At 32.2% G+C, this 49,997-nt stretch carries 37 protein-coding genes; 15 read left to right on the top strand and 22 right to left on the bottom strand.

Annotated features, from left to right (window positions below; translation table 11 throughout):
* Window positions 1-294 (top strand): hypothetical protein (locus AC3ATN_RS06240; RefSeq protein WP_487532400.1); only part of this gene is annotated, 294 nt, incomplete at its 5' end.
* A gap of 289 nt (window positions 295-583) precedes the next feature.
* On the opposite strand, the gene AC3ATN_RS06235 is transcribed toward AC3ATN_RS06240, so the two are convergent.
* The 9 genes from AC3ATN_RS06235 to AC3ATN_RS06195 form a co-directional block, all read right to left on the bottom strand.
* Window positions 584-871 carry a hypothetical protein gene (locus AC3ATN_RS06235; RefSeq protein WP_487532399.1) on the bottom strand — a complete coding sequence of 96 codons (288 nt, stop codon included), beginning with the start codon at window positions 869-871 and terminating at the stop codon, window positions 584-586.
* A 2-nt stretch (window positions 872-873) separates the two neighbouring features.
* Window positions 874-1,932, bottom strand: coding sequence for a hypothetical protein (locus AC3ATN_RS06230; protein ID WP_487532397.1), 1,059 nt, complete (start codon window positions 1,930-1,932; stop codon window positions 874-876).
* A 124-nt stretch (window positions 1,933-2,056) separates the two neighbouring features.
* Window positions 2,057-2,743, bottom strand: a complete 687-nt coding sequence (locus AC3ATN_RS06225) for an ABC transporter ATP-binding protein (RefSeq protein ID WP_487532396.1) — start codon at window positions 2,741-2,743, stop codon at window positions 2,057-2,059.
* Window positions 2,744-2,752: 9 nt separating this feature from the next.
* Window positions 2,753-3,973 carry an ABC transporter permease gene (locus tag AC3ATN_RS06220; protein ID WP_487532395.1) on the bottom strand — a complete coding sequence of 407 codons (1,221 nt, stop codon included), beginning with the start codon at window positions 3,971-3,973 and terminating at the stop codon, window positions 2,753-2,755.
* 3 nt (window positions 3,974-3,976) lie between these two features.
* The gene (locus AC3ATN_RS06215; RefSeq protein WP_487532393.1) at window positions 3,977-5,194 is read right to left on the bottom strand and encodes an ABC transporter permease; all 1,218 of its coding nucleotides are present in this window, start codon (window positions 5,192-5,194) and stop codon (window positions 3,977-3,979) included.
* Between the two features lie 3 nt (window positions 5,195-5,197).
* Entirely contained in the window at window positions 5,198-5,938 is a 741-nt protein-coding gene (locus AC3ATN_RS06210; RefSeq protein ID WP_487532391.1) for an outer membrane lipoprotein-sorting protein, read from the bottom strand.
* Window positions 5,939-6,005: 67 nt separating this feature from the next.
* Entirely contained in the window at window positions 6,006-7,118 is a 1,113-nt protein-coding gene (locus AC3ATN_RS06205) for a DNA recombination protein RmuC (protein ID WP_487532390.1), read from the bottom strand.
* 73 nt (window positions 7,119-7,191) lie between these two features.
* Entirely contained in the window at window positions 7,192-8,067 is an 876-nt protein-coding gene (locus AC3ATN_RS06200) for a diacylglycerol/lipid kinase family protein (RefSeq protein ID WP_487532389.1), read from the bottom strand.
* Window positions 8,060-9,997 carry an LTA synthase family protein gene (locus AC3ATN_RS06195; protein WP_487532388.1) on the bottom strand — a complete coding sequence of 646 codons (1,938 nt, stop codon included), beginning with the start codon at window positions 9,995-9,997 and terminating at the stop codon, window positions 8,060-8,062. Before AC3ATN_RS06195 ends, AC3ATN_RS06200 begins: the two co-directional genes overlap by 8 nt.
* Before the next feature lie 145 nt (window positions 9,998-10,142).
* On the opposite strand from AC3ATN_RS06195, the gene AC3ATN_RS06190 reads away from it, so the two are divergent.
* Both AC3ATN_RS06190 and AC3ATN_RS06185 read left to right on the top strand, forming a co-directional pair.
* Complete coding sequence (locus AC3ATN_RS06190; RefSeq protein ID WP_487532387.1) at window positions 10,143-10,940, top strand: glycoside hydrolase family 16 protein; 798 nt, start codon at window positions 10,143-10,145, stop codon at window positions 10,938-10,940.
* 9 nt (window positions 10,941-10,949) lie between these two features.
* Window positions 10,950-13,265: a glycoside hydrolase family 3 N-terminal domain-containing protein gene (locus tag AC3ATN_RS06185; protein ID WP_487532386.1), complete on the top strand. Its 2,316-nt coding sequence runs from the start codon at window positions 10,950-10,952 to the stop codon at window positions 13,263-13,265.
* Window positions 13,266-13,339: 74 nt separating this feature from the next.
* Here AC3ATN_RS06185 and AC3ATN_RS06180 read toward each other — a convergent pair whose 3' ends face one another.
* The 3 genes from AC3ATN_RS06180 to AC3ATN_RS06170 all read right to left on the bottom strand — a co-directional run bounded on the left by AC3ATN_RS06180 (window position 13,340) and on the right by AC3ATN_RS06170 (window position 17,081).
* Entirely contained in the window at window positions 13,340-15,136 is a 1,797-nt protein-coding gene (locus AC3ATN_RS06180) for a hypothetical protein (protein WP_487532385.1), read from the bottom strand.
* A gap of 300 nt (window positions 15,137-15,436) precedes the next feature.
* Window positions 15,437-16,117 carry a Tat (twin-arginine translocation) pathway signal sequence containing protein gene (locus AC3ATN_RS06175; RefSeq protein ID WP_487532384.1) on the bottom strand — a complete coding sequence of 227 codons (681 nt, stop codon included), beginning with the start codon at window positions 16,115-16,117 and terminating at the stop codon, window positions 15,437-15,439.
* A gap of 16 nt (window positions 16,118-16,133) precedes the next feature.
* Window positions 16,134-17,081, bottom strand: a complete 948-nt coding sequence (locus tag AC3ATN_RS06170) for a c-type cytochrome (RefSeq protein ID WP_487532382.1) — start codon at window positions 17,079-17,081, stop codon at window positions 16,134-16,136.
* A gap of 229 nt (window positions 17,082-17,310) precedes the next feature.
* Between AC3ATN_RS06170 and AC3ATN_RS06165 the strand changes: the two genes are divergently transcribed.
* On the top strand, window positions 17,311-18,927 hold the full coding sequence (locus AC3ATN_RS06165; protein WP_487532381.1) for an N-acyl-D-amino-acid deacylase family protein: 1,617 nt from the start codon (window positions 17,311-17,313) through the stop codon (window positions 18,925-18,927).
* 18 nt (window positions 18,928-18,945) lie between these two features.
* Here the strand turns inward: AC3ATN_RS06165 and nagB (AC3ATN_RS06160) are convergent, their stop codons facing one another.
* On the bottom strand, window positions 18,946-20,850 hold the full coding sequence (gene nagB, locus AC3ATN_RS06160; protein ID WP_487532380.1) for a glucosamine-6-phosphate deaminase: 1,905 nt from the start codon (window positions 20,848-20,850) through the stop codon (window positions 18,946-18,948).
* Between the two features lie 363 nt (window positions 20,851-21,213).
* Here nagB (AC3ATN_RS06160) and AC3ATN_RS06155 point away from each other — a divergent pair, with 363 nt between their 5' ends.
* Genes AC3ATN_RS06155 through AC3ATN_RS06145 form a run of 3 tightly spaced genes read left to right on the top strand, consistent with a single transcriptional unit; the run spans window position 21,214 to window position 24,475 of the window.
* The gene (locus AC3ATN_RS06155; RefSeq protein ID WP_487532379.1) at window positions 21,214-23,412 is read left to right on the top strand and encodes a carbohydrate binding family 9 domain-containing protein; all 2,199 of its coding nucleotides are present in this window, start codon (window positions 21,214-21,216) and stop codon (window positions 23,410-23,412) included.
* Window positions 23,413-23,862: a phosphoribosyltransferase gene (locus tag AC3ATN_RS06150; protein ID WP_487532378.1), complete on the top strand. Its 450-nt coding sequence runs from the start codon at window positions 23,413-23,415 to the stop codon at window positions 23,860-23,862.
* A gap of 16 nt (window positions 23,863-23,878) precedes the next feature.
* On the top strand, window positions 23,879-24,475 hold the full coding sequence (locus tag AC3ATN_RS06145) for a queuosine precursor transporter (protein ID WP_487532377.1): 597 nt from the start codon (window positions 23,879-23,881) through the stop codon (window positions 24,473-24,475).
* Here the strand turns inward: AC3ATN_RS06145 and AC3ATN_RS06140 are convergent.
* Window positions 24,465-25,898, bottom strand: a complete 1,434-nt coding sequence (locus tag AC3ATN_RS06140; RefSeq protein WP_487532376.1) for a Gfo/Idh/MocA family protein — start codon at window positions 25,896-25,898, stop codon at window positions 24,465-24,467. The genes AC3ATN_RS06145 and AC3ATN_RS06140 overlap by 11 nt on opposite strands.
* Before the next feature lie 15 nt (window positions 25,899-25,913).
* On the bottom strand, window positions 25,914-28,154 hold the full coding sequence (gene katG / locus AC3ATN_RS06135) for a catalase/peroxidase HPI (RefSeq protein WP_487532375.1): 2,241 nt from the start codon (window positions 28,152-28,154) through the stop codon (window positions 25,914-25,916).
* A 145-nt stretch (window positions 28,155-28,299) separates the two neighbouring features.
* Here katG and AC3ATN_RS06130 point away from each other — a divergent pair, with 145 nt between their 5' ends.
* The 7 genes from AC3ATN_RS06130 (at window position 28,300) to AC3ATN_RS06100 (ending at window position 41,901) form a co-directional block, all read left to right on the top strand.
* The gene (locus tag AC3ATN_RS06130; RefSeq protein WP_487532374.1) at window positions 28,300-31,698 is read left to right on the top strand and encodes an amidohydrolase family protein; all 3,399 of its coding nucleotides are present in this window, start codon (window positions 28,300-28,302) and stop codon (window positions 31,696-31,698) included.
* A gap of 12 nt (window positions 31,699-31,710) precedes the next feature.
* Complete coding sequence (locus tag AC3ATN_RS06125; protein ID WP_487532373.1) at window positions 31,711-33,723, top strand: S9 family peptidase; 2,013 nt, start codon at window positions 31,711-31,713, stop codon at window positions 33,721-33,723.
* Window positions 33,724-33,844: 121 nt separating this feature from the next.
* The gene (locus AC3ATN_RS06120) at window positions 33,845-37,072 is read left to right on the top strand and encodes a SusC/RagA family TonB-linked outer membrane protein (protein ID WP_487532372.1); all 3,228 of its coding nucleotides are present in this window, start codon (window positions 33,845-33,847) and stop codon (window positions 37,070-37,072) included.
* A 10-nt stretch (window positions 37,073-37,082) separates the two neighbouring features.
* Window positions 37,083-38,507 carry a SusD/RagB family nutrient-binding outer membrane lipoprotein gene (locus tag AC3ATN_RS06115; RefSeq protein WP_487532370.1) on the top strand — a complete coding sequence of 475 codons (1,425 nt, stop codon included), beginning with the start codon at window positions 37,083-37,085 and terminating at the stop codon, window positions 38,505-38,507.
* A gap of 76 nt (window positions 38,508-38,583) precedes the next feature.
* On the top strand, window positions 38,584-40,179 hold the full coding sequence (locus AC3ATN_RS06110) for a gamma-glutamyltransferase family protein (RefSeq protein ID WP_487532369.1): 1,596 nt from the start codon (window positions 38,584-38,586) through the stop codon (window positions 40,177-40,179).
* A 2-nt stretch (window positions 40,180-40,181) separates the two neighbouring features.
* Window positions 40,182-40,934 (top strand): hypothetical protein, encoded by a 753-nt coding sequence (locus AC3ATN_RS06105; RefSeq protein ID WP_487532368.1) that lies wholly within the window; start codon window positions 40,182-40,184, stop codon window positions 40,932-40,934.
* A 1-nt stretch (window position 40,935) separates the two neighbouring features.
* A complete protein-coding gene (locus tag AC3ATN_RS06100; RefSeq protein WP_487532367.1) occupies window positions 40,936-41,901 on the top strand; it encodes a hypothetical protein in 966 nt (321 codons plus the stop codon).
* 12 nt (window positions 41,902-41,913) lie between these two features.
* Here the strand turns inward: AC3ATN_RS06100 and AC3ATN_RS06095 are convergent, their stop codons facing one another.
* Window positions 41,914-42,828 carry a hypothetical protein gene (locus AC3ATN_RS06095; RefSeq protein WP_487532366.1) on the bottom strand — a complete coding sequence of 305 codons (915 nt, stop codon included), beginning with the start codon at window positions 42,826-42,828 and terminating at the stop codon, window positions 41,914-41,916.
* A 131-nt stretch (window positions 42,829-42,959) separates the two neighbouring features.
* Between AC3ATN_RS06095 and AC3ATN_RS06090 the strand changes: the two genes are divergently transcribed.
* Window positions 42,960-44,243 (top strand): M20/M25/M40 family metallo-hydrolase, encoded by a 1,284-nt coding sequence (locus tag AC3ATN_RS06090; protein WP_487532365.1) that lies wholly within the window; start codon window positions 42,960-42,962, stop codon window positions 44,241-44,243.
* A 6-nt stretch (window positions 44,244-44,249) separates the two neighbouring features.
* Here the strand turns inward: AC3ATN_RS06090 and AC3ATN_RS06085 are convergent, their stop codons facing one another.
* The 6 genes from AC3ATN_RS06085 to AC3ATN_RS06060 all read right to left on the bottom strand — a co-directional run.
* The gene (locus AC3ATN_RS06085; RefSeq protein ID WP_487532364.1) at window positions 44,250-44,777 is read right to left on the bottom strand and encodes a SixA phosphatase family protein; all 528 of its coding nucleotides are present in this window, start codon (window positions 44,775-44,777) and stop codon (window positions 44,250-44,252) included.
* A gap of 55 nt (window positions 44,778-44,832) precedes the next feature.
* On the bottom strand, window positions 44,833-45,366 hold the full coding sequence (locus tag AC3ATN_RS06080) for a Cif family virulence factor (RefSeq protein WP_487532363.1): 534 nt from the start codon (window positions 45,364-45,366) through the stop codon (window positions 44,833-44,835).
* Window positions 45,367-45,592: 226 nt separating this feature from the next.
* The gene (locus AC3ATN_RS06075) at window positions 45,593-47,089 is read right to left on the bottom strand and encodes a family 20 glycosylhydrolase (protein WP_487532362.1); all 1,497 of its coding nucleotides are present in this window, start codon (window positions 47,087-47,089) and stop codon (window positions 45,593-45,595) included.
* Window positions 47,090-47,092: 3 nt separating this feature from the next.
* Window positions 47,093-47,446: a hypothetical protein gene (locus AC3ATN_RS06070; protein ID WP_487532361.1), complete on the bottom strand. Its 354-nt coding sequence runs from the start codon at window positions 47,444-47,446 to the stop codon at window positions 47,093-47,095.
* A gap of 67 nt (window positions 47,447-47,513) precedes the next feature.
* Window positions 47,514-49,415 (bottom strand): glucosamine-6-phosphate deaminase, encoded by a 1,902-nt coding sequence (nagB, locus tag AC3ATN_RS06065; RefSeq protein WP_487532360.1) that lies wholly within the window; start codon window positions 49,413-49,415, stop codon window positions 47,514-47,516.
* A gap of 342 nt (window positions 49,416-49,757) precedes the next feature.
* A partial coding sequence (locus AC3ATN_RS06060; RefSeq protein WP_487532359.1) for a hypothetical protein occupies window positions 49,758-49,997 on the bottom strand: 240 nt, incomplete at its 5' end.

The raw sequence follows: 49,997 nt of genomic DNA, 5'->3' as shown, positions 1-49,997 counted from the left end.
ATTAATACATCCGGGGAAAACGATGACAAAAATAGCTTAGAAAAATTTGGAATGAAATGGTCTGTCTCAAGTAAATATGAGTCAGAGGTGGTGAATTATGAGGGTTTTGAAAGAAGAAGAGGAATAAAAATAGATTACGGAGAATCAGATTATTTTAATAGTACTTCTTATAAAGGAAAATTTTTTATTGAATGTGATCAAACGTATATATCTACTTTTTTAATTAAATCACTTTATGAAAGTGCGGTTAGAATAGACCCTGAAATGTTTTTATTTAAGCTCGAAGAAATTTAAGTTTAATTAAAGTATGAATGGGAAAAACAAGAAAGATGGTGTAACTTAATTTTACTTTAGAAATGGCAACTTAAAAAAAAAGGTCTATAGAATAACAACAAAACTTCCAAAAAGGACTCCAGGGGAAATGAGAACAACCAGTTATAGTTCCTTTTTCTCCTCTCTTACTCTTAAATTAATAGAATTTTTTAGATATCTGACACTGCGAAAAGTTATAAATAAGTGCCCAAAAAAAAGGGGGTAGTTCTGGAGTTAAAAAGTTTTAAAAAAAGCCTTCAATAAAATTTAATCAAGGCTTTTTAATTATTTCATCCAACGATGAATCTATTTTTCCTTTATAATTCAAGTATAATATAAATATCGCTAAGAGAACAAATCCAATTCCTATTACATCAATTTTTTTTTCAATATTCAGATAGACACCGTATATAAAAAAGTATAAACCATAAAAATAAAAGAATTTTTTTCTGTAGTTATTTTTGGCAGACAATGATAAGTTATAAATTTTCAATGTTAAAAAATGGATAATTGCAATTGTTACAAATACTACTAACATTATTATAAATCCTTTTTCCATGTCTAAAAATTGTATGAAACCCTAATAAATATACCAATTCCCACAGAATTAAAATTACTGTTTACATTATCAAACACAAACTGCCCTAACAACATTGAATCAAAATTTTCTTTGACTTCGTAAGTCAAAGAAGGCATCAACAAAAGCATCTCTTCACCTTTCATATAAAAATTAGAAAAAGAACCACTTATTGCAGGGGTGAAATTTCCACTAATTTGTAAAAAGTATGTAACCCTTGCAGGCATTAGATTTTTAGCTGAAATATCATTTAAAAAAGATCCAAATAAATTTTCTGAACTTGTATTTCGACTCTTTCCATCACTATTATATAGAACCGAGCTGTTTAAATAAATTCCTTTTTTGGTAGAATAATCAAATGAAATTGATGAGCTAAAAACATTTGAAGAGTTCATACTATTTTTTTTTGGACTAAAATATGTGCTTTCAAGTTTAACACCTGTATTTTTATAATTTCCAGCCCATCCTATTCCCAAAGCATAATCAAAATAATAATTACCTAACAAAATTTGAAAATCATTTCCAGACAGGTTAAACCTCCACAAACCTGCAAAAATTGATTTATTAATATTTTCTCCAGGTTGAGCAGCAAATTCAATACTTGACATTTCACCCGTATAATACTGAAATCTTAAAGCATCCACCCCAGAACGCTCCTGATAATCAAAGTCTATTAAACTATATGAATTAAAAAGATCGTTTGGGTTCCAAGCTAAATTAACTCCCCAATTTATTCTTTGTCTTCCTATTCTAAACTCCCATTTTTCGGTTGAGTATTTAAGATATGCCCTATCAAAAATTGAATGAATTACTAAAGTTCTTGAGTCGTGAGGTATTACAGAAAAATCTAGATTACCGATATCTTGATCTAGTATATTACCTAATTTGGGGTTTAAATTAGTTTTTTCTCCAAAAAATGCTCTATTTCTCATTTCAACTACCGCTGATAGTTTAGAGCTAAAATCTGCTTTTAATCTCAAACGATTATGAATTAAGTTATCCGAAATAATTGAATCTGAATTTATTACTGATGAAGAATTCATATACCTAATATATCCTGAAAAACTAATTTTATCTTTTAAGCTCCGTGGATTTTCTTTTTGAGCTTTGAGTAATGAATTATTCAAGATGAAAAGCGTAATAAACAGTATATATCTCACTTATAAATCATTTGACAATTATATCTGAAAGTATTTTGCCATCTTCCAGAGTAATAATTCGATTAGCCCTGTCAATAACTCTTTGATCATGTGTGGAAAAAATAAAAGTCATATTTTCTTCTTTATTCAATTCTCTCATTGTGTCTAATAAATTAGCAGTTGATGCGGAATCTAGATTTGCTGTTGGTTCATCTGCTAAAATAAATTTTGGTTTGGAAGCAAGAGCTCTTGCAACAGCAACTCTTTGTTGTTGACCTCCTGATAATTGGTTTGGCCTTCTGTTTAGTTGTTCTTTTAAACCAACTGCTTCCAGTAATTCTTGAGAACGTTTATCCCTTGTCAATTTTGAGTATCCTTGCATCAACATAATAAATTCAACATTTTCTTTAGCGGTCAATACAGGAATTAAATTATAGGATTGGAAAACAAAACCAATATTTGTTAATCTAAAATCAATAAGTTGATTTGAATTTAATTTAGTAATATCCTTATTATCAATAATAACTTGACCTTGAGTTGGAGAATCTAACCCTCCAATTGTGTTTAAAAAAGTTGTTTTTCCCGATCCAGATGGACCAACAATTGCTGTAAACTCTCCTTGTTTAAAATTAATAGTCACATTATCCAAAGCCCTGATTTCCTGATCTGCCTGTTTGTATAGTTTAGAAATATTTTTAGCCTCAATTACATTCATAATAATAAGTTATAGTGATCTAACAGCTTCAGCTGGATCTAGTTTAAGTGCTCTCCTTGCCGGAAAAAGAGAAGAAATAAGTGTTACAAACAAAGTGAGAATCGTTATTTTAAAATAATAATCATTTGGGAGATGCGTATAAACCATTGACTTCATTCCAAAAGCTTCTAAACCTTCAGAAACAATTGACAAATCAATTCCAACCTGACCATAATATGATATCATCAGATAAGACAAAGTTATTCCCACAGGTAAGGATATTAGAGAAATAAAAATAGTTTCAAAAAGAATCATCATAAAAATTTTTGTTTTGTTAAGTCCCACTGACATAAGCATTCCTAATTCTCTTTTTCTTTCTAATACAGCCATAAGCATAATATTGGCTATCCCAAATGAAAGAGCCAGTAGAATAATACTCATGAAGATTATAAAAAACCAGACCAATAACCCCTGAATTGAACCCAATTCAGGTGAAATATCTTTCCAAGTCTCTACTTTGTTTTCCGGGAAAAGGCTCTGAAGCTGCTGCTTTAAAATATCTGAATCCTCAATATTATTAGATAATATGGCCACTTCGTGAATAACCGAGCTATCGATTAATAGTTGATTTAAATCTTCTTTTTTAACATAAATATTTCCATTGTCATGGATAGAATTTGCAGTTTTAAAAATTCCTTCGACTTTAAATTTAATTCTTTGGAGATCTCCCTTATCATCGACAAATGTGAATGACAGTTTTTTCTTTATATCTAACTTAAGATTATCTGCGAGTTTTTGTCCAATTAAGGCTGGCTTGCTTTTGATTTTAGAAAAATAATTTCCTTTTATTATATTTTTACTTATATCAGAAAATTGATTTTCATTTTTAGAATCAACACCAATAACTCTAACACCTTCTGATCCATGTGCAGTTGAAGCCATTGCTGAAATAATTAATCTACTGCTATATCCTTTGACTAAATTATTATTCTCCAATTCTTTAACAACTTTGAGCGGATTTTTAATAGAACTGTTTATATCAAAATTATATTCAAAATTAGGATTATGAATTTGAACATGATGTAAATAAGTGTCAATTGCACTTTTTACTCTTTGCTCATTTATACCTTTACTCATTGCTACTGTGAACAGTCCGGACCATAACCCTAAAACCATTGATATTATAACTACCAAACTTCTTAGTTTATTTCTCCAAACATTACGCCAAGAAATTTTTATAATTGTTCCCATTTATTATCTATTCATCGCTTTTATGGGCTTTAATTTAGAAATAATAATAATTGGATAAATGCACGTAAGTAAAGAGATTAATATAATTATTGATCCGTGGGTTAAAGGAATACTATAGGTTGTCATAAAAGGAATCTCAGGCTCGAAACCAGCACTCTCCAACTGAGCTGCAGCTGATCCAAATAATTTTAGAGGATTATAATGAAAATAGTTTACGATTGGTCTAGAAATTATAAATCCGGAAACAACACCCACAAATGTTAAAAATATAGTTTCATAAATTAGTGTAACCATCAATTTAGATTTTTTCATACCTATTGAAATTAAAACTCCAAACTCATATAATCTTTCTTGAGTCATCATTAAAACAGTACCGAATATTCCAAAACTAACTATCATATACAATATAACTATTATTATAAGTCCACCGGCATTATCAGCCTTAATGAGCTGATCCAATTCCGGAGTCATTTCTTTCCATGTCATTACATCATTAGATAGAATATCAATTTTATTTTTAATTTTAGAAGCTATATAAACTTCGTCATAATATTGTTCTTTATCAATCACTAAATTGGTTATCCTATTATTAGCTGATACAAAATCTTGAGCTACCTCAAGAGTCATAAAAACACTCATGTTATTAAGATTGGGATTTTTCATATCTATAATTCCCTGAATAGGATAAATACCTACAGCTTGCATTCCGTGAAACCCTTGACCCATCAGAATAATTGAATCTCCAACTTTAGCATCATAATATTTTGCAACACCTTTGGCTATTATTATAGATTTACTGTTGTCATCTAAAAGTTTCCCATCTATTAATTTTTTCTTCCAATCTGTAAGTTTTTCCTCCCCCTTTTGCTCTATACCTGTTACATATAAAAATTTTGATAAATTGTTATTTGAGGAAAGCACTCCGGTTTGTAGTCTTTTTACGACATTAGAAACTCCTTCAATATTTTTGACATTATCAATAAATGTTGGACTTACCTCGTAAGAATTATCAATATTTTTATCTTCCCAATAACCTTTTTCATGTATCTGAATATATCCAGTAAACGATCCCACAACATTTTTAATCATATTGTCGTACATACCTAGTTGCAATGATCGCATTATAATTGCTAAAAAAATAGCAATAAAAATTGAAGCAATAGTAATCAAGCTTCTCCGCTTATTTCTCCAGACATTTCTCCAGGCAATTTTTACTAACATATTCTATTTTAGTCTTGAAACATATTGTGTGGAAAAATAATTTTCAGGTATTGAAACACCAAAATTCCAAACATTATATTTAATAACAGTTTTATTTCCATCATCCTCTAATGGATAGAATTCTAGTTTGGAAGGAAGTTTTTTTCCGTTATATTCATTTATTTCAGAACCTACCATTCTATTTACAATCTCTAAATCCTCATCATAAAATTCTGTTTTTAGTTGCATATAATCTTTTTTATCGATCCAAACAATCAATTTTCCCCAAACAACAGAAGCATTTTCTATAGGAATCAATTCTAATTTCCAGCAATTTAGATTTTCGATTATTTCTGTTCCAATAATTTCATGAGTATAATCAATAACCATTGAAGATTGTTTTATCAAATCATCATTTGTGAAATCGGTACCCATCCAGTTTTGTGTCATCATTGAGGGAGGAAGTTTAACTGTCCTTTCAATAGTTGGTAAATAATTCCATGCTTCTTTTTTCCTTTTTAAAAAAACAGATCCTTTTTCTTTTGCAGGACTTGTTACAAGTGTAACGGAATAATCAGTTCCTTTAGACCAACTCTTGAGATTCATTTTTTTTTTCCATTTTGGTCTCACTATAGTTATAGACATTTCAGCATAGGATGAATTTCCCTTTAATTTACTATCTGCAGTTTTAATGATTTCAATCGGAGTTTGAGCCTTTAAAAAATACAATCCAAATAACATGGTAATTAAACAGAGTTTTTTCATGGTTTAGTTAATTATATTTTGAAGATGGTGTGTGCTTTTAGATTATTTTTTTATTCCTAGGGCATCATTAATCATCTAATTTGGGTTTATCTAAAACATCCATTTGAATGTCCAATTTGGAATTTCCAGATGATATTTTTATAACATCTTTGTCTATCTTCTTAAACTCTTTAGAACTTTCATTATAATGATTAACTACCGTTCCTAATGTGTTTCCTAGTTTTTCATGATATGTTGCGTACGCGTTTAAATGACTTCTTAATTTTTCAACATTTTTTAAAACATCACTAATTGAATCTTCAATTTTCATGTTATTTAATGCTTTATTGGTTACTTGTAACATGGGAAACAAACTCATCGGAGATACAATCATAACTTTTTTCTTAAAAGCATATGAAACTAGATCTTGTTGATTAATTTTTAATGAGCCTACCCTACTATTTAATAAGTCTTGATATAATCCGTCTGCAGGTATAAACATATAAGCATAATCTACAGTACCTTCATTTGGTCTTATATACTTAGAAGTTTCGTCTATCCTATTTTTAATATCAGATTTAAATTTTTTTTCAAGATCCTCCAACTCTTCTTTGTTGGAAGATTCTATCATTTTATTGTAATTGTCGAGAGAAAACTTAGCATCTATAGGTATTATATATTCATTAACTCTTACAATAGCATCAACAACCTCTTTGTTTTTAAAAGAATACTGCATCTGAAAAAGTCCTGGAGGAAGAACATTAGCCAACAGGTTTTCTAATTGGATTTCCCCAAATATCCCTCTCTGCTTCTGGTTCCCAAGTATTTTCTCTAAAGTTTTCATTTGATTTGCAAAAGTCAAAACCTGCTCGTTGGTTCCTTTAATTTTCTCTAATTCAGCAGTTACTTCCTTTATGACTTGACTTGATTGTTTAAACTGATTAGTCATATTTGCAGTTGAAGATTTATTGAAATCATTCATTTGCTTATTAATCTCGTTTAGTCTTGATTCAATATCAATTCTACTATCTTTTGAGTTTTTATCTATTTCTTTTCTGACTTCCTGTATTTGATTTGTTAGAGACTCTGAAAAATGAATTAGATCTGCTGTCTTTGTAGAGTTTGTATTGTTTTTTAAATTAAAAACTACATAAGCTAATAACAGTAATAAAAAAATCAAAAAAGCAATGATAATTTCCATAATTGTTTCGGAATATATAAATTGAATTAACACAATAAAATTAGTTATAATTTGACACTTTCAAGCCCATACATCAACACAAAATATTAATACCATCTGGAATTATTGAAACACATAATTCGTTTTTAATAATAAATCTATATTCTCCGTCAATTTGAAGATTAATATGATAATTTTTTGAGGTTATTTTAAATTCTTTAAAATTAATATAACGAACATTATTTTTATTCTTAATAGAAATTCCAAGTAAAATTAGAACCAATAAGTAGCTAATATTAAACATATTAGTATTATTTATCATAATTAAATTCAAATAACCATCGTCAGTTTTTGCATTAGGAGATAGACTTATTCCATACCCTTGCTTGTTAGTATTTGCAATCATCAAGAGATGGGGTACGACAGCAATATTTTCATTTTTAATGTTAATATCAAAAAAGGGTGGTTTGTAAGAAAGTAGGGATTTTAAAAAAGAATAAAAATATCCGAATAAACCGTGAATTTTTCCATTAAAATAATGCCTAATAAACTCAACTTCTATTCCAAAACCAATATTGCTGAAAAAATACCTATTGTCAACTCTTCCTACATCCATTTTTTTACTTGACCCCCCAACAACTACTTCAAGAGCTTTTGTAATATTATTAGAGATTTTGAAATGGCCAGCTATTCCATTTCCAGAACCAAGGGGAATAATTCCAAGTTTGATTTTATTATTAATTAGAACTTGACCAACTTCACTAATAGTTCCATCACCTCCGCATGCAATAATTACATCTACTTTTTGTTTCACAGCATCAGAAGCTAACTTTTTTAAGTGTTTGAAATTATTAGAAAAGCTTATTTGATATTCATCTTTCCTGTTTAAAAAAAAGGAATGAATTTCTACTTCTAAAGAATTAGTCTTGGATTTATTTACAGGATTAATAATAAAGTAATATTTATTCATCGCCAGTGTCATAAAACATATTTCCATCGACTATTCGATTCATATAATCTTGAATGAACATCTTAAACTTAAGGGATAATTCCTCCATTTTTTTATTTGAATTATCAATTATATTATTCTCAAGGTCTCGATCATTTGAGTTATAAACTCCTTTTATATTTGCTCCATTTGATACTATAATATATTCATCATTCATCATAAAATAATTTCCACCACCAAAAAAATTAACGACAAAGGAGTCATTTTTATCCTCAGAAACTAAACTTTTACCCCAACTCCTAAATGGCTTATCGTAACCAATTAAATCCGCAACGGTTGGGAAAATATCCATATGCTGTCCAAGAACGGAAGAGACTCCTTTAAGTTTTTTTTTCGGCCAATATATCATTAATGGATTTGCAAAACGATTTATTATTTTTTCATAATATGGATAATGAGTTTGATTTCCATGATCCGCAGTGAAAATAAAAATTGTATTATCAAACCATGGTTCATTTTCTGCTTCATTAAAAAATTTTTTAAGGGCAAAATCTGTATATCCAACTACCTGGTGCATTGGGACAAATCCTTTATCAAAAAAACCTTCATACTTTTTAGGAATAATATAGGGGTCATGAGAAGTAACTGTAAATACTGTACTTAAAAATGGCTCACTTTTTTTATCAAGAATTTTTTTTGTGAATTGAAGGAATGGCTCATCCCAAATTCCCCAATACCCGTCAAAATCGATATCGTTATTGTACTCATCTTTTCCATAATAGTTATCAAAACCTAATGTTTTTGAAAAACCTAAAAATCCCATTGACCCGTTACTAGCTCCATGAAAAAAAGATGTATTATATCCTAAATTATTTGTTATTGAAACAACTGATTCAATAGGTTGATTTGAATACGGAGATGAAGTATACGCTGTCTCAAAAGATGGAACTCCTGCCAATATTGCTGGCATTCCATGAATAGACTTTCGACTATTTGCATAAAAATTTGGGAAAATAAGACTATGATTTGCTAATGAATCTAAGAAAGGGGTATAACCTTTGTATTTAGGGATTTGTTCCTCTGAATTTAAACTTCCCCAATATTCTCTTCCCATACTCTCCAAAATAAATATTACAATATTTGGCCTAATACTATCATTAACATTTTTTGGATATTTTTTTATTGGTTTTATAATACCATTTATTTGTTTATCCGAATAAATATTACTTGAGTTAAATCCTGTTTTACCAATCGTTCTTATGAAGGTGAAAGATGAATTTAAAATTAAATCAGCGTGTTGAGGATTATTTACTTTTTCCATCGCATGAACAAGTGTAATTGGACGTGTGCTTTTTTTAAAATCACCTCTTATTCCCCCTATACAAAATGCAATCACAATTAGAAAAATTAATACGGAACTAGAGACTCTTAAGAAACTGTTATGCATTTTTATATAACTAACCTTAATTAAATTATACATGTAAATCCAAAGAAGTGATATTAGTAAATAAAGTATTATGATATTTATATGGTCAAGGAAAAAGTGATAAAACAGCTTAACTTTATTATTTTCATTTTCTATAGCCTCAAAAAAATTTACATTAATTCGCATTAAATTAAATCTGTAATATGCGAAGTCAACTGAGTTTAAAAATAAGCCGAATAAACCTCCAAAAAAATAAAAAAAAGTTAGTAGTTTATTGTAAAAATGACTAGAATATGATCTTCCAGGTAAAAAATATAGTATTATAAATACAGACTCTAAATATATTATTGCAGCTAAGTCAAATTTTAATCCATAAAAGCTTAAACGAATTAATTCCGATATACTTTCAACCTTAATTATATCAGAATTAAAATATAAAAATAACCAGCGAGAAATCATAAAGGAAATAAATACTAGTCCTATTTTTAAAAGAAACTCTTTTATTTCTCTATACCTTTCAATCATATTAATTAGTATTACTCAAATATACGAATGTAAAAAACTCGTTAACATCATATCATTTAGATTTTTTATAAATATGTGTGAAAACAAATCTTAATTAGTGAGTTTTATATTATTTAATAAAGGAAATTTTATATTTGAGAGGATTATGAAAAAATTTATTTTATTCTTTATACTAATTATTTGTTCTTGTTCATCAAAAGAAGAAGCCACTTCTCAAGAAATAAATGATCCAAGTATAGGTCCATCACTTATTTGGTCAGATGAATTTAATGTTGACGGAGCGCCTTCATCATTAAATTGGTATTTAGAAACTATCCCTCCAAACAATGGAAGCTGGTGGAACAATGAGGACCAATACTACACCGACAGGAGAGAAAACTCTATTGTAGAAAACGGAGTCCTTAAAATAATTGCAAAAAAAGAAGAGTATCAACAAAAAAGTTATACTTCTGCTAGAATGACAACACAAAATTTATTTGATTTTAAATATGGAGAAGTTCACGTAAAAGCTAAACTTCCTTTGGGACAAGGAACATGGCCTGCAATATGGATGATGGGAAAAAACTTTTCAAATATAGGTTGGCCTCTTTGTGGAGAAATAGATATTATGGAACACGGTGACGGAAATCCAGGCCAAGTTTCATCTGCTGTTCATTTGGCTAATTCTGATGGAAATCATTATTTCTTGCGGGGTGAACAATTAATTGAAAATGAATCTTCAGAATTTCATATTTATAAATTAATATGGTCTGCTTCCAAAATAGAATTTTATGTTGATGACAAAAAACATCACGCGTTTAACGTAGATAGTTCCATGCCATTTGATAAGCCTTTTTTTTTCATTCTTAATGTGGCTATGGGAGGAGATTTTACAAACGGCAATATCGATCCTAACTTCACTTCTGCTTCAATGGAAATTGACTATGTTAGAGTATATCAATAAAATGTAATAATGAAAAAAATATTAAAAATTGCCCTTTTTCTTATGGGTGTTATCTTGAATGCTCAAACCAATTCAGACATTGAAGCTAAAGTCAATGAACTAATAAACAAGATGACTTTAAAGGAAAAAATTGGACAGATGACCCAAATAAACTTAACAGTCATAGCAAATGGACCAAATAAATGGACCTCTTTTGAACCTTTATTACTAGACACAAACAAAGCAAGAAAAGCTATTTTAGAATATAAAGTAGGATCTGTGTTAAATACTACAAATGGTGAAGCAAGATCAAATAAAAAGTGGAATGAAATCATTGAAGGTATTCAACAAATCGCCTTGAAAGAAAGTAGGCTAGGAATTCCTGTTATATATGGAATCGATGGAATACACGGAGCTACTTATACCTCAAATTCAACAATGTTTCCCCAACAAATAACAACAGCTGCATCTTGGAATACTGAAAATGCTTATAATATGGCTAAAGTTGCTTCATATGAAATTCGATCATGTGGAATACCATGGAACTTCTCCCCAGTTCTTGACCTAGGTCAAGATCCAAGATTTCCTAGGCAATTTGAAACCTTTGGAGAAGACCCATATCTGGTAACACAAATGGGAAATCAAATGATAAAAGGGTATCAAGGAGATAATAATGATGTTTCAAACTCAAACAATGTTGCAGTTACCTTAAAACATTTCTTGGGATATCAAACTACAATTTCAGGAAAAGACAGAACACCGTCCTTTATCCCTGAACATACTCTTAGAGAGCTTCATCTCCCTGCATTTAAATCTGCAATAGATATGGGTGCTAAAAGTATAATGATTAATTCTGGAATAATTAATGGTATTCCAACTCATGCAGATAAATATATTTTGACTGATATTCTTAGAAAGGAATTAAATTTTAAAGGGGTGGTTTTAACCGATTGGGAGGACATAAACAAGTTATATGACAGGGATAAGATAGCTTCATCAAAAAAAGAAGCTGTAAAAATAGCCATAGATGCTGGAATCGATATGTCAATGGTACCCTATGAATATGAAGAGTTTTGCGATAATTTATACGAATTAGTTAGTGAAGGATCAGTACCTGTTTCTAGAATTAATGAATCAGTTAAAAGAATACTTACTTTAAAATATGAACTTGATCTTTTTAATAATCCCAGTTCAGATTATAAAACTTATACTAATTTTAATTCTGAGAAAAGTGAAAAGCTATCCTATGACTCCGCTGCAGAAGCAATTACTCTTCTGAAAAATAAAAATTCTTTACTTCCATTAAAAAAAGGAATTAAAATCCTTGTTTCAGGACCTAACTCAAATAGTATGAGAACATTGAATGGAGCATGGACGTATTCATGGCAAGGAGAGAAAGCTGACAAGTTTGCAGAAAAATACAATACAATTTATGAGGCAATATCAGAAGATTTTGGAAAAAATAATGTAACATATATTCCAGGAGTTTCCTATCTAGTTAACGAAGAGAATGATAATGCTACTAAATATGAATACTACGATCAGCATGAAGACAATATGCTTGAAGCCATTGAGGAAGCAAAAGAATCAGATGTAGTTATCTTATGCATTGGGGAAAACTCCTACACAGAAAAACCAGGAGATTTAAATGATTTGAATCTAAATTCATTACAAAAAAAACTGGTAAAAGAATTATCAAAAACATCAACTCCGATAATATTAGTTATCAATAGCGGAAGGCCAAGAATAATTTCTGATATAGTAAATTTAGCTGACGGAATAATAAACATCTACCTTCCTGGAAATCATGGAGGAGATGCCTTATCTGATGTATTGACTGGAGAGGTAAATCCCTCTGGTAAACTTCCTTACTCTTATCCAGCTTTCGTCAATTCTTTGGTTCCATATAATTTCAAACCCTCTGATGTTCAAAATAATAATCAAGGGGCGTATAATTATGAAGGTAAAGTCCAAAATCTTTTTGAATTTGGTTTTGGCTTAAGCTATACCTCTTTTGAATACGGTGACATTGTTATTAATAAAAATGATTTTACTCAAAATGAGAATATAGAAATTTCAATCAAAATAAAAAATTCCGGAACCAAAATAGGGAAGGAAACTGTTCAGTTATATTCCAAAGACCTTTATGCATCAATTACACCTGATATAAAGAGGTTAAGAAGGTTCAAAAAAGTTGAAATATTACCAAATGAATCTAAAATTGTAAAATTCAAACTGCCAATTTCAGAGCTTTCCTTTATAAATCAATTTAATAAAAGAGTTGTCGAACCAGGTAAATTTGAAATTATGATTTTAAATAAGATCAAAACAATTGAAGTTAGATAATTATTTATTTTGAAAAAAAAAGAGCCACTATTATAGTGGCTCTTTTTTATTTAATCTCAAATAAAATTCAATTATTAGTTATTGAAATAAATATTGTCTATATAAACTGTTCCATCAGCAGTTCCAACAATTACAAATTGTGAAATAGCACCTTTAGTTGTTAAAGAAGTTAGAGTTGATAAATCAATATCTACTCCTTGCCATTGGTTATTAGTAGTTATTGTAATCTCTGCTTCTCCTCCATCAACATCATCTCCACCTCCATAAGCACCGTCTGCACCAAAGTCAACAATTTTAATTTTAAACGAAGAAAGATCAGCTGACCAAACATCAACATGGAAGTTAGTAGAAGAACTTGCATCTACACCTGAAGCCATATCAACCCCTGTGTAACGACCTTCTCCTCCATCAACAAAACTATATTTCTGAACAAAATCTCCTGTTACGACTTCTTCAGTTGAATGAGTAGTTCCCTTACCCCAATCAGTTGACCATCTGGTAACTTCAACTGGAGCTGTATAAGCTTCGCTAAAAATAGAAACAACGTTAGCTGCTGCAATACTTGGAGTTGAAGCAGATGAAGTAGGACTAACCCCAATTGCAGATGCATAAAAATAAAGGTTGTCAATAAAAATAGTTCCGTCTGATGTGCCTTCAATTACAAATTGAGAAATTGCTCCTTTAGTCGTAAGGGCTGGATAATCAGATAAAGGAATGTCAATTCCTACCCACTGGGTATTTGCAGAAATAGCTATTTCTTTAATGTCCTCAACATCATCACCTCCACCATAAACTCCGTCAGCTCCAAAGTCAACTATTTTTAGTTTGAAAGATGAAGAATCTGCCGACCAAACATCAATATGAATGTTATTTGTTGCAGATGCATCAACGCCTGAAGCCATATTTATTCCTGTATATTTTCCATTTCCTCCGTCAGCAAAGGTATATTGCTGAACTGAATAAGATGAAGTTATATCTATTGTAGAATGTATAGTCCCTTGACCCCAGGAAGTTGACCATTCTGTAACAGCAACTGGTGCAGTATAAGCAGCACTATATATAGAGACTACACTTGTTGACGAAACCGAAGGAGTTTCTGGAGCTGCAACGGGAACTATTACAACTGGACATCCATCATTAGCAGCATCTCCAGCATCGGCTGGACAAGTATCTACTGTATCTATCAATCCATCTGAATCAGTATCGGGTACAGAAGCACCAACAAGTCCTCCCGTTACATTATCAATTAAGAATGTACCCATTGTTTCAGTTCCAAAACCAATAAATATTGCAAGTTTAGAGTAGGTAGTTAAATCTGATAAAGGTTGCGCTTCTGGTTGGCCATCACCATATGGATAGCTATTTACTCTGTTAGATCCAAAATCAAAAGTTAAAGTTCTCCAACCTGATCCAGATGCAGAAACTAAAACTTCCACGGGATAACTCCCTAAGGGTTGTCCTTCAAGTTTAGCTAAAATTCCAACTTCAGCTGCAGTATCCTGATAAAAATCAAATGATATAATTTGTGCATCAGAACTACTCATGTCTATTAGGTTAGAGGGAAGTATTGATGCAGCTTCATATGCAGCTCCAGAGTTTACTATCTGTCCTGCAAAAGCAGAATTTTCAAAAGAAGTAACCCCGTTAGATACAAGAAAAACACCATCGGTCGATTCAAAATCATTGATCACAGTAACACCCGGAGCTACTGGAGTTACAGGTGAAACAGGATCTGGAGTAACAGGATCTGTTGTGCCTGGTGAAGTTACGACTGGATCTGGAATTAGTACGTCACCATCATCTCCGAAGCACGACATGAAAAGTGCAAAAGATAGAGATGTGAAAATCAAATTTAATTTAAAATATTTCATAGTTTATTTATGTTTATTATAATTTTAGGATCACGAATAAACAAAAAAAAACTATGTTAACCAATCCATTAGGAGTTATTTGAAGTTGTATTTTACAATCATTTAGGAGTCTTCTGGGGTTAAGCTAATTAAAAAAGCCTTCCATTTTATAGGAAAGCTTCTCATTAGTTGCTTTCCAATTAAAGGATTACAACACACAACAAGTTAATATTTTGAAAATAAAATCACTTGGGTATGATTTTATGTTATTTACAAATATAACCTTTTTATGATAATTATTTTTTAGTATTTTTTATAAGTTTAATTTCCTGCAAAAATGTATCCACACCCATTTTCTTGTGCTCTTCCCAAGGCCCAAACACCTGACGGAACAAGTTCAATACCAGGGAGAATTCCATCAATCATATCATTGTATACGTCCTCAGGTTCAAGACCCATTTGGTTTGCAATAGCTCCACTATATACCTTAGTAGCAAGATTACATACACAAAATAGAGCTCCTCTATCTTGCAAACGTTTTATTCCCTGAACTTCAGGAAGAGGCAAATCTCCTTTTTGTGGATCATAGACTGTGTTTCTTAACGATGGTTGACCCGTTGAATTATCATTGATATTAAAAACTTTACCTATCGGATACTTTTCCCAAACTTTTGAATTAAAAGCAAAGGCAATACAAGTATGACGAAGAACAGTCATTGCTGTTATATCAGTATCAGGCGAACCTGTTTGGTTGTTAGATTCGTAAAAAGCCCAGTTCCAAACAATAGGAAGTGTTCCGTGAGGAGTACTTCCGTCATAGGCTATTCTGTGGGTTCCTTTTATTTTCTTAAACCACTCTTCTGAATCTTTTGAATTAAGATTATTAAATTCTGGCAGTTTTTCAACATTTTCAAACTCTTTTACCATCATTGGAAAAGCAGAGGCGCTAACTCCTAAGGCTAGGGTTGCAAAAAATGATCTTCTAGATTTATCTGTTTTCATATTTATTAATTTAAGGTTACTTACTTTTTTTTATGTTAAACTCCGTTTTATAAAAATCAAAAATTGGCTGAAAGGGGCCAAGTTGATGTTGTAATTGAGAAAACGAATCAACATATGGGGGGTAAGGAGTTGACATCGGTTTCTTCTTTAAATCAGGAAAATCATCAGAAAGATTTTCCTTTGTAGGTCTTAACTGTTGATTAATGTATCCTGCCACATCGTACGATTCTTCATCTGTCAAAGTAGGATTTTCAAAAGTTATACCCTGAGGCATATTATATTTTATGAAAGTAGCAGCTGTTAAAACTCTTGTCATACCAGCTCCATTATTATACGAATTTGGACCCCACAACGGAGGATATAAGTATGTAAATTGATCCGTTTTTTGTCCTTGACCGTCAAATCCGTGGCATTCAACACAAACTTTTTCAAACACAACTTTTCCTTTAGCTAAATCCACTTTTCTATTTGGGTATTCTATCGATTTCAAACCTTTTCCTGTAATAACTTCATTAACTTTTACGTAACGTCCCAGCCAATTAATATATGATACGATTGCTTTCATTTCTTTACTATCATTTTTCAATCTATTTCCATTCATACTTCTCTCAAAACAGCCATTTATTCGATCTTCAAGACTTCCAATTATATTTTCTCTACCCCTGTACTGAGGGAATCGTTTGTCAACACCAATTAAAGGCATTGCAAAAGGTTGTGTTCCAGAGTTTAGATGACAATTAGTACATGATAATGAATTTCCGACAAAAGGTTTATCAAAAGAAGATTTTCCCAAAAACTTATATGTTTCTCCAAAAAGTTTGTGTCCATATTTAATTACTGTGCCAGTTTTTGAGTCAGGCAGAGTGTTTGTGTCGTAATTCAATGAATAGATACTTAAATCAATTTTTTCTTCCTTTAAGGAAGTATCTCCTAAATAAATAATTAAAAATAAAAAGACAATCATCAAAAAGGAAAAAAAATAGTTAGTTATTCTTTTTAATCCTTTAAAAAAAATCTGGCTGGAAGAGTTAGTTTCGATGAAATTTAGATTATTCTTAGTTTAAATATAAGAAGTCTTTTTATTTTTTAAAAAAGATTAATAGTTTAAATAAAAATACGATTGAATTTTAATACTACTGAATTGATAGAGTGAATAATTATTTTTAATATATTTAAATTCAAATACTTATGTCATGATTAAAAATCACTTATTAATTTCTTTCTTTTTTGCATTATTGGTTAGCTGTAATTCTAGCGTTCCTACGTGTGATATATTAATTGAAAATGGCATGATATATGACGGTTCGGGAGAAAAATCATATAAAGGATCTGTTGCTATTGTTAATGAAAAAATAATATATGTCGGTCCATTAAAAAAATTTAATTCAAAAAAAACAATAAATGCCAGTGGAAAAGCAGTTTCTCCGGGATTTATAAATATGCTAAGCTGGGGTTATAATTCATTATTAAAAGATGGAAGATCTTTGAGTGACATAAAACAAGGAGTAACTCTTGAGGTTTTTGGGGAAGGAACTTCTCCTGGACCAATTGGTATTAAAGATAGCTCCAGTTACATTTCATTTGGAGGAGCTATGGAAAAACTGGAATCTAAAGGAGTTTCACCTAATATTGCCTCTTTTTTGGGTGCAACAACTGTTAGAATTCAAAAAGTTGGATTTGACAACAGAAAAGCGACTCTAGAGGAAATTACTGAAATGAAAAAACTAGTTAGTGAAAGCATGGAAGAAGGGGCCATGGGGATTGGATCATCACTAATTTATGCCCCTGCCGATTATGCTAGCACCGATGAGCTGATTGCTTTAAGTAAAACTGCTTCTAAATACGGGGGCATGTACATTTCACATATCAGAAATGAAGATAGTAGAGTTTTAGAAGCAATAGAGGAATTGATTACAATTTCAAGAAAAGCAGATATACCCTCAGAAATATATCATTTGAAGGCTTCCAGGAAATCTAATTGGAATCTTTTAGATACGATGATTGATAAAATTGAAGAAGCTAGAGCAGAAGGTCTAAGGATTACCGCAGATATGTACACATACAACGCTTCATCAACTGGCTTAACAGGTGTAATTCCTACTTGGATTCAAGAGGGAGGTCATAGAGCTTGGATAAATCGAATGCAAAAAAAAGGACCTCGTGAAAAAGTAATAGAAGACATCAGAAAAGAGTTAAAAGAACAATCTCCTGATGGTATTTTAATGGTTGGGTTTAATAAAGAATCAATGGCGAAGAAATATATGGGAATGACAATTGCAGAAGCAGCCAAAAAAAGAAATCAAACTCCTGAAGAAACGATAGTAGATTTAGTGATTGAAGATGATAGTAGAATTCAATGTATTTATTTTAGCATGAGTGAGGAGAACATAAGGAAAAAAATAAAACTTCCTTGGGTTTCATTTTGTTCTGACGCAGGCTCCTATTCTGATCCATCAGATGGTTTCAGGACCCACCCAAGAGCCTTTGGTAGTTTTATTCGCGTCCTTGGTAAATATTCTCGAGAAGAAGGATTAATTAGTCTTGAAGAAGGAATTAGAAAACTAACTGGTTTTCCAGCTCAAAACTTAGGAATAAAAAATCGCGGTTTTCTTAAAAAAGAATTTTATGCGGATATAGTTGTGTTTGATCCAATAACGGTTCAGGACAATGCAACTTTCAATGACCCTATTAAATATGCGGATGGAATAGAAGATGTTTTTGTGAACGGACAACAAGTTCTTGATAAAGGAATCCATACGGGTATTTTTTCCGGAAAATTCATCAAAGGTCCCGGATATAAAGAAGATTAAAATTGAAGGCAAAATTCGTTAATAAACATATCTTTTAAAAGCCTCCATAGCTTCATACTCTGCCATTCCAAGGCGGTTATATTCTTTCGCTGTGTTTTTATTTCTCTGCTCAGCTCTTAACCAAAAATCTCTATTGTCTTCTCCTTGAAACATAACTTTATCTTTCTGGGATTGGTGATATAATATTGCGTTTCTTTTTTGCACAACTTGACTAGGACTCATAGGAACTGACATTTCAATTTGGTCAATATCCCATTCTTGCCATGCACCTCTATATAACCACAACCAACAAGATTTCATAAACGGGAGGCTTTTTAATTTTCCTAATGCATCGAATAAAACATTTAAACATACTCTGTGAGTGCCATGAGGATCAGCTAGATCTCCTGCTGCAAAGATTTGATGTGGTTTAATTAATTTAATTAAATCGATGGTTAAATCAACATCCTTTTGAGTTGGTTCATTTTTTTTAATTTTTCCTGATTCATAAAAGGGTAAATCCATAAAATGCAAATTACTTTCTGGAATACTTAAATAGCGTGATGCTGCAAGACATTCACTTCTTCTAATCGCACCTTTTAGCTTTAGAATTGATTTGGAGTTATTGTTGTTTATTATTTTATCTTCCATTCCATCATTAATCCTAATTTCTTCTGAAGACGAATATTTTGCAATTTCTACAAACCGTAAAGCTTCTTCATTTGAAACTCCAATATTACCCGATGTTTGATATGCTATGTGAACTTCATGTCCTTGATCATAAAGGCGCTTGATCGTTCCTCCCATCGATATAACGTCATCGTCGGGATGAGGACTAAAAACAATTACTCGTTTTTGAGAAGGCTTAGCTCTTTCTGGACGGTCAGTATCATCATTATCTGGTTTCCCTCCTGGCCATCCTGTAATAGTTTTTTGAAGCTGGTTAAACATCCATATGTTTACATCATAAACAGATCCGCTGGAAACAATTAAACTTGATAATCCATTTTCATTGTAATCTCTCTGAGTTAGCTTAAGTATTGAATTATTTGTTTTTTTACTTAACCACGTTATTGCTTTTTTTCTGAGATCGTCGGACCAATCAATATCTTTGACAAGCCATGGAGTTTTATGTTTCGTTAATTGAGCACTTGATTCGTTATCCAAAACAATGGTGGCATTATTATGTTTTTGAATAAAAGTTGCTGGATAATTTGAATCAACAATGCCTTCTATAGAATTTGAAATTACATTTGATTTTTTATGACCCCAAGCTAATAATACAATTCGCTTAGCATTAAGTATAGTTCTTATACCCATAGTAATTGCTCTCGTTGGAACAGAGTCTATTCCGTTAAAATCTCCAGCTGCATCTTCTCTTGTTACAGAGTCAAGACTTACTATTCTTGTACAAGAGTTTTGGTTTGATCCAGGCTCATTAAAACCGATATGTGCAGTCCTTCCTATTCCAAGTAATTGAAAATCAATTCCACCAAAAGATTTGATCTTTTTTTCATATTCGTCACAATAATCTGAAATATCCTCCTCTATTAGTTCCCCATGTGGAATATGAATATTTTTTTTTATAATATCAATGTGAGAAAACAAATGATGATACATAAAGCTGTAATAACTTTGATCATTAGTATTTGAAATCGGAAAATATTCATCCAAATTGAAAGTGACTACCTTTTTAAAACTCAACCCTTCTTCCTTGTGAAGCCTAACAAGTTCTTTATAAACTCCTATTGGAGATGAACCAGTCGCAAGACCCAGGACGAAATTAGGTTTCTTGCAATTTTTTATTGACTGGGCTATCTCATTAGCTACTAGTTTTGATCCATTTTCCGCATAATCAAAACATACATTATGTATTTTTTCATACCTAGTAACCTCATCTCTACCTGGAATCTGATAATCTATAGACTTATAAGTTTTTAACATTATAATACCATATTTAGTTTACGGTCAGGTATCAATATCCTCATTAAGTTATTTAGTTAAAATACTTTCTGAACGTAAAAGTTAATTTTAAGTTTAATTGCCTCTTCCGGCTTTCCTAACGCCTGTAGATCTCTTTGCGTTATTGTTTTTATTTACAGGCTTTTTAATATCCTGTTTTGGTGAATTTTTATCTAGCCGATTTCCAAAAAATTTACTACTCATTATTATTAATTTTATTTAAAGATATAATAATTATTTATGAAAGATGATCTAATATAGCTGTGCATCTCAAAAATAATTATTTGCTTAGAGTACAGGTTTTTAAAATAATGTTTTGATATTTGCGATAATTAAAAATATAAGATGAATAGCTTTATTAAATACTTCATAGCCTTTTTTATTTTTTTATTTAACATTAATTTATTTGCCCAAAACAACAAACTCACTCCACCTAATTTCAAAGCTTCTTACCTTTCAAGTGATCCAGAAATTGATGGAAATATATTAACAGACCCCAACTGGGCAAAAATAAAACCGATAACAGATTTAACTCAGGCTAGACCATTTTATGGAGATCCTGTTTCTGAAAAAACTGAGATAAGAATTGCTTTTACAAACAAAACGCTTTATGTTGGAGTGGTTTGTTATGATAAAGAACCTGAAAAAATTGTAGTTTCTGACTCCAGAAGGGATTCTAATTTAAATGATGATGACAGTTTTCTTTTTATTCTTGACACATACAACGATCAGCAAAATGGATTTTTATTTGGAACAAATTCTATTGGAGTAGAATATGATGCTCAAATTGACAATGAAGGAGAGGGTAATATGCAACAAGGAGGCGTTATTGGAGGTACAAATTTGAATTGGGATGCTTCATGGGAAGTAAAAACTGAAACAGGAGATTATGGCTGGAGTGCTGAATTTGCAATTCCATTAAGAACTATTCGTTTTGGGAGTGGCAAAGACAAAACATGGGGTATAAACTTTCAAAGAAATATCAGTAAAACAAGTGAAATTGCCTATTGGGCTCAACTTCCAATTGCATTTGAAATAAAGAGACTTTCACTAGCTGGAAAAATGAATGGAGTTAATTTAAAAAGTCCCAAAAATCTTAAGATTTTCCCATACGCCCTGACACAAAGTGTAAACAACAAATCCGATAATTCAAAAACAAACAATCAAGAATATGGTGTTGATCTTAAATACAGTCTAACTCCCGGACTAACTTTAGACATGACATATAATACAGATTTTGCTCAGGTGGAAGTAGATGAACAACAGGTTAACTTGGATAGATTTAATCTTTTTTTTCCCGAAAAAAGAGCGTTTTTTTTAGAAAATGCTGGCCAGTTCAGCGTAGGAAGTCCCGGAGAGGTTGATTTGTTTTTTAGTAGACGTATTGGATTAAGTGATGATGGTTCTGTAGTTCCAATTATTGGTGGATCTAGAATTTCTGGAAAAATTGGACAAACTAATGTTGGATTTTTAAATATGTATACAGATGAAGTAAGGTCTGAGGGAATTAGAGAGAATAATTTTACAGTAGCTAGAGTTAATCATGATTTTGCCAAAAGTAGATCGTCAATTGGTGGAATATACATAAATAAGTCTCAGCTTGGAACTCAGGTAAATGATTACAATAGAGTCGTTGCAATTGACGGTAAGTGGGGATTAGGAAAAAAAGCACAGGTAACTGGGTTTCTATCAAAAAGTTCAAGTCCAGAAATTAATAGTGGTGATCATGCCTTCAATGTTAAAGCTGAGTATGCATGGGATGGTTGGAGAATTATTGGGGCATACACTGAAGTTGGTGAAGGGTTCAATCCTGAAGTAGGATTTTTACTTCGAGATGCATTTAAAAAACCTGAATTTTTAATTTTTAAGCAATGGAGACCAAAAAATACAGGTAATTTTCTTGAAGTCAGACCCCATGTTTCAGGTCGTAGATATTTTAATTTTAATAATGATTTAATATCTAGCTTTCTCCACGTAGACAATCACTGGGTATGGAAAAGTGGATTTGAAATACATACTGGTATTAATTTTACAACAGAAGGTGTATTAAATGAATTCAAAATTTCAGGAGTAACTGTTCCTGTGGGCGAATACAATCATGAAGAATTTCAACTTATAGTCTACACAAATAAAAATAAACAAGTTTATTATTCAAATAGAACCTTTATTGGCGGGTATTATGGGGGTAATAGATTTTCGTCAAGAAATACAATTAATTTTAGATTGGGTAATAAATTCAATTCAGCTTTAACTATAAATTATAATAAACTTGAACTTCAAAATGGAAATATTAATGCTTTGATAACTGGAGCTAAATTTACTTATTCTTTTACACCAAGAATATATCTACAAAGTCTAATGCAATATAATAACATAACAAATATTACATCTGTTAATGCAAGATTTGGATGGCTTAAAAATGCAAACACTGGACTTTTTGTAGTATTGAACCTAATTGAGGATGAAGACTTTATGGATCGTGTTAATAATCAAGTTATTACAATAAAATATAATTACCAATTTGATATTCTTAATAAAAGATAAATGATTGAAAAAATTGACTTCAACATTGAAGAAATGCATTCGGCTTTATCAGAAATAATATTACAGATTAAAAAGTCAAAATGGGTTCCTGAAATTATTCTCAGCATAAACAGAGGAGGATGTGTTCCTGGGGTTTACTTATCTCATAGGATTAAAGTTTCTCATAAAGTTCTTGATGTTCAACTCAGAGATAGTGATAACAAACCAAATTTAGAAGTAATAAAACATTCAATTAATAAATACAATTCAATTTTAATTATTGATGACATAAATGATACAGGTGCGACTTTTAATTTTATTACTAAAAATATTGGTGATAAAAAATCCAAATTACGATTTGCGGCACTGGTTGAAAACATCTCTAGCGATTTCACTTCAGAGTTTAAAGGGAAAGTTATTGATAAATCAAAAACTCCATCGTGGATTATTTTTCCTTGGGAAAAAGTATAAAGTTTTTTAAATATCTATGATAAAAAGTAATAGGAATTTAATTTTTTCTCTAGTATTTCTTCATATTGGCATCACTACTTTATCTAATGCTTTAGTCGCAATACCATTAACATTATATGGCTATAAGATAACTTGGGCCGCATTTAGCTTTCCTTTTGTTATTGTTGCAACTGATTTGACTGTTAGATTACTAGGGAAATCTGTTGCTCAAAAAACTATTACTTACGCATATCCTGTAGCTATAATATCATCTGTTTTAATTATTTATTTTGAAGGAAAATTACTTTCAATAGCTTTTAGAATTGGATTAGCAAGTGCTACTGCATACGCTTTTGGAATATTAATTGACATATATGCATTTCAATATATAAGAGAGAAGTTTTCTGTCTGGTGGTTTGCTCCAGCTTTATCTACCGTAGTATCAAATATTATAGATTCTTATACTTTCTTTTTCGCGGCTTTCTCCGGATCAGATGACCAGTACATGGCTTTAAATTGGTTTGAAATTGCAGGAACCCAAACAGTATTGAAAATTATTATTGGTCTAGTTTTTTTCCTTCCAACATATGGGGTTTTACTTAATTTTCTATCAAAAAAAATAACTACGAAATAATTTCAAGTGGTTTTGTGGTTTTCCAATTTCCTCTTGTAAAATCTGGGAAAAGCTGAGGTGCTCCGTCTTCTCTAACCGAATTAGCGCTAAGAGGTGAAACAGAACTCCAGAAACATCCTTCATAAACATTTTGATCTAGGGAAAATCCCTTATGTAAGCATTCTGCAATTCGAGATAACATAATACCATCTGACCCCCCATGATCACTTCCTTTAGCTTTTTTATTTAATCTTTTCCAGAATGGGTGATCATACTTTTTGATAGTGTTCTTTAAATCTTTTCCAGAAACCCATGAATGTGATGAATCGGAGACCCCACTCAACCCTCCGTCAAGTGCTATTTTTACTGGATTATTACTCTCATAAACAGTATTTTCGATATCATGACCTGTTAAAATCCCTTTAGTGCCTTGAATTAAATTAATTCTAGTGTAGGGTCTTGGACTTGTTTCGTCCCACTGGATCATAATAGTTCTTCCAAGTCGGGTTTTTATAATTGATGTATTTAAATCTCCATTTTCATAGTTTAGCCTATTCCATTTATGATTTTTAGGATAATTTTTTTTAGCATATAACTCTCTACCCCTCGGGGGAGAAGAATATGAAACAATACTTTTAAATGTATCTTCTGATCTGGCCAGATTCATGTATTGTGCTACAGGACCCAATCCATGAGTGGGATATAAGTTACCTCCTTTTTTTGCATAGTGATGGGTTCTCCATGATCCTGTCCCCCTATCTTCTTCTTTCATTTGAAATCTTAAATCATGAATATATGCTGCCTCTGCATGCTGAATATCGCCAATAAAATTACTTCGAATCATATTTAAAAACATCATTTCGGCTCTAAAATAATTTACATTTTCAAGCATCATACAATGCTTTTGGGTTTTTTCAGAAGTATCAACAATCTTCCACATATCTAATAAAGTGTTTGCAATAGGAACTTCTACAAAAACATGTGCCCCGTTTTCCATAGATTTAATAGACATTGGAGCATGATTATCCCAGTTCGTTGAAATAAAAACTACATCAGGCTTTGTTTCTTCTAACATTAGTTTCCATTTATTTTCTCCACCCCAATACCTTGATACTTCTTTAACTTTATCAGAACCAGCATATTCTTGAAGTCTTGACAAGGCCTTATTCACATTGTCCTCATACAGATCACTAACAGCAACAACATCAACACCAGAAATACCACCAAAATACTTTAAGTGTCCACTACCCCTATACCCAACTCCAATGAAAGCTACTCTAATAACATCAAATTTAGGAGCTGCAAACCCTCCCATATACTTTCCCTGAGCTGGTGGGGTTAAATTATCTTCAACCGAACCCTGAACTTTACTACTAATTCCGAAGGTAGCAATTGCAGAGAGACCAGATTTTTTGATAAATTTTCGGCGGCTGTAATTTTTCATTTAACGAATCTAATATTAAGCATTATCAAAACGATCTAGGTTCATTACTTTAGTCCATGCAGAAATAAAATCATTTAAAAACAATTCTTCTGAATCTTTACTTGCATATACTTCAGCCAAAGATCTTAGTTCAGAGTTTGAGCCAAAAATTAGATCTACTCTAGTTCCCGTCCATTTAATTTGATTTGTTTTTCTGTCACTTCCCTCAAAAACATCTTGATCGTCAGAAGTTGCTTCCCAGGTTATATCCATATCCAAAAGGTTTACAAAAAAATCATTACTAAGCATTTCTTTGTTTTTAGTAAAAACCCCATAATTGGATTTGTCTGAGTTAATATCTAAGACTCTCAGGCCACCAATAAGTACTGTCATTTCTGGAGCTGAAAGAGTCAAGAGTTGAGCTTTATCAACAAGCATCTCTTCTGCTGAGACAGCAAATTTAGATTTCATATAGTTTCTAAACCCGTCCGCATTTGGTTCTAGGACAGAAAAAGATTCAATATCGGTCATATCCTGGGTCGTATCTGCTCTTCCTGGTACAAAAGGAACACTGAGGTTTTTACCAGAATTTTTTACTGCTTTTTCTATAGCAGTAGATCCAGATAAAACAATTAAATCTGCTAATGAAATTTGCTTATTACCAGACTGAGAAGAGTTAAATTTTTCTTGAATTTCCTTTAGTGTTTTTAATACAATTAATAATTCATCTGGATTATTAACTTCCCATTTATTTTGTGGTTCTAAATTTATTCTTGCTCCGTTCGCCCCCCCTCGCTTGTCTGAACCTCTGAAAGTAGATGCAGATGCCCAGGCAGTAGATACCATTTGTGAAATGGTTAACCCTGATGAAAGAATTTCTTTCTTTAAATTAGAAACATCATTCTCATTTACAAGTTCATGAGCAATATTTGGAATTGGATCTTGCCAAATCAAAACTTCATCGGGAACAAATGGCCCTAGGTACCTTTTACGCGGTCCCATGTCACGGTGAGTCAATTTAAACCAAGCCCTTGCAAATTGATCAGCAAATTGATCTGGGTTTTCATAAAAGTGTTTTGATATTTTATTATATATAGGATCCTCAAGCATTGAAATATCAGTTGTTAACATAATGGGAGCATGTCTTTTATCTGAATCGTGAGCATCTGGAACGCTATTTACGCCTTTACCATATTTAGGAATCCATTGGTTTGCACCGGCCGGACTTTTAGTCAATTCCCATTCATAACCAAAAAGATTTTCAAAATAATTATTACTCCATTTTGTTGGAGTAGTTGTCCAAGCTCCTTCCAAACCACTTGTTATAGTGTCAGGTCCCTTGCCGGATTTATAAGTGTTTTTCCACCCTAAACTTTGTTCTTCAATACCAGATGCTTCGGGTTCACGACCAACATATTTGTCTGGATCTGCAGCTCCATGTGTTTTACCAAATGTATGACCCCCAGCAATCAAAGCTACTGTTTCTTGATCGTTCATAGCCATTCGTCCAAAAGTTTCACGTATATCTCTAGCTGCTGCTATAGGGTCAGGATTTCCATTTGGGCCTTCGGGATTTACATAGATGAGTCCCATTTGAACCGCTCCGAGTGGATTCTCTAATTCTCGATCGCCTTCATATCTGTCGTCTGCTAACCATTCTTTTTCTGAACCCCAATATATATCTTCCTCAGCTTCCCAAACATCTTCTCTGCCTCCTGCAAAACCAAATATCTCAAAGCCCATTGATTCAAGAGCACAATCCCCTGCAAAAATCATAAGATCTGCCCAGGATAATTTTCTTCCATATTTCTGTTTAATCGGCCAAAGTAAAAGTCTTGCTTTATCGAGATTACCATTATCTGGCCAACTGTTTAAGGGGGCAAAACGTTGTGTTCCTGATCCAGCACCACCCCTTCCATCGGCAATTCTGTAGGTACCTGCACTATGCCATGCCATTCTTATGAAAAATGGACCATAATGACCATAATCAGCGGGCCACCAATCTTGGGATGTAGTCATTAAATCAAAAATATCTTTTTTTACAGCTTCTAAATTTAGTGACTTGAATTCTTTGGCATAATTAAAACTTTTATCCATTGGATTAGATAAGCCAGAATGTTGACGAAGAATATTCAATTTTAATTGATTTGGCCACCAGTCTCGATTTGTTGGCGGATCTCCTGCGGTAGCTTTAATTGTTCCACCCATAAAAGGGCATTTACCTTGACTATTTCCATTAGCAAATGAAGATTTGCTAGGATGTGAGTTATTATCCATTATTATAAATTTATTTATTTGATGTAAAAATCTTGGTTAATATAAAAGTATTTAAAATAGGTTTATTTTCAATGGAACTATCATAATTTATTCTTATATCCATATTGATTTTTTGAATATATTTATATAATCCAAGAATAAAGACATGAAAAAAATATTTTGTTTAGTTATTACTATTGCATTTATAAACAACGTACAATGCCAATCAAAAAACAAACTTCCTTTAGAGTCAAAACGATCTATTGAAATAGATACTGATGAAGGCACCTGGATGTCTCTTGACGTTCACCCTAATGGTGATAAAATTATTTTTGATCTTTTGGGGGATATATATGAACTCCCTTTTAATGGGGGGAAAGCGTCAAGAATAACTGAAGGATTATCTTTTGATTCACATCCAAGATATTCACCTGATGGTAATTCTATACTTTTTCTTTCGGATAAAAGCGGTGGAAATAATGCCTGGATAATCGATAGGAAAAAACAAGATACTATAAAAGTTACAAAAGGGGAGACAAAACAAATGCAGTCGGCCGACTGGTCTCCAGACGGGAATTATATTGCTGTAAGTAAAGGAACTCGTAATTATAAATTACACTTATATCATAAAAATGGTGGAGCAGGTGTAAATTTAATTGACAAACCAGATAACTTAAAAATATCTGAACCCAGGTTTAGTCCTGATGGGAAAAAAATATGGTTTTCTCAACGAACAGGTGCATGGCAATATAATGCGCGTTTTCCTCAATATCAATTAGCAACTTATGACCGAGAAGATGGAACCAAAGAGGTAATGACCTCAAGGTATGGATCGGCATTTTCTCCTACCCTTTCACCTGATGGAAAATGGCTTGTTTATGGAAGTAGGTTTAATGACCAGACAGGTTTGGTTAGACGTAATTTAGAGACTGAACAAGAAAACTGGCTGGCTTATCCAGTTCAAAGAGATGAACAAGAATCTATTGCTCCTTTGGGTGTTTTACCAGCTATGGCTTTTACACCAGATAGTAAAGAATTGGTTGCTTCTTATGGAGGAAAAATATATAGAATTCCAATTGAAGGCGGAGATGCAGTAAATATTCCCTTCAAAGTTAAGGAAAATATAGCCCTAGGACCTCAATTAAAATTTAACTACCCAATTGAAGACAGTAAAACATTTAACGTAAATCAAATTCGTGATCAAAAAGTTTCACCCGACGGAACTTCAATAGTTTTTACAGCATTGGATCGCTTGTACTGGATGAGTTTTAAAGAAAAAAAACCTGTTAGATTAACTACGTTTGATTTTACTGAGGCAATGCCTGTTTGGAATCCAAACGGAAAAGAAATAGCATTCGTAACCTGGAGTGAAAGTAAGGGGGGTGCAGTTTATAAGGTTAGTATCGATAGAAAAAATATACCTACCAAATTATCGACTGATAACAATACATACCGAGAACCCTCATGGAGTAGTGATAACAGAATTGTCGCTTTTACTGGTTCTGCAGATGCTTTTAGAGAATCTGATGGACCCAACTCAAATAGACAGAGAACAAGTTTAATTTGGTTAGATGCCAAAAAACAAGGGAATAGTAATTTTATAATGAAGGGTAATGGGAAGTTTTCAAATCCACATTTTGCCCAAAATGATGATCGGATATATCTAAATTCTTCAGTTGATGGGCTTATTTCTGTCCGCTGGGATGGTTCTGATCTAAAAAAACATATTCAAATTGATGGAATAACAGTATATGGTAGTGGATATAATGAAAATCATCTTCTTGCAGATACTCCTTCAGCTCCAAAAAAAACACCCTCAAAAGCCAGTACAATTATTCGAGCTCCAAAGGGAGACTATGCGTTAGCGCAAATAAACAACGACATATACGTTGTTACCGTTCCCCTTGTTGGCGCAGATGGAGTAAAAGTTAATGTTAGGGATGCCAAAAATGCCAATTTCCCCTCTATGAAATTAACCAAGTTTGGAGGGCAATTCCCAAGCTGGAATTCCGATGGGGATATTGTTTATTGGACTTTAGGGAAAACTCTTTTTCGCTATGACATAAAACAAGCCATAAGAATTCAGGATGAGAAAGAAGAAGAGGAAAAAGAAGAAGAAGAAGAAGAAGAAGAAGAAGAAGAAGAAGATGATAATGAAGACAAAGAAGAGGAGGAAGAAGAAGATGATGATAATGATGAAGATGATTTGTACCAAGCAAATGAGCTAGATATAATCGTAAAAGCAAAAAGAGATATTCCTCAAGGTTTAATTCTTCTTCAAAGTGCTAGAATTATTAGTATGGATAATAATCAAATCATAGAAAATGGAGATGTTCTAATTCAGAATAATCGAATTATTGATGTTAAAGATGGAAGAATTGATTTGAAGAATGAAAAATATTTAAAGGATAAAAACATAGATAATTCTATTGATAAAATTTTCATCAAAGACTTAAAAGGTAAAACTATCCTTCCTGGTTTTATCGATACACATGCTCACATGTGGCCATCATGGGGGTTACACAAAAATCATGTCTGGGTGTATGCAGCGAACCTAGCCTATGGAGTTACAACAACTCGTGATCCTCAAACAGCAACCACAGACGTTTTAACCTATGCTGACATGGTTGAAGCTGGATCAATTCCTGGACCAAGAATATACTCTACAGGCCCTGGAGTGGGTTATTGGGGTTACAATATAAAAAGTTTAAAAGATGCAAGAAATGTATTGAAACAATATTCTAAATATTACAATACTAAGACTATTAAAATGTATTTAACTGGGAATCGTAAAAACAGACAATGGATCATTCAGGCAGCTAAAGAGCAAAATTTAATGCCCACAACAGAAGGAGGCTTAGATTTTAAATTAAATGTCACACAGATACTTGATGGATATCCAGGACACGAACACTCTTTCCCTATTTATCCTCTTTATAAAGATTTTACAACTTTTGTTGCAGGCTCAAAAACAGCATATACTCCAACGTTACTTGTTTCATACGGAGGACCTTGGGCTGAAAATTACTATTATGCAAATGAGAACGTCCAAGGAGACAAAAAATTAAATCGTTTTACTCCAAAATCAGAATTAGATTTAAAATCAAGACGAAGGAATGCGGGGTGGTTTATGGATGAAGAACATGTTTTTGAGGATCATGCTGTTTTTGTAAAAGATCTTGTTGAAGCCGGAGGATTAGCAGGAGTTGGCTCTCACGGTCAGCTTCAAGGACTTGGTTATCATTGGGAATTATGGAGTATGTACTCAGGGGGAATTTCTAACCTTGACATGTTGAAAGTTGCTACAATAATTGGTGCAGATGCATTAGGATTATCAAATGATATTGGTAGTATTGAAATTGGAAAAATAGCTGATATCATAATATTAGATAAAAATCCATTAGAAAACATAAGAAATACCAACAGTTTAATTTATGTAATTAAAAATGGGTACATATATGATGCAGAAAATTTAAATAAGATATATCCTGAAATTAAAGCAGCAAAATATCCTTGGACTCAATCGTCACCAAATATAGATTTACCTGGTGTTGGAAAAAACTAAACTTTAAATAATATGAAAAAAATACTTTTTTTAATTTCTACTTTTTATTGTCTTCAATTCATTAACGGACAAAATCAAATATTAAGCTATGAGGATATATATGACATACAGTATGTGTCTGATCCTCAAATTAGCCCCTCGGGGAACCAAATAGTTTATAGAAGGATGCGTTTTGACATTCTAAAAGATCGTGCTGTTGGAAATCTTTGGATTATTAATTCAGATGGATCTGGGCATCAAAAACTAACCTCTAAAGAGGGTGGAGAATATGGAGCTAAGTGGTCACCATCAGGAGATCGACTTGCTTTTATTAGCTCAACTGATGAGGGTTCTGAAATTTATATTTATTGGGGAAATTCTGGTAAAATTGGAAAAATATCTCAATTAAATGGAAGCCCCTCAAACCTGAACTGGTCATCCGATGAAAATAATATTGCATTTAATATGAATGTAAAATCCCCTCCTCCTGTTTTAATCAAAATGCCAAAAAAACCAAAAGGAGCTAATTGGGCAAAACCTGCCAGAATTACGGATCGTCTTTATCATGAAGCGGATGGAAAAGGATATATAGAACCTGGCTTTAGACATGTTTTTATTATCTCGTCTGAAGGTTCGGGAGTAAGCCAAGTAACTTCAGGAGATTTTAATCACAATGGACCATTATCTTGGTCTTCAGATAATTCAAAAATTTATTTTTCAGCAAACAGAAATAGTGATTGGGAATATGATTTTAGAAACTCCGAAATACATAGTGTTAATGTCAAAAACAAAGTCATAAAAGCTTTAACTAAAAGGAAGGGTCCTGATTCAAATCCACTTGTGTCTCCAAATGGAAAACACATAGCATATATTGGTTATAAAGATGAAGTTCAAGCTTATCAGAATAAAACATTAAGCATTATGTCTCCTGACGGAACTAATATCAGAGAAATTAGCACAAAAATAGATTCTAGTATTAGTAAATATTTTTGGAGTTCTGATAGTAAAGGATTATTTATTAGTTATGATTTTCAAGGGGATACTAAAATTACATACCTAAGTATAGCAGGTAAAGTAAAGCAACTTGCTGATCAACTGGGAGGAACCTCTATTGGACGTCCCTATGGTGGGGGGTCTTTCTCCGTTTCCAATGATGGGACAATAGCATATACCCATACACTTCCATCGCGTCCAGCCGAACTTGCTTTAATTGACTCAAAAGGGATGAAAAAAATTACAACAATTAGTGATCCACTGCTTAAGAATAGAAACCTAGGTAAAGTTGAAACTGTTTGGTATAAGTCTTCATTCGACAAAAGAGACATTCAGGGTTGGATTGCATATCCGCCAGGTTACGATGCAAACAAAAAATATCGTTTTCTTGTTGAAAATCATGGAGGACCTATTTCAAATTATGGTAATAGATTTTCAGCTGAAATTCAATTGTATGCAGCAGCTAATTATATAGTTTTTTACCCAAATCCAAGAGGAAGTACAAGTTATGGGGCTGAATTTGCGAATTTACTACATCATAATTATCCTGGTCAAGATTATAATGATGTAATGGATGGTGTTGATTATTTTATTTCAAAAGGAATCGCTCACGAAGACAAACTTTATGTAACTGGTGGAAGTGCTGGAGGTATAATGACAGCTTGGATGATAGGGAAAAATAATCGATTTGAAGCCGCTGCAGTAATAAAACCAGTAATGAACTGGATTAGTAAGACTCTTGTGGCTGACAATTACTTTCAATACGCTAATACTCGTTTTCCAGGACAGCCTTGGGAGAATTTTGACGCTTACTGGGGATTTTCTCCTTTGTCTTTGGTTGGTAATATTCAAACTCCTACAATGGTAATGGTTGGAATGAATGATTTAAGAACCCCTCCAAGCGAAGCAAAACAATTATATCACGCATTAAAGCTTCGAAAGGTTCCTACCGTTTTTGTAGAAATACCCGAGGCCAGTCACGGTATTGCAAAACGACCAAGCAATTTAATAAGTAAAGTCTCACATATCTTAGCGTGGATAAACTCTTATTAATTATAAAATACTGAAAATCAATATTTAGACTAAAAAAATTTTAATTAAACACTTGATAATATTTATTATAACTAAATTTTACATAATTTTATATTAACAAACATTTAACTAAAACATAAAAATGAAAAAACAAATCAACTTGGTTTTGTCGTTTCTATTTGTAGTTAGCCTTGGTTTTTCACAAAAAACCATAACTGGAAATATTAGTGATCAAAATGGACCTTTACCAGGTGCAAATGTCATTGAACAAGGAACAACCAATGGCGTAAGTAGTGATTTTGATGGAAATTATGAAATCACTGTTAGTGATGATTCAAGTTCAATCGAGATTAGTTACACCGGTTTTATTACTCAGGTAATTAGTGTTAGTAATCAATCTTCAATTAATATAATTTTAGAGGAAGACACTCAGCTTTTACAAGAAGTTGTTGTGACGTCTTTAGGATTTAAAGTTGTTAGAGATGAGCAAGGATCAACATCCTCTGTCGTTAATACTGGAGCTGTTGTAAGGTCAGGAGAACCTACACTTTTAAACTCCCTTAGCGGTAAAGCATCGGGTGTGCAAATACGAAGAGTTAGCGGTGATCCAGGAACTGGATCCACAATAAGAATTCGTGGAGCCAATACCATTTCAGGTGCTAGTGATCCTTTAATTATTGTAGATGGTGTTCCAATGGATAATTCAACAAACTATAATAGTGGTGATGGTCGAGGTTCAAGAGCCGGAGGAGTTTCCAATGGATCAAGGATTAATGATATTAACCCAAATGATATTGCTACTTTGGAAGTTTTAAAGGGAGCCTCTGCTGCCGCAGTTTGGGGAAGTAGAGCTGCCAATGGAGTAGTTGTTATTACAACAAAAGAAGGTCAGTCTGGAAAAGCAAAAATTACATTTTCATCAACCTATTCAATGGATGAAGTTTCCGAAAGAATTCCCATGCAAGATACTTGGGGACAAGGAAGATCTGGTGTTTATGGTGCAACCAGAGCAGAATCTTGGGGTGACTATATTCCGGATCGTGCCGGAGGACTTGATTCTTTCGATACTTCAGGACAATTTTTTACAGCGCGAGATGGATCCGTTTATTATCCTATCACAGCAAAAAATTCAAAACAAACTTTCGTGGAGGAAAATTGGAACTCTGCTATGCAAACTGGAATAGTTCTTCAAAATGACTTAACTATTAGTGGTGGTTCAGATACTGGAAAATATTTTTTTAGTCTTTCTAACCTAGCGCAAGAAGGGATAATTAGAGGTTCTTCTTATGATAGAACAAATCTTCGTTTTAATTATAATGCAAAATTAAACGATATGATATCACTATCTAATAAGATGGCTTATACTTACAGTCAAACAGATCGTATTCAGGGAAACTCAAATACAGCAGGAATAATGTTGGGATTACTTCGAACCCCAGCGGATTTTGACAATAGAGATTACATTGGTACCTACACAAGTTCTTCAGGTGAAGAAATTCAAAACAGGCATAGATCATACAGAAGATACTTAGGTAATTCTCAAAATCCTAGTTATAACAATCCAGGTTGGACTGTAAACGAACAAACCTCTGTTGCAACTGTGAACAGAATGACTGCTACACCTGAATTAACTATAAAGCCAAACAACTGGCTTCAAATGATTGCAAGAGGTAATATTGATTTTTCTGATGATAGAAGAACAACATTGTATCCTATTGGAAGTGCCGGTTCTGGATTTAATAATGGGGCCTTTTATGAAAGTGAGATAGCAACACGTCAATATAGTCTTGACCTTATTGGAAGAGCTACTACTGATTTAACATCTAACATAAGCCTTACATCAACTATTGGTTGGAGTTTAAATGATAGATCTTACAACAGGAATTCAGGTAGTGTAACTGGTTTTTTAGTAGATTCTCAAAAACAAACATCATCTCTAAATTCTGCTGCTGAAGCAACTTCATACGGAAATTTCAGAACTTTTAGAAGATCCAATAGAGGTTATGCTGTTTTTAACTTTGATATGTTCGATCAATTATACATAAATTTCTCTGGAGGATTAGAGTCCTCTTCTACTATAAAAGGAACGTTTTTTTACCCATCTGTTGATGCGGCATGGAACTTTACAAAAAGTACTTTAGACTCGAGTTTATTATCTTTTGGAAAACTTCGTGCATCTTGGGGAAAAGTGGGTGTTCAGCCTTCACCTCATCAAATGCAGACACTAGCTGAAGGAGGTTTTAGTTATTCTTCTTACAGTGATCCTATTGCTATAGATTCTTTTGGAGGAGGTTTCAGACTCGATAATAATTTAGGAAATCCAAATCTTGAACCGGAGATAAAAACGGAATGGGAAGTTGGGGCTGACTTAAGATTCTTTGATAACGACTTAACTTTTGGTGTTACTTATTATGACAATGTTATCGATGGTATTTTACTTGATGTCAATCTTTCTCCTTCTTCAGGTTTCTCAACTCAATATGGGAATTTTGGAAGTATGACTAATAAGGGTCTTGAACTTGATTTAGGATGGAATGCTATCAAAAAAGATGAGTTAAAATTAACAACATCATTAAATTGGTCGAAAAACACAAATGAAGTTACTGACTTATATGGTACAGAGACTATCAACCTAAGTCCAGGAGCATCAGCTAGTTCTAGAGCTATTGTAGGTCACCAACTTGGAGTTTTATTTGGAACAGGTTCTCAAACAAATCCGGATGGAAGCTATCTTCTGGATGAAAATGGTTTTCCACAAATAACTCCTAGTCCAGTAATCCTAGGAGATCCAAATCCAGATTGGAGAGCAGGTTTAGGATTTAATCTTGATTATAAAAAACTGAGTCTTAATGTGGTTGTTGAGCATTCTGAAGGTGGAGATTTTATGCCAAGAACTCTATGGGTTCTTCACAGGTTTGGAACTACAACAGCTACATCTAATCGACTTACAACCACAGAAGATCTTAGAAATCACGATGGTGATTTGATCCCTTCAGGAACAACAGTTCGTGGGAATGTCCAAAATTTTGGAGCAGGAAATGTTCTCCTTGATGAAGACTGGTATAGAACAGGAATTGGAGGAGGTTTCGGTGATAACCAGGCGTATAATTTTGGTGTTTACGACGCAACCTTTACTAAAATAAGAGAGCTTTCATTAAGCTATCTTTTAGATGGAGACGGATTGAATTCTCTTCTAGGTTTGGATAATATTAAATTAACCGTTACTGGTAGAAATTTAATTAACATCAATAATGTACCTGGTATTGATCCTGAAACAAATCAGTATGGTGTTGGAAATGCACTTGGACTGGATTATTTTACTAATCCACAAACCAAATCTGTATTATTTACAGCAGCCTTTAATTTTTAATTAAGAAAACATGAAAAAAATAACATACAAAATAATATTATCTCTTTCCCTGATCTTCACCGTTTCATGTGAGGAAATGAACGAAGGAATTAATGATAACCCCAACGACATCATTGTTAATGATGTTAACGAAACCCTGTTTTTAACAGGAGCACAATTAGCAAATGTTCAATTGAATTGCGGACACCTAAATAGAATTGGTGGAATGTATTCTGGACAATTAATAGGATATTCATCTTTATATTCAAATATATACGGATTTAGCCTATCAACCGCTGAATCAAATAGTGAATGGAATTATATTTATGTTAATATAATGTCTAACACGAGACACATTGCGAATAATTCTACTAATCCATTATTGATTGGAATTGCAAAAATAATTGAAGGACACGCATTTGGAACTGGAGCATCACTTTTTGGTGATATTCCATTTTCTGAAGCCGGAAATCTTGAAATTTCAGATCCAGTATTTGATTCTCAAATCGATGTTTATGCTGGTGCAATTGCCTTACTAGATGAGGGAATTTCAACTTTAAATACCGCTAGTGCTGGAAGCATTTCAGAAGATATTTACTTCGGCGGAGACAAGGCGAAATGGATTGCTGCTGCATATACATTAAAAGCTCGTTTTTATTTACATCAAAAAAATTATGCAAGTGCATTTACTGCAGCTCAAAACGGAATATCTTCAGCTAGTGGAGATATGAAGTATAGTCCACCTGGAGCGGCAGGTTCTGGAGATAGAAATCTTTTTTGGACTATTTTAGAAGGATCCCGTTCTGGAGATATCGGAAATAGTGATCAAGGAGAAAGCTATTTAATTCAAATGCTAGATGCTAGTAATGCTCTTTCTCGAAATAATTCCAAAACTGACGAAACAGCAAGAAAAGGTTTTTACACTATCGATTCTAGTGGAGGTACAGCCAATACAGGAATAATTGAACAAACTCAGCCCCAAAACATGGTTACATTTTTTGAAAATAAATTAATCCTAGCTGAGGCTGCTGCTCGTTCAGGCTCCTTAGTAGACGGCTTGCCTTATTTAAATGAAGTAAGAGCATGGATGAATACTGGAGGTCATGTAAATTCTAATTTTCAGAGTGAGTCATACTCCTATTTACCATACGAGGCTGCTGATTTTGCAAATGGTGGAATTGAAAATGCGGACGGTGTTGATTCTAAAACAGCATTCTTAAGAGAGGTTATTGAAGAAAGATATGTGTCTGGATTTGGAATGCACATTCCATACAATGACTCAAGGAGACTACGTAAATCAGACTCTAATATATCTGTTCCATATGTACTGTTTGATGGTCCACAAAGTGGTCCTTGGCCTGAAAGAATGCCATATGCAACCACAGAGTTAAATTCTAATTCTAACTCACCTATTGATGATCCAGGAATTTTTGTAAAGACAAAAGTTAATGAGTAATCAACTCATATGTTTAAAAAAAGGCTTGTGTAAAAACAAGCCTTTTTTTTTAACTTAACAGTAAATTTATTTTACAATGAGAAAAAACTTAAGAAGATTATCGATATTGCTTTGCACAGCAATAATAATATTCGCCTGTAGTAATAAGTCTAGTAAATATTCTAATGATGTAATTTCTTCTGCGCATCCTCTTGCTTCTATTGCTGGAAAAGAAATATATAAACTAGGGGGAAATGCATTTGATGCTTCTGTTGCAGCTGCCTTTACTCTAGCTGTAGTTGAGCCAAGCATGAGTGGTCTCGGTGGAAGACTCCAATCAATATATCAAACACAAGATGGGATTATTTCAGGAGTAGATGCTTCAACAGAAGTGCCAATTAATTATAAACCCACCGTAGAAAAACATTCCTATGGTTATCCGACTATTGGAATACCTGGAGTAGTTGCAGGTTTAGTTAAACTACAACAAGAAAATGGGGTATTACCTCTTAAAGAGGTTCTTGCTCCATCAATAAAATATGCTAAAGAAGGGTTCTTAGTTCTTCCTGGAGAAGCATATAGACAAAATTCCGTGTTTGAAAAAATTAGTGAATTTGAAGGAACCAGTCAATACTTTTTAAAATCTGATAAGACTTCATACAAAGCCGGAGATCTTTTAATTCAAAAAGACCTTTCTGTGGTTCTTCAAAAAATAGCTGATCAAGGGCATAAAGGTTTTTATGAAGGTGAAGTCGCTGAAAAAATAGTTTTTGATTTAAAAAAGAATGGCGGAATTCTGACGATCGAGGATTTAAAAAATTACAAAGCTTTAACATCAAGAATTGTTGAAGGTAAATATCAAGATCATGAAATTCACTCGCTTTACTTGCCTTCGTTTGGTGCAATTACTATTCAAATTTTACAGATACTAGATAATCTTTCTCAAACCAATACTGAAGAGGAGTGGGCTATTAATATTGGGAAAGCAACAGAAATAGCATACCAACATAGAGATAGTCAAACTAATGAAGACTCTTTAAAAAACATCTTATCTTACGATCAAGCAAAATATTTAGCAAACAAAATCCGAAAAAATAGTATAGTTTCCAATCTTGATAAGAGAAAATTACCCGAATCTTGGGTTGCAGAGATGGGGCACACAACACACTTAACTGCTGCAGATAGAAGTGGGAATGTCGTGAGTTTAACTCAAACAGTTGGACCTACTATGGGTTCAAAAGTAGCTTCTAAGGGGCTAGGTTTTATTTACGCAGTAACACTTGGAGGATATTTAGGAGATTATAAACCCGGAGACAGAGCAAATTCTCATATTTCACCAACTATAATTACCAAAAATAATTCTCCTGTCCTTGCCATTGGTGCAGCTGGAGGTAGTAGAATAATAACAGCAGTTACTCAGGTTGCAACTAGATATCTTGATCAAAAACACACCTTAAAAAGATCACTAATGCTTCCAAGGGTTTATCCGTTTGAAGATAGTTTATGGGTTGAAAACCATACTGGTGTTAAGGAATTAAATGCCAAACTTGATATGACTGCAAATCCGCATAAAATGGTTGATGGAATTGCTCGTTTTGGAAGAGTCCATGCAGTTGCTTTAGACTCCATAAATAATAAATGGATTGGAGCTGCAGATCCAGACTGGGAGGGAACCACAGAAATAAATAACTAATTATGATACGGAAATTAATACTCGTTTTTATTTTTTTAACTACATCTTTTCTTTTTTCTCAAGAGAAAGAAGAAATTTTATTTGTTGGGAATAGTTTCACTTTTTACTGGAACCTTCCCTCTGTTGTTCAAAAAATGTCAGATGAAAGAAATCTTAATTGGAATGTTACTCAGTCCACGGCTGGTGGAGCAAAAATAAAAGAGCATTGGTTGGGTGAAAAAAATCTTGTTACAAAAAACCTAATTGAAACTAATTCTTATTCTAAGATTATTTTTCAGGACCACAGCATGAACCCAATTATAGCTATTGACTCTACAAAAAAATATTACACGAAATTTAAAGACTTAATACCTTCATCTACCCAAACATACTTTTACTCTACATGGATGTATCCAAAAATAGACGATCCAGATAGAGATTTACTCAAAAAAAATACCATTGAAAAAAATCTTATAACTTCTGGAATTAACAAATCAAGTATTTTACTTCTTGTTGGTAAAGCATTTGATAGATTTAGATCTAAATATCCAGAGCATAAACTGTTAGGAGATGATATGAAACATCAAAGTGCAAACGGCACTTATCTTGCCGCATGTGTAATATTTTCAACACTAAGTAATCAATCCTCAAAAGGATTAACCCACAGGTACTTCGGTAAGGATAGTAATGGAAAAAAAATCTATTATATACTAACAAATGGTGGGGTTGCGGAAAAATGTCAAGAAATTGCTGACTCAGTTGTCTTTAATAATTAATATGAAAGCTATAAAGTGTTTTTCTATTATTTCTCTATTTATTTTTATTGGATGTTCGACCGATAACACACAGGATTCTACAAATACTAATGTGAATACTGCGCCTGTTAATCAAATTTATAATACGGGCCCTATTTTAACTTCTAATTCAACAGGTGTGTTTCGTTTTACTGCTAATGGGTTCTTTAGTAATAGAACTATTAATGTTTATTATCATATTCCTGATGGTGATATAAAAACAATGCCAATATTAATGTCGTTTCATGGAGGATCAAGAAATGCTGACGATTATCGTGATTATTGGATTAATATGGCAAATAATTTAAATTTCATGGTTTTTGCTCCCGAATTTGAGTCAGGAGATTTTTCATCTGATGAGTACAACCTTGGAAATATTTTTGATGATGGAGACAATCCTAGCTCGGGAACTTATAATCCGATTGAAGAATGGACTTTTTCTATGCTAGATCCTTTATTTGAATATGTTAAAAGTGAAATTAACGGAACACAAGAAAACTATAATGGATGGGGGCATTCTGCAGGATCTCAGTTTCTTCACCGATTTGTAATGTTTGTTCCAAACAGTAAGTTAAATATTGCCGTTTGCTCAAACGCAGGTTGGTATACTGTTCCAGAATCAGAAATTAATTTTCCATATGGATTGAATCAAGGTCAGATAGATACAAACACATTAAACTTGGCTTTTTCAAAAAAATTATATGTTCATTTAGCCGAGAATGATACAAATCCCAATTCTTCTTCATTGCGCCATAATGAAATTGTTGATGACCAACAAGGCTTACACAGAAGAGCAAGAGGTCGTTATTTTTATGCAACATCCGAGGGTACTGCAAATCAAAATCAAACAGAATTTAATTGGATCAAAACCGATGAGGTTCCAAATGTATCTCACCAAGGAATGCTAATGGCTCAAGACGCTGTAAAATATCTGTATCCTGAAAATTAAAAGTTTTTGATTTTAAAGATCGCTTTTATAATGTATTCTCAAAAATGAAATAAGAATATCTGCAAATTCTTTAGAAAATAATTTTCTGTTATCTTCTGTATTTCGAACTCCAATCATGTTTAATTCAATTTGAATTGCATCAACTGAACCACTCTCTCTAGAACCGTATGTAGCGGTATTAAAACCTCCAGAAAAATAAAGTTCTCCTTCTTTAGGGGCAATATCTTCTTTTGAAGGAACCGAGGCGTAGCCTTTAACATTGAGAAGATTTCCTAGAGAAGATTCACCCGACAACAAATCAGTTAATTCTAGATTATTAAAATTATTGTTTAAAAGACTTTTAACTGATGACTGATTTGTGAAATCTATACTATTGATAATTGAATTATTCATTCTTAACTCTGAAGATGATAATAAATAGCCCAATTCAATTCTCTGTTCTTCATGAGACTGTCCATGAATATCAATTACTAGTCCACTTCCATATTGGTTTTGAATTTCAGTTCTATAACTTTCTATCTTCTTATGAAATATCTCCCAGTAAGGCTTTGTTGTTATATCTCCACAATTCGAATTATTTATAGACCTATTTAAATCCAGTTTTTTTCTGTGCAAATCATTTAACACAATATAGGGACTGAAACCATTTATTTTCAACTGGGATTCTATTTCTAGTGCAACATCTCTTGTATAGCTATCTCTTACAACAGTTGCCTCATTACAAGTTCTAGTTTGGATCCAATCGGGCTCTAAGTCTCCTCCATGAACAGAAATAATCATAAGTGGAATATTTCCTTGACGATAATCTATAAAATCATCCCAATTTCGTGAGGTAATAACTTGTTGTATATTATTTACTTGCTCAGTTTGATCATTTGATTTTGAACAACCAATGATTACAAGAAAAAAGAATGCAATTTTTTTCATTTCAAATAAGCAATTGACATAAATATACTAATGATATTTCAAGCTTTTTAAATAAAGTTTGATTATGGTTGATAATTTAAATAAATTTAAGGATGATATTTAATCGCAAAACCCACTATTTGAATTCTATTATGAAAAAGTTTCTAATTTTTATTTTTTTAATTTCCTTATATACAAATGCACAAAATGATAGTCCTAAAATAGATAAGGTTTATTCAAAACAAATTAATCGTTTAGCTAAAACAAAAATAATCGAATCAAGTTTTGACTATATCTTCAATTTAGAATCCTTTACCCACGATAATTTAATTGAACTTACAGAAATTGAAGCTCCGCCTTTTAAAGAATATAAACGAGCTTTAAGATTTGCTGAAATGATTAAAGAAATTGGTATAGATTCAGTTTGGATAGATAGTGAAGGCAATGTTGTTGGACTTTTAAAAGGCGAAATAGGTGATAGAACAGTAGCTATTGATGCTCATATTGATACTGTTTTTCCTGAAGGAACCAATGTAAAAACTCGTATAAGTAATGATACTATATATGCTCCAGGAGTTGGAGATGACACTAGAGGTTTATCTATGCTTTTAACAATTCTTAAAACTCTGAAAGATAAAAAAATTAAAACAAGAGATGATATTTTAATTGTAGGCACAGTAGGTGAAGAAGGTTTAGGTGATTTAAGAGGTGTTAAACATTTATTTAAAACTAATAACCCTAAAATTGATTCGTGGATTGCTATCGATGGTGGATCAATAGGTAGAGTAAACATCAAAGGGCTTGGATCGTACAGGTATAGAGTTACTTTTAAAGGACCTGGCGGTCATTCATGGAGAGCTTTTGGAATGGTTAACCCACACCATGCAATGGCTTCTGCTGTTAATGATTTTATTGATTCTGCAAATAAATATACTCTTGAAGGCCCAAAAACCAGTTATAATATTGGAACAATAAAAGGAGGTACCTCTGTAAATTCTATTCCTTTTGAATCTGTTATTGAAGTTGATATTAGATCTATTGAACCATCCAGACTTGATGTAATGGAGGGTTTACTTTACAATGCAATAAATAAAGGAGTAACTAAACAAAATAAACTAAAGCGAAGCGGCGATGCTCTTACTGTTGTAATAGACAAGATTGGAAATAGGCCTTCTGGTGAACTAGAGCCAAAAATTCCATTAATTCAAAGGGCTCTGGCTGCCACAGAATATTTTAATAAAACACCCAGATTAACCCGAGGATCCACAGATTCGAATATTCCAATTTCTCTTGGAATTCCAGCAGTAACTATAGGAAAAGGGGGTGTTGGAGGAAATGTACATTCATTAAATGAATGGTGGTATAATAAAGAAGGACATAAGTCAATACAGTTGGCCCTTTTATTATTATTATCTGAAGCTGGTTTAGAAAAGTAAAATATTTTATTGTTTTAAAACAACGGATCTTATCTGAATGTTTGTTTTAGAATCAACAACTTTAATAACAAACAAACTTTTATTGTCTGAATCTGACATGTCTGAAAACTTCTCTTCACCCAATATTTTATTTACCATATTAGGAGTTGTGTTACTGTGACCTGAAATTAAAACACTTTTACCATAATTAGCCTGAATAAACTGCTCAATATCTATTTCGTTTGGTGAATATATTTTTGGAGTAATCCCCTTTGATTCAGATACAGGAGTTATGGTTTCTTTGGTTCTATTATAGTTGGTAGTGTATATGGAATTTAATGGTATGCTGTCAAAATATGAAGCCCAATGAATAGATCTTTCAATGCCCTTGGCTGTGAGATTGGGATTTTGTTCATCTGGATTACTTCTGTCTTTTTCAGCATGTCGAATTAAATAAAATGTAGTCTCTCTTTTTTGTTTGACTGTTCCAAAATTATCACCACATGAAATTATTGAAAATGATAATACTATTAATACAATAATTCGATTGATCATATATATTTTATTAAAAAATAATAACCCGCATAAACACAGGGGGGTATAAGGCAATTTATTCGTCTTCTCCTTTAACCCTCTCTTGTACCATAAATTCTTGAACCTTACCGTCTAGAATTAAAGCATCATGTATTTGAAAAACAGCCACTTCTTTTCCTTCAACATTTAGTGTCAAATCATGACCAGAAGTAACCCACTGTCTTAATTCACCTTCTTTTGTAGTTACATCGTTTGCTATAAAATATTTAGAAGTCCATTTTGGTGAATTTGCTTCAAACCATTCCATTAAAAACTCTTTATGAGCTTCCGTACCTACTATATATTCGCCTCTAGGTCCTCGTACTTTTATACTATCAGAGTTCATACTCATAATTGTTTCAAAATCTCTTTCATTATGGGCTTTAATATATTTTTCCCAAACTTCTACATTGCTCATAGATCCTGCAACTAGAATTCTCCTCTCTCCTTCATCAGAAATATCATAACCTATTTCACTGTTAACAATAGTTTGGTTTTTGACATTACTTGCATCATTTGTGCATGAAATAAGAAAAGATCCAACAAAGATTAATACAATAATATTTTTCATTTTATTTATTTAAGATTGCCCTTAAATATACAAAAAACTTTGAGGGTCTTGAGTGAAAGATTTACTTGATCATTTAATTATTCTCGCTCCCAGAATTTTGATTAAAAAATACGTCTATGTGTCTTATTCAAACGTTATCCCTTTATTTAATTACATCTTATTAAATAAGATCATGATCAATCACTAAATCAGCTTTAAAATTAATCTTAAATAAAGTAAAAATATTCTAGTAAGATGTTTGAATACCCTTTGATTTTAAATACTGCTTATGTTTTTCTAAACGTTTACTGTACGCCTCCCATTTTCTCAAATCTACAGAAGTCCATCCAATTTCTGAGTGACCTAATAACCTTGGAAAAACTAAATAAGCTAATTCATCAAAGGAACTTACTGTTTCAGTCCAAATAGGAGCTTCGATGCCTAAAATATCAATTTCATCTAGTTTAATTTCTAATGATTTAGGGTCCCAACTATATGCATTTTTAACGGATGAATATCCGGCCCAAAATAAACCAAACTTACTCAGACTATCATATTTCATATCAAGATATGCGTGTTTTGCAGGCGAATAAATTATCTGCTCACTTTTACCTATAACCTTCAAATCAATTTCTCCATTCCAATACTGAACAATTTTTGCTGTTTTGTTTTTGTTATCCCATGTTATTGGAGTTTTATTATTATTTTCTACATAAGAAATTACTGAATCAAGAATTTGAACAAAATCTTTTTTTGAAGTTTTATATGATTCATCTCCTCCAATATGAAAATAAGGTCCTTTCGTTAACATCGAAATTTCATTAATAACATCTTTCAAAAAAGTATACGTAACTTCTTTTTCGGCACAAAGTGAACTAAAACCAACATCTATTCCAGTATAAATCTCAGGACTTTGTCCATTACAATTTAATTCTGGGTAGGATGCTAAAGCAGAATTAGTATGACCAGGTATATCAATTTCGGGTACTATATCAATAAATTTATTTGAAGCATAATCAACTAATTCTTTGAATTGATTTTGTGTGAAAAATCCACCCGGAGTTCCTCCAACTTCTTTTTGTCCCCCTATTAAAGTGAGATTAGGCCATTTTTTTATTTCTATTCTCCATCCCTGATCATCTGAAAGATGAAGGTGAAGAAAATTAATCTTGTAAAAACTCAAAATATCAATGTAACGCTTGACATCCTCCATCCCAAAAAAATGACGAGAAACATCCAACATTGATCCTCTATATTTATAACTAGCATAATCAATAATCTTACCTGTTGGGATTGAAATAAGATTATTTTTTAGTTTTGAAAAAATAATAATTTGCTTTAATGTTGTTAGTCCTCTATAAATACCCTCTTCATTGTTTGAGTTAATTAAAACTCCCTTTTCATCAATCTCAAGGCTATAAAACTCTATCATTTCTTCATTGCTGGAATCCAGATTCAATCGAATTGATTTTATGTTTTTTTTAAAATTATTATTTTCAGATATATTAGATGAGGTAGATTCTTTCCAAAATATTTTAAAATCATTTAGAACCGTTTCAAATCTTTGAGATTTAATTTCAGTTTGAATATAATTAATATCATTAACCAAAATAGAGGAATGTAAACTTTCAATTTTTTGAGGTAATGGTATAAAAGGTATCTTCTCTAAATCTTGATCTAAATATTTAACTTTTGAAGAACAACTGATACAAAGTAGTAAAGTTAGGATGAAGAAAAGTCTCATACATTAAGTTAAAAGATTTCCGACGTTATCCCACTCTGCTTGATCGAAACGTTTTGATTGATCAATACATCTGTCAATCCATTCTTTTTCATATGAAACTCCCACACTTAACAAAACATCTTCCGGAACTCTATCCCAAACATTAGCCACATTTCCAACATAGCCTATTTCATCAATTCCAACCTTTGATGTAGAATAACCAGTCATAACAGGGTTTCTAATTAAAGAAAAAAACTGAACTTCATGAACTTGATTTTCTAAATTTGGATCAGCAAGAATTTTAGTAGCCATTCCACCTCCTGCTCCAGATCCAACAATTACTAAATCGTACTCTTTTGAATTTTCTATAAACTGCATAAATCACCTTGTGTTGTTAAAAATCTATTTCTTGGTAATTAACTCTAACAATATCGTTAAATTATTTTTATAAAAAATTATATTGTTTAAATAACTCAATTGCTTCATAATCAACTAAACCAATATCATTAAATTTTCTAGCATTATTTTGATTTCGGTCTTCTGCTCTTTTCCAAAATTCTCTCATGTCATTTCCCTGAAAAAGAACCCCGTCTTTTTGTGTTTGGTGATAGAAGATAGATTTTCTTTTTCTTAAAACCTGAGATGGACTCATAGGAACTGCCATTTCAACTTCGTGTAATTCCCAATCCAACCATGCCCCTCTATACAACCATACACAACAATCTTTTGCATAGGGTTGCTTCCTAATTTTAGTTAATGCTTTACAAACAATATCTAAACATTTTCTGTGGGTTCCATGGGGATCTGCCAAATCACCAGCTGCATATATTTGATGAGGCTTAATTTTGTTAATTAAATCAATGGTAGGTTCAATATCAATATTTGATATTGGTCTTTTTTGAACTTTTCCTGTTTCATAAAATGAAAGATTCATAAAATGAATATTGGATTCTCCCATTCCCAAGAATCTTAAAGCAGCTCGTGCCTCACTTTCTCTAATTTTTCCCTTAACTGCCAGCAAATTAATTGATGGATGACTTAAACCTTGGTTCTCTAGTTCTTCTTTCAATTGATTAACTTTTTCTAGCGCACTACTAGAAAGACTTTCTGAAACCTCTAAATATTTTAGAACCTCTTGATTTGCAACTGCAATATTTCCAGAAGTTTGGTAAGCAACATGCACTTCGTGCCCTTGACTTATTAAACGATCAAGTGTTCCTCCCATAGAAATCACATCATCATCAGGATGAGGACTAAAAATCAAACATCGCTTTACATTTGGTTTAGTTGGCTCAGAAGTTATCTCTTTATTTTTGTTTCCACCGGGCCATCCAGTGATCATATTTTGCAGTTTATTGAAAATTTTTATATTTAAATTATAACTGGTTTTGTCGGCATTAATTAAATCTGACATTCCATATTTATTATAATCCTGATCAGTCAGTTTTAATACCGATTTTTGTGTCTTATTACAAAGCCAAATAACTGCTTTAAGGGATAATTGATCGTTCCACTCACATGAAGAAACTAGCCAAGGGGTTTTTATTCGGGTTATTTCTGATGCAGCTTCATTATCTAAAATAATGATTGTGTTATGATGTTTTTGAAGATAACTACAGGGAATATTGGAATCAATTTCACATTCAATAGCTTTACGAATTACACTTGCTTTATTAATGCCCCAAGCCATTAAAATAATTTTTTTAGCACTTAAAATTGTGTGAATTCCAACCGTAATAGCTTTTTTGGGGACATTTTCAATTCCGTTAAATGAAGAAGCTGCATCAAATCTGGTTAGGTAATCCAATGTTAATAATCGTGTTAAAGAATTAATGTGCGAACCAGGCTCATTAAATCCAATATGTCCATTCCTTCCGATTCCTAATAGTTGAATGTCAATACCACCAAGCTTACTTATTTTTTTTTCATATTCACTACAATAGCTGTCAATTTCATAAGGAGATAGAGTGCCTGAGGGAATGTGAATATTTTTTGGATTAATATCTATATGATTAAATAAATGCTCGTGCATAAAGCAATGATAACTCTCAATGTGTTCTGGCGGAAGCAAAAAGTACTCATCTAAATTAAAAGTCATTACATTTTTAAAACTCAACCCCTCTTTATGCATCTGTATTAACTCTTTATAAACAGTCAATGGTGAAGATCCTGTAGCAAGACCTAAAACACAAGGTTTATTTTCTTTTTGTTTTAAAATTATTAGATCTCTAATTTCATTAGCAATGCTGAGGGAAGCTCGCTCCATATTATCGAATATAACATTGTGTAATTTCTCAAAACGATTTATCTCAAAGGTTCCAGGACGTCTATATTCTATTTTATTCATGAACAATTAAACTTATTCGTAGTTTGCGATATTATAAAATATACTTTCTACTAATGATATATGAAAATTATTAATTTTATTTTCTTGATTAAAATAAAGATGGGGAATTTCTTCCCCATCTTTTGACAAACTTTAACTAAACAAATCTATTAACTTAAACATAAATAAAGTAGAAATTTAGTATCCCTCCTAAGAGACAACTTCCTAAGAATCGTTTGTCATTTATTATTAATTAACAATTAAATATAATTTTTGTTTTTTTGTCTCAATGAATAATTAGACGAGTAGAAGGTTTTTATCTACTAAAACAGAGGTTAAAAAAATTATTTTCATGAAATAATTCTATTTTAACAAAGGATTTGATTCGTAAAGCATATTTCCAGGCTTTACATCTAGCAATGAGAATAATTCATCAATAGTTTGAACAGGAATCTTACAAAAATTATCTACACACACGAAGTAGTATGTACTTTCTGGGTCATATCGATCTTTTAATAGATATAAATCTGATTTTTTATCAGAGCCAGAAATTACTGAATCTGGCAAATAAAAGGGTAGTAATAAATTTAATTTTTCAATTGC

The sequence above is a fragment of the Candidatus Marivariicella sp. genome (assembly GCF_983056325.1).
This window is presented reverse-complemented; position numbering and strand designations above follow the sequence as displayed.

Bases quoted from the DNA above. Each gene is read 5' to 3' on its own strand.
- AC3ATN_RS06235 (WP_487532399.1), bottom strand. From the start codon at position 871: ATGGAAAAAGGATTTATAATAATGTTAGTAGTATTTGTAACAATTGCA.
- AC3ATN_RS06230 (WP_487532397.1), bottom strand. From the start codon at position 1,932: ATGAATTCTTCATCAGTAATAAATTCAGATTCAATTATTTCGGATAAC.
- AC3ATN_RS06225 (WP_487532396.1), bottom strand. From the start codon at position 2,743: ATGAATGTAATTGAGGCTAAAAATATTTCTAAACTATACAAACAGGCA.
- AC3ATN_RS06220 (WP_487532395.1), bottom strand. From the start codon at position 3,973: ATGGGAACAATTATAAAAATTTCTTGGCGTAATGTTTGGAGAAATAAA.
- AC3ATN_RS06215 (WP_487532393.1), bottom strand. From the start codon at position 5,194: ATGTTAGTAAAAATTGCCTGGAGAAATGTCTGGAGAAATAAGCGGAGA.
- AC3ATN_RS06210 (WP_487532391.1), bottom strand. From the start codon at position 5,938: ATGAAAAAACTCTGTTTAATTACCATGTTATTTGGATTGTATTTTTTA.
- AC3ATN_RS06205 (WP_487532390.1), bottom strand. From the start codon at position 7,118: ATGGAAATTATCATTGCTTTTTTGATTTTTTTATTACTGTTATTAGCT.
- AC3ATN_RS06200 (WP_487532389.1), bottom strand. From the start codon at position 8,067: ATGAATAAATATTACTTTATTATTAATCCTGTAAATAAATCCAAGACT.
- AC3ATN_RS06195 (WP_487532388.1), bottom strand. From the start codon at position 9,997: ATGATTGAAAGGTATAGAGAAATAAAAGAGTTTCTTTTAAAAATAGGA.
- AC3ATN_RS06190 (WP_487532387.1), top strand. From the start codon at position 10,143: ATGAAAAAATTTATTTTATTCTTTATACTAATTATTTGTTCTTGTTCA.
- AC3ATN_RS06185 (WP_487532386.1), top strand. From the start codon at position 10,950: ATGAAAAAAATATTAAAAATTGCCCTTTTTCTTATGGGTGTTATCTTG.
- AC3ATN_RS06180 (WP_487532385.1), bottom strand. From the start codon at position 15,136: ATGAAATATTTTAAATTAAATTTGATTTTCACATCTCTATCTTTTGCA.
- AC3ATN_RS06175 (WP_487532384.1), bottom strand. From the start codon at position 16,117: ATGAAAACAGATAAATCTAGAAGATCATTTTTTGCAACCCTAGCCTTA.
- AC3ATN_RS06170 (WP_487532382.1), bottom strand. From the start codon at position 17,081: ATGATTGTCTTTTTATTTTTAATTATTTATTTAGGAGATACTTCCTTA.
- AC3ATN_RS06165 (WP_487532381.1), top strand. From the start codon at position 17,311: ATGATTAAAAATCACTTATTAATTTCTTTCTTTTTTGCATTATTGGTT.
- nagB (WP_487532380.1), bottom strand. From the start codon at position 20,850: ATGTTAAAAACTTATAAGTCTATAGATTATCAGATTCCAGGTAGAGAT.
- AC3ATN_RS06155 (WP_487532379.1), top strand. From the start codon at position 21,214: ATGAATAGCTTTATTAAATACTTCATAGCCTTTTTTATTTTTTTATTT.
- AC3ATN_RS06150 (WP_487532378.1), top strand. From the start codon at position 23,413: ATGATTGAAAAAATTGACTTCAACATTGAAGAAATGCATTCGGCTTTA.
- AC3ATN_RS06145 (WP_487532377.1), top strand. From the start codon at position 23,879: ATGATAAAAAGTAATAGGAATTTAATTTTTTCTCTAGTATTTCTTCAT.
- AC3ATN_RS06140 (WP_487532376.1), bottom strand. From the start codon at position 25,898: ATGAAAAATTACAGCCGCCGAAAATTTATCAAAAAATCTGGTCTCTCT.
- katG (WP_487532375.1), bottom strand. From the start codon at position 28,154: ATGGATAATAACTCACATCCTAGCAAATCTTCATTTGCTAATGGAAAT.
- AC3ATN_RS06130 (WP_487532374.1), top strand. From the start codon at position 28,300: ATGAAAAAAATATTTTGTTTAGTTATTACTATTGCATTTATAAACAAC.
- AC3ATN_RS06125 (WP_487532373.1), top strand. From the start codon at position 31,711: ATGAAAAAAATACTTTTTTTAATTTCTACTTTTTATTGTCTTCAATTC.
- AC3ATN_RS06120 (WP_487532372.1), top strand. From the start codon at position 33,845: ATGAAAAAACAAATCAACTTGGTTTTGTCGTTTCTATTTGTAGTTAGC.
- AC3ATN_RS06115 (WP_487532370.1), top strand. From the start codon at position 37,083: ATGAAAAAAATAACATACAAAATAATATTATCTCTTTCCCTGATCTTC.
- AC3ATN_RS06110 (WP_487532369.1), top strand. From the start codon at position 38,584: ATGAGAAAAAACTTAAGAAGATTATCGATATTGCTTTGCACAGCAATA.
- AC3ATN_RS06105 (WP_487532368.1), top strand. From the start codon at position 40,182: ATGATACGGAAATTAATACTCGTTTTTATTTTTTTAACTACATCTTTT.
- AC3ATN_RS06100 (WP_487532367.1), top strand. From the start codon at position 40,936: ATGAAAGCTATAAAGTGTTTTTCTATTATTTCTCTATTTATTTTTATT.
- AC3ATN_RS06095 (WP_487532366.1), bottom strand. From the start codon at position 42,828: ATGAAAAAAATTGCATTCTTTTTTCTTGTAATCATTGGTTGTTCAAAA.
- AC3ATN_RS06090 (WP_487532365.1), top strand. From the start codon at position 42,960: ATGAAAAAGTTTCTAATTTTTATTTTTTTAATTTCCTTATATACAAAT.
- AC3ATN_RS06085 (WP_487532364.1), bottom strand. From the start codon at position 44,777: ATGATCAATCGAATTATTGTATTAATAGTATTATCATTTTCAATAATT.
- AC3ATN_RS06080 (WP_487532363.1), bottom strand. From the start codon at position 45,366: ATGAAAAATATTATTGTATTAATCTTTGTTGGATCTTTTCTTATTTCA.
- AC3ATN_RS06075 (WP_487532362.1), bottom strand. From the start codon at position 47,089: ATGAGACTTTTCTTCATCCTAACTTTACTACTTTGTATCAGTTGTTCT.
- AC3ATN_RS06070 (WP_487532361.1), bottom strand. From the start codon at position 47,446: ATGCAGTTTATAGAAAATTCAAAAGAGTACGATTTAGTAATTGTTGGA.
- nagB (WP_487532360.1), bottom strand. From the start codon at position 49,415: ATGAATAAAATAGAATATAGACGTCCTGGAACCTTTGAGATAAATCGT.